The organism is Flavobacterium sp. MFBS3-15 (genome assembly GCF_026107645.2).
Lineage (GTDB): Bacteria > Bacteroidota > Bacteroidia > Flavobacteriales > Flavobacteriaceae > Flavobacterium.
In genome coordinates this window covers 1-57671 of record NZ_JAPCHV010000007.1, presented here as the reverse complement: position 1 = coordinate 57671, position 57671 = coordinate 1, and the positions used below count along the sequence as shown (strand labels likewise).

Genomic DNA, 57671 nt, shown 5'->3' with positions numbered 1-57671 from the left:
TGGCCGTTGGACGACACAATGCTGTCAGCGCTGGCCGGAGTGGCAAGCTGCTTGTTCTGGCTCACGATGCTGGCAGCAGTATATTGCGGTATCATGAACCCTGAATTTAGTCCCGGATTGCTTACAAGGAATGGCGGGAGGCCGCGAAGGCCGGAAATAAGCTGGTACGTCCGCCTTTCGGATATACTGCCCAGTTCGGCCAGTGCTATGCCAAGAAAATCGAGCGTTAATGCCAGTGGCTGCCCGTGGAAATTACCACCGGAAATGATCTGGTCGTCCCCAACAAAAATATTCGGGTTATCGGTAACCGAGTTGATCTCGGTACGGAACACTTTTTTCACATAGTCGATAGTATCCTTTGTCGCCCCATGCACCTGAGGTATGCAACGGAACGAATAGGGGTCCTGCACGTGCTTTTTAGGCTGTTTAATGATCTCGCTGTCCTCCAACAGTTCGTTAAAGCGCCTTGCGGTCACAATTTGTCCTTTGTGTGGGCGAATGATATGGATCAGTTCATTGAAAGGTTCTATGCGTCCATCAAAACCTTCGAGTGATATGGCACCGATAACATCGGCAAGGTAGCTGTATTTTACAGACTTTAGGAGAATATACACCCCGTAGGCGCTCATAAACTGCGTGCCGTTGAGCAATGCCAGCCCTTCTTTGGATTTTAGCTCAATAGCCTTCCATCCCATTTTCCCGAGCACTTTGGCGGCAGGCTGGCGAAAACCATCGGCATATACCTCACCCATTCCCAACAATGGCAGTGACAGGTGTGCCAACGGCGCCAAATCGCCCGATGCGCCCAGTGAACCCTGCTCGTATACTACCGGCAGTATGTCGTTGTTATAAAAATCAACAAGCCTTTCCACTGTTTCCAACTGCACCCCGGAATGGCCGTAGCTGAGCGACTGTATCTTTAGCAGCAGCATGATCTTTACAATCCCGGCAGGTACCTCATCGCCCGTACCGCAGGCGTGCGACATTACCAGGTTCTCCTGCAGTTTGGTGAGGTTCTCGTTGGAAATTTTTACATTATACAGCGAACCGAAGCCTGTGTTTATACCGTAAATGGCGTCTTCATGCGACTTCATCTTCTCGTCAAGGTACATGCGGCACCTTTCGATATTGGCACGCGCCTCTTCAGACAAGGCCAGCTTTTTATCCTGGGTAAGGATAGCGTTCACAATTTCAAGGGATAAGCTTTCGCTGCTGATATAATGTATAGTTTCCATTTTACAGTATGGTTTGAGGCATCAAAATTCAATAAACAATAATTAAAAAGCAAGGTTTTTGATAAGTTTTGAATGAATCCGCTTCCCCACCTACATTCTATCTGTAAACGCTGTCATCATTTATTTTACTAACTTCGCCATACTATAATCTAATTAATGGAAGGCGCCATCATTTCAAAACGGCAGTTGCTTATAGCATTATGTTCAGTGCTGCTATTTTGCAGGCCATCTGCTTTTTCCCAGGCTATGGAGGAGTTTGGCATTGCAAAAAAGTTTGCCGGAACCTACCAGATCGATTCGGCATATGCCCACATGCAAAAAGCCATACGTGGCAGCAGTAAATCTTCAGATCGAACCAAAGCCCTTCTATACCTGCATTATGGCAAGCTGCTCAAACTAAAGGAAAAGACAGACAGCTCTTATATTTACTTTAATAAGGCCCTTAATATATATACAAATGACAATAATATTGACAGTGTTCTTTTTGTAACTGCTTCGATTGCCGAAGTATTCCGCTTCAGGGATAACAAAGAGCAGGCAATGCATTACATAAAGAAAGCAGGAAAACTGCCCAATTTAAAAACACCGCCCGACATACTTGCCTATTATTATAACCGGCGCGCAGCAATCGAAAACCAGTTCGGATCCAACACCCTGGCACGAAGCCTTTCGGAAAAAGTGATCGCGATGCAGCAGGAGGTTACAGATAAGGAAATCATTGTGTACAGCTATAATGAGTTGGGCGCCATATATGAATATGCCGACCGTGCAAAGAGCATGGCCTGTTACAATGCCGCACTGGCATTATCTGAAAAACATAATTTATTGATAGCCAAAGCAAACATATTGGTAAACCTCAGCAGGCTGGCAACAAATCTGGACGAGAAGATACATTACCTGGAAGAGGCCTACTCCCTTAGCAGGCAAACCAGCAATATGGATATGCGTTTCAAGATAAGCAACCTGCTGTTTTGGCCTTATAAGGAAAAAGGCGATTTTAAAAAGGCTTTTGAGTACTGTTATGAAGCCTTATACCTGGAAGAAAAAATGTACGACTCCAGGGCACTGGCCCGTACTGCCGAAATTGAACGGAAATACAACCTAGAAAAAGCCGAAGAAGATCTCAGGTACAAAAGCATTGAGGTAAAAAGCGCGCAAAAAACCATGATTTTTACCATAATTACAACCGCACTCGCACTGATTGTACTTTTGGTTGTTGCCTATTTTTACAGAAAGACATCTAAAAGCAACAAGATGCTGGCAGAACTGTCTACCGAAAATGAATTCCTTTTGAGCGAGGCCAATCACCGCATCAATAACAACCTGCAGCTCATTACAATCATGATAAGCGATGAGTTGCGCAAGCATCCCGAAAACCAGGGCCAGCTAAATAAGGTTCTTTCAAAAGTAGAATCAATAGCGGTACTGCACAGGCATCTTTACAAATCGGCAGATAAGCGCCATATGGATGTGGGCAAGTACCTTAATGAAGTCCTTGATAATTTTCATGATGTTTTTTCAGAACAGGGTGTCAAAACAATGCTTACCATTGAAAATATTTACCTGCCTAATGAAGAGGCAATATATATGGGGCTTTTGGTAACCGAACTTTGCATCAACACGCTTAAGCACGCTTTCGAAAGTCAGGAGGATAAGCAGGTAACATTCAAATTCACCTTTCAGGATGACAATATGGTGTTTCTTTTTTCGGACAACGGAAAAAATGTACGCGGCAAAGAAATTAACCCATTACTGGTACAACGGCTTTGCAGGCAGTTAAAAGTTAAATGTACTATTGATACAGGTAATGGTTTTTTGTTTTACTTTGATAAAAAATTAGAATTGTAGATGTCAGTTGCAGATACCGTAAAAATACTTATTGTAGAGGATGAAGTGCTCATTGCCGAATATGTAAAAGAATTGCTTGAAGATGATGGCTTTACCAATACCAAACTTGCCCATGACCGTGACGAAGCAATGATGTTTTTTCGTTCCTTCTGCCCTGAAGTGATATTGATGGACATTAATATCAATGGCCGTGATATGGGCATCGAGCTGGCAGCGCAAAAAAATCCCGGTGCCGATGTAATTTTCCTTACTGCGCAAAACGACCTTGCTACAATGCAAAAGGCGCTTGCTACAAATCCGCAATCCTACCTGACCAAACCGGTACGAAAAACAGACCTGATGGCAGCCATACAGCTGGTATTGCAAAAAAGAAAAGACCGTTTCCTGAATATTAAGGATGGATACGGTATCATAAAAATAGCCCAGGAAGACATATTATACATTAAAGCCGATAATGTATACCTCGACATCCATACGTCAAAAAAAACCTATACCATCAGGCAGACACTTGAAAAATTCATGCTTGAGCTGGATCCGTCCCTGTTCGGGAAAACACACCGCTCTTATGTAGTAAACAGGGCAGCGGTTACGCGTGTCAGCAGCAAGGCTATTTATATAAACAGCCTCGAAATCCCCCTGTCAAGGAACTTTTCCACCAACTTCTGATCCATTCGCATACAAAGTCGTGCATTTCACAACATAAAACCATTACCAATAGGCTAACTTTCTATTTTTGGTATGAATTTTAGTAATTGTGAAAAGCCACGCCTGCACATAAACTTACGCCATTATTTTTTGTTGTTGCATTCATGACATCGGGGTCCTTTACGCTATAACAGGCTTTGTTTACTTTCTTCCCTCCCTGCAGGCTGGGCTTTTTTTTAAACTAATATTCCTATAAGCAAATCGCTTTGCCCCCTAAAGCCCTTCTGGAACAAACCACCTAACCATAACCACCTGTTTTGGCGCTCCTGAGCGGAGTGCCATATGCGGGTCTTTCTTACTTCTGTGCCTTTTCGGCTTCAATCGTTAAATACGCCTTTCCCAGGTAATAGATAATGTCTGATGCCGTAAAGGCCTGCCTGCTCACATCGCATACGCCAATATCGGCAGCAAGCCCGTGCAGGTACACCCCGAAAATGGCCGCATCTGCCGGTGGGTAAGACTGTGCCAGCAACCCCGTAATAATGCCCGTAAGCACATCGCCACTCCCCCCTGTTGCAAGTCCGCTATTGCCTGTAGGGTTAATATACACCACATCGTCAAATGCAATGAGGGTAAACGCATCTTTAGCAACAAGTATGATGTTGTTTTCTTTAGCGAATGCTCTTATCTTCTCCACCTTTTCAAAATCATCCCCCCACGGCCCGATGAGGCGCTCCAGTTCTTTCGGATGGGGGGTAAGGATCGTGTTTTCGGGAAAATGTGCTAGCCATTCCTTGTTATAGGACACTATATTGAGCGCATCGGCATCTATAACCAATGGCGATTGCTGCTTTTTGAGGAGTTCCAACAGTGCCTGCTGCGTTTCCGGATGCTGCCCCATTCCCATGCCCAGCCCAATGGCCTTGGGCTTGAAGTCAAAACTGATGTTGGTGATTTGTTCCTCCCCGTCGGTAAGCGCCATTGCTTCAGGAAATGCGGTTTGCAGTATGTTGTAGCCACATTTGGGAATGTAGGCAGTAACCAGTCCGCATCCCGACCTGAGGGCGGCCTTTGCCGATAGCAATGCTGCTCCCATTTTGCCATAGCTGCCGCCAATGATGAGCGCATGCCCCTGGGTACCTTTATGGGCATGGTGTGGCACAGGCCGGTAACGGCGGTGTGCTTCTGCCTTGTCGGTAAGATGGTAGTGCGTTGCCTCACTGCCAATAAATTCCTTATCCAGGCCGATATCGAGTATTTCTATTTCTTTAATAAACCTGCAGTTGCCTGCAAGGTAAAAAGCGAGTTTTGGAAACTGGAAGGTAAGTACAATGTCCGACTGCACTGCCAGTTCGGTTTTCCTGTCCATGAACATACCCGAAGGCACATCAATAGAAATGACCTTCGCCCCGCTGTTATTGATCTTTTCGATAACCGCGCGTACTTCCTCACCAACTTCACGGTTCAGCCCGATGCCAAATACGGCGTCCAGATAAACAATCTTATGCTTTTTATATTCGTACACCTCATTGGTATTGCAGGCGAGGCCGCATTCTGACAGCTTGTCGAGATTGTCCGAAAAATCAGGTGAAGGAGTGCCGGTGCCTTCAACAATGTCGACCACTGCCTTATAATTATCCTTATGCAGCAATCGCGCCACGACAAGGCCATCGCCGCCGTTATTTCCCTTTCCGCAGAAAATATGAAAAACGGTCTCCTTGTCAGGAAACTTCCTTTTGAGCCACAAAAATACCTCACTGCCTGCCCGTTCCATCAGTTCACCCGAAGTGATGCCCTGCCGGGAAATTGTAGTTTCGTCAGCTTCCCTGATCTTTATTGCATCAAAAATTTTCATATTTTAATGATCGATAGCCATTTATAAAATATTCGCAAAACTGCTGCGCCACATCAGTGCCGCTTCGTAAATTTATTACATTTGCTTCTATATGAAAGCGAACAGCAACAAATATTTAACGTTGGCAACCCCTACTTCAAGGGTTGCAACTGCTGTTACGGCTACAACAACTACCACTACCCCGTTCGGGGTATAATCATTACATATAATCCATTTTGTGGTTATTTCTGAGGAAATGACACAACGCCTCTCGAAAAAAATTTTCGCTTACCAAAAAAAACATCTATGAATATCATCAAATTCGGCGGCACTTCGGTAGCCAATGCCGCAAACATACTACAGTGCATTTCCATCATAAAAAGCAAGAATGACAGCCGCCCGCTCATTGTGGTAGTCTCTGCCCTGGGCGGCGTTACCGACCTGCTGCTTAACGCGGCTGTCGAAGCATCCCAAAAAAATGAAAATTACCGCAGCCTCCTTTCGGAAATAGAAAACCGGCACATGGAGGCCATAAAGGAATTGATACCCGCCACAGGCCAAAGCGGTATACTTAGCCATGCCAAGCGCATCATCAACCACCTGGAAACCCTGCTGGATGGCTGTTTCCTATTGGGTGAGTTATCCGAACGCACCAAAGACCTCATCCTTTCGTTCGGCGAGGTGCTTTCATCCTACATCATTTCAGAAACATTGAAATCCATGGGTGAAAATTGCGAACTGGCAGACAGCCGCGAATTGATAAAGACCAATAATAAGTTTGGGAAAGCTGTAGTAAACTTTGAAATGAGCAACCTTCTCATCCAGCATCATTTCGACAAAAGTAAGGCCGCCATTACCGTACTGCCGGGCTTCATTGCCGAATCGGAAGATGGTCACGTAACCACCCTTGGCCGTGGCGGCAGCGATTATACCGCTGCAATCCTCGCCGCAGCGCTGGATGTGCTTTCGTTGGAAATATGGACTGACGTGAACGGCATATATACCGCTAACCCCAAGCTGGTAAAGCAGGCAGAACCGATACACCATATTAACTTTGAGGAGGCTATGGAACTGTCGCACTTTGGCGCCAAGGTGCTTTACCCGCCCACCATACAGCCGATACTGAGCAAGGACATTACCCTGCACATAAAAAATACATTTGAACCGGATGCCCCCGGAAGCGTCATCCGCAAGAACCCCGGGTCAAAAAGTGATAATCCGATAAAGGGCATCAGCAACATTGACAACATTACACTGGTTACCATCGAAGGGCCCGGCATGGTTGGGGTATCGGGATTCTCGAAAAGATTGTTTGAAGTCATTTCCAAAGAAGGCATCAACGTCATTTTCATCACCCAGGCTTCATCGGAACATTCCATATGCCTGGGTATTGCGGATGCCGAATCGAAAAAAGCCAAAACCGCCATTGATGAGGAGTTCCGTTTTGAAATACAGCAGCAAAAGATCAAGCCTGCCCTGCTGGAGAACGGCCTTTCCATCATAGCCGTTGTCGGGGAAAATATGAAGAACCACCAGGGGCTAAGCGGCAGGATGTTCAGCACGCTGGGCAGGAACAACATCAACATCCGCGCAATAGCACAGGGAGCATCCGAAAGGAACATCTCGGCAGTAATTGACAGCAGGGACGTAAAAAAAGCCCTCAACAGCCTGCATGAGGCCTTTTTTGAGGAAGACATTAAGCAGCTCAACCTGTTCGTGATGGGCGTAGGCAATGTGGGAAGCATATTCCTGGAACAGCTTCGTGCACAAAAAAAATACCTGAAGGACAACCTGAAGATCAATGTGCGGGTCGTGGGACTGGCCAATTCCAAAATGATGCATACCGATGAGGATGGCATCGACCTGAAGGATTGGAAAAGCACTTTGGAGAATACTGCGGCTAATCCGGGCGACTTCATCAGTGAGATAAAAAGGCTCAACCTGCGCAACAGCATTTTTGTAGACAATACCGCCAGCGACGTTGTGGCCGGCACCTATGCCGACTACCTTAAAAACAGTATTGCCGTGGTGACCTGCAACAAAGTGGCCTGCGCATCGGAATATAAAAATTACAAAAATCTGAAGGGCATTTCGCGCAAGTACAGCGCTCCGTTCCTGTATGAAACCAATGTGGGGGCAGGATTGCCAATTATTGATACGCTAAAGAATCTCGTGGCTTCGGGAGACAGGGTACACAAGATACAGGCGGTGCTTTCGGGCAGCCTTAATTTTATTTTCAATAACTTTAATGAAGAGAATTCATTCTATGATGTGGTAAAGCAGGCGCAGTCTGAAGGCTATACCGAACCCGACCCGAAGATCGACCTTAGCGGCATCGACGTGAAACGCAAGCTGGTGATCCTCATTCGCGAAAGCGGTTACGAAATGGAGATCGACGATATAGAGAACCGGTCGTTCCTACCGCAGGAAAGCCTTGATACTACCAGCGTAGACGACTTTTTTGCATCGCTTAAAACACACGCGGCACATTTTAACGACCTTTATAAAAAGGCATCCGCCGAAGGGGCCAGGCTCAAGTTTGTAGCATCGTTTGAAAATGGTAAAGCCAATGTAGGGCTGCATTTCATCCCGCAGGGGCATCCGTTTTACAACCTCGAAGGCAAGGACAACATCGTGCTGTTTTATACCGACCGTTATGCCGACCAGCCATTGCTGATAAAAGGCGCCGGGGCAGGAGCCGCGGTTACGGCCTCAGGGATATTTGCGGACATTATAAGGATAGGCAATCAATAGTATGGAGAACATAAGGATATTCTGCCCGGCAACCATTGCCAATGTTTCGTGCGGGTTCGATGTGCTCGGCCTGTGCCTGGAAAATGTGGGCGATGAGATGACGATTGCCAAGACCGAAGCGCCGGGGATTACCATAAAGGAAATAATCGGTGCCAACCTGCCCCTTGCCCCCGAAAAGAATGTGGCGGGTGTGGCTGCACTGGCCCTGCTTGAACACCTTCAGCCCGACCGGGGCTTTGAAATAAGCATCGACAAGCGCATAAAGGCGGGCAGCGGTATAGGCAGCAGTGCTGCAAGTGCTGCAGGTGCGTTATTTGCCATAAATTATTTGCTGGGCAGCCCGCTTTCGCCAAAAGAACTCGTTCCTTTTGCCATGCAGGGCGAAAAGCTGGCCAGCGGTAGCGCCCATGCCGACAATGTGGCCCCTGCCCTGCTCGGCGGCTTTACGCTGATACGCAGCTATGAGCCGCTGGACATCATAAAAATCGATGCGCCCGAAGAGCTGTATGCCTCCGTGATCCATCCGCAGATAGAGCTCAGGACCATGGATGCGCGTTCTATCCTCAAGAATAACATCCCGTTGAAAAAAGCCATAGTGCAGTGCGGCAACCTTGCAGGTCTCATCAGCGGTTTGTATACGAAAGATTATGGCCTCATCGGCCGCAGCCTCCACGACGAACTGGTAGAGCCAGTACGCTACATCCTTATCCCTAAATTCAACGACATCAAGGCAGCAGCCATGCAGGCCGGGGCGCTGGGTGGCGGCATATCAGGGTCGGGGCCATCGGTGTTTGCCCTGTCGCGCGGGAAGGAAACCGCCCAAAAAGCAGCACAGGCCATGGCCGCTGTACTGGACGGCACCGGCATACCGTATGAACTGCACGTTTCGCCCATTAACCCAACCGGAATAAAAATACTATGAGATATTACAGCTTAAACAACCACGACATAAAGGTATCCTTTAAGGAAGCCGCCATTACCGGGATTGCCAGGGACAAAGGCCTTTACTTCCCCGAAAGCATACCGCAGCTTGACAACGATTTTATTGATAATATAGAAAACTACAGCCCTGCTGAAATTGCCCTGAAAGCCATTTCCCCTTTTGTGGGCGACGAGATTCCGCAGGATGAGTTGAAACGCATTGTAGCCGAAACACTGTCGTTTGACTTCCCTGTAGTAAAAGTCGAAGAAGGTGTCTATTCATTAGAACTCTTCCATGGCCCAACGATGGCCTTTAAAGATGTGGGTGCACGGTTTATGTCGCGCTGCCTTGATTATTTCACCAAAGGCGAAAACAAGAAGATCACGATATTGGTTGCCACATCCGGCGATACAGGCGGCGCTGTGGCAAGCGGCTTTTTGGGTGTGGAAGGCATCGATGTGGTGATCCTCTACCCTTCGGGAAAAGTCAGCCCCGTACAGGAAATGCAGCTTACGGCAATGGGGCAGAACATTACCGCCCTCGAGGTATCGGGTACGTTTGACGACTGCCAGGATATGGTAAAGCAGGCTTTCCTTGATGAAGAATTGATGGATGTACGGCTTACCTCGGCCAACTCCATCAATATTGCGCGCTGGCTGCCACAGATGTTCTACTACTTTTTGGCTTATAAGGAACTGAAAGCACTTGGCAAACCATTGGCCATATCGGTGCCAAGCGGGAATTTCGGGAACATTTGCGCGGGGATGATGGCAAAGAAAATTGGCTTGCCGATAGCGCATTTCATCGCCTCCACCAATGCCAACGACACCGTGCCACGCTTCATGAAAACACAGCAGTACAAGCCGGAAGCCACTGTTGAAACCATCTCCAACGCGATGGATGTAAGCAACCCGAGCAACTTTGTGCGCATACTGGAACTTTTCGGCGAAAGCCTTACAGCCGAGCTTACCTCTTACGGCTTTACCGATGCGGAGACACTGCAGACCATAAAAAAACTGTACACGGAGAATGGCTACCTTGCCGACCCACACGGTGCTGTGGGCTACCTCGGCCTGAAAAAATTCCTGGCTGAAAATCCCGGCCATGCAGGCGTGTTTTTAGAAACGGCACACCCGGTGAAATTTCCGGACAGCATTGAGAAGACTTTGGGTATCGGCATACCGCTGCCCGAACAGATAAAAAGTGTAATGGAGGGCAATAAAAAGTCGGTTGAAATTAGCAGCTATGGGGAATTAAAAGACTTTTTAAAAGAGAAGCATCAGCCGAAATAACCGATTGATGCTTTAAGTTTCTTTTAACAAATAGTTTTTTTGGTTATGTTTGCCTGCAAAACACTCATCATGAAAAGACTGCTGTCCCTAAGCTTTTTATTATTCTGCATTGCTGTTTCGGCACAACAGCAGCGGTATGAGAATAAGGATTACGGATTTGCCATGGACGAGCCGGACGGCTGGCTATGGGCCAACAATGACGACCTGAAGCAAAACCTGGGCAAGCTTGACCTTGACAATGCAAAACTGCTAAAGATCATACAGGACCACAAGGGATCGCTCCTGCTGATGTCGTTTTACAAATACGACCCTATGACCAAAGCCGGCCTCATTCCCGCCGTGCAGGTTAATGTGAGGGAAATGCGCAATAAGGATTTCAGCGTTTTTAAATCCTACATTGTTAAAAGCGCCAACCACTTCAAGGATCTTTACCCTGACTATGAGTTCATCGATGAGCCGCAGGAAGTAAAAGTAAACCGTATAAAAAGCATTTACTTCAGCGGAAAGTTTACCATGAAGACCCAGATGGGCGAAACTTTCCGTGTACGCAGCCGGACGTACGTGATCCCGCATGGCGACTTTTATTTCCAGATCGTAATGACCGACGGCGTGTTTACCGAAGACTGCTCAAAGCTGTTTGAAGAACTGATTGAGAGCATTAAGATTAAGAAGTAGAATGTTGGAAATAGGATTTTTAGATAGCAGATTGTGCCATAAAATCTAATAGTCTAAAAATCTAATCTCTAAAACTTTAAAGAATTACTTCTCCCCCAGCAACCCTTCCAGCCTTCTCTTATCGCTTTCCGGCAAATACGGCAGCAAGCTTTCGAACTGCGCCCTTAATACATCTTTCTTAAGCATTTTACGGATATTGTCCTTGGCGAACTTTACGAACTGCCATTTGTGGTGACCGGCTGCGTTGACAAGGTTTTGCAGCATTACAGCATCAAATTTCCCGATGTAAAGCAGGTTCGCGAGGGCATTCTGGCGTACGGTGCTTTCATATTTTGGTGAGGAATACTCCAAAAGCTCTGCATACATTTTCTCCTTTTCGGCTTCGCGGTAGCCAGTTGCCTTGTAGGCCAGAGTGAGCCAGAGTATGCGCAGGTTCTTATCGTTGAAGCCTATCCATCCATCGGCCTTGTCGAGGAATTCCGGCTGCCTTTCGGGGAATTTGCTGCACAGCACATTCAGTGCAATCTCCTTTGTGATGTAGGAGTTGTCATCCATCAAGGTAATGTACTCGTTGACGAACGACGGCGGCATGGTCGTTACCGTGCGCGCCACGGCCTGCCGCAGCCTGATGTCGCCGCTTTGCATGGCATACCGGATGAGTTCTGCCTTTTCCTCAAAAGGCACATCAGCAGTTTGGAACAGCACTTCTTCCTTTACAGGGTAGAACTGGTCCGATTGCAATATCTGCAAGTAAATGGGCTTCTTTTCGGCAAAGCGCTTGTCGGCCAGGTCGCCCAGCTTCAGGTAGAGCTGCATGAACTGGTTTTTGCTTAGTATCTCCAATGCTTCCTGTACTTCGAACCCTCCTTTTTCGAGCCAGCGCCTGCGGAAGCTGTTGGTATCATAGTTGGAAACCTTATTGATCTCTGCGAAGAAATCATCGGTATCCACGTTTTTAAAGGCATGCTTTTCGAGGTACGCTTTCACGGCTGTGCGGAAAGCTTCCTCACCCACGCCGTTGCGCAACACATGCAGTGCCCACGCCCCTTTCTGGTAAAAGGTAAGGGTACTTGCCTTTTCGTTCATCACAGGGATGGTATCGTTCTTTGCCGCCTGCTGTAGGCGCTCGGCCATTTGGTACAGTTCGTAGTTAAAGTGGTCGTCGCCATACAGCTCTTTTTCGCACAGCAGGGCATAGTAAGTGGCAAAACCCTCCTGCAGCCAGTGGTGTGTGCTGCTTTCGGCGGTAATGAGGTCGCCGAACCACTGGTGCGCCAGCTCGTGGGCATTAACGTTGATGTAGGTGCGGTCGTTAAACCCGGTCTCGTCGACCACAAAGTCCTGTGCGAAAATAGTGGACGTAGTATTCTCCATACCCGCGTACAGGAAGTCGAGCACTGGCACCTGGCGGTAGATGCCCCACGGGTACTTTACGCCGATCTCTCTTTCCAGGAAATCGAACATCCGCTTACTATCGCGGTAGGTAGGGCCAAGCTTGTCCTTGTCCTCCGGGCGGAGGTAATATTCGAGCGGCGTACCGGATGCAGAGATTTCTGAATGCTTGTCAAATTTGCCGATAGCGAGCATGACGAGGTAGCTGCTCATGGGTTTGTCCATTTCATAATACCAGGCAGTATCAGGCTCCAGCAGTGCCTTTTTCTTTAATGTTCCATTGGAAATGACTGTAAAATCCGGGTTGAATACTGCTGATATATTAAAAATTATTTTTTCATTCACGTCATCAAAGCTGGGCAGCCAATGGCTGGTGTATTTGCCCTGCCCCTGCGTCCATATCTGCATGTCCGGATGGACTTTCATTTGGGGCTGCCCTACTGCGTCAAGCTCAGTAGATGGCGGGTATATTTCCCCTACAAAATACAGTGTCTGCTTCGGCTGTGCCTCGTAGCGGAACTCTAACGTGTTTTTTCCTTTCTTGAACCCTTTATATAGCTTTAAGGCATTCGCCGAGGCTATCCATCCCGTTTTCTTTTTGCCATTGACCTTTACGTCGGTAAACTTCATATTCCGCGCGTCGATGTAGATGGTATCTACCTTCTTGTCAAGCACTTCAAATGTATAGACCATTTTGCCCATGACCTTTTTATTCGGCACATCAAAGGACAGGTAGGCATTGGCCGTTTTAAAGTCAACCTTTTTGGTTTGCTGTCCAAAGACGATGGTAGAAAGAAACAGGAAAAACAAATATCTCATGTATGCGGTGTTTGCACAAAACTAAGCATTTGCCCTGATTTTATTTTCAGAAAGTAACGTTAAATAGGGTTCTCAAAGATGTAAGATTTTTTACTTTTATGTAATCCAAACCGGGAGGCGTTGCAGTACATCGTTTTTTACACGAAAACATTGGCAAAGAACGTAAATACAGTTCCTTACGACTCCCCTCTCCTTTGGAGAGGGGCCGGGGGGTGAGGTCTGCGTGAGCGATCGCAGCGGCATCCTGCGTACCCGCCGGGGCGGGGTGAGCAGATATAGCGGAGAGCGCGACGGCGGAGGCACGAAGCCGGCACGCCAAAAAAAACAGAACCATGAAGCACATTTTCAAAAAATCCTGCTTACTCATTATTCTGCTCTTTGCGGTTACTGCCCATGCGCAACTAATTCCGGGTACGGGCAAAGCCGAAGAAGCGGCAGCCGAAACGCCCAGGGATTCACTGGGAAGAAGGTCTCCGCGCGGTACTGTGGAAGGGTTTATAACAGCCATAGGGGAATCGGATTACGTGCGTGCCAGCCACTACCTTGAGCTTAATAAAAGGGCTTACCGGAAAGAAGCGGAACGCATACGCATAGTAACCATTTTCCAGCGGCTGCTGGACCAGAGCGGTGACATACAGGCCTATGGCTTCATCAGCAATAAAGAAACAGGGCGCACCGACGAGGAAAAGCTTGCCGAGGGCACCGACCTGGTAGGAAACATAACTGCCGCCGGCGAGACCATTGACCTACTGGTAAAAAATACGGCAAAAGCGGGAGACCCTGCGGTATGGCTATTCTCTGCCGAAACGGTCGAGGATGTACTCGCTATAAATGTCGATACCGACCTGCTGATAGACAAAATCCTTCCTGACGTGCTTAAGGAACAGCGCCTGGGCGGCGTTCCCGTTGGCCACTGGCTCGCCCTTGTCGTGCTGATCATGCTGTCTTACCTCGCCGCATGGGCTGTAACTTCCATCATAACCCTGGTGATAAATTTCGTATGGAAAAAAGCGCGTGAGGAAAAAACCGATTTGGTCATCAGGGCTTTTGAGCTGCCTTTCCGGCTTTACCTTACGGTGTGGATATTTGTATCGGTGTCGCAACAGGTGGGCATTTCCATCATTGTGAGGCAGCGGTTCAGCGTCATCAGCGTTACCGTGGGCATTGTCGCCATACTGATGCTGCTGTGGCGCATCGCCGACCTCGTGAGCATCTACACCAAAAACCGTATGACGGCCCGCAAGCGCATTTCGACCATATCGGTCATCATGTTCCTGCGCCGTACCGCAAAGGTAGCGATAGTGGTTTTTGGCATCATTGCGGTACTGGGTGCACTGGGAGTTGATGTGACTGCAGCGGTTGCAGCACTTGGTATTGGTGGTATTGCGCTGGCATTGGGTGCGCAAAAAACGATGGAGAATTTTGTGGGCAGTGTGACCCTTATCGCCGACCAGCCCATACGCGTAGGCGATTTTTGCCGTATAGGCGACATTTCTGGCACAGTAGAATCGATTGGGATGCGCAGCACAAAGCTGCGCACAGCAGCACGCACTATTGTAACCATTCCGAACGGTGATTTTTCGTCGGACAAGATTGAGAACCTCGCTTTTCGCGACCGGTTCCTTTTTAACCCAAGCTTTTACTTCCGGATGGAAACCACTCCCGACCAGATGCGCTACCTGCTGGTAGAACTGCGGGCGGTGCTGTATGCCCACCCCAAAGTGCTGGACACACCACCTGTTGTACGGTTTACGGGCATAACATCCAGTTCGCTAAAGGTGGATGTGATATCTTATGTAGAGGCTCCCAACTGGGATACGGCACAGGAAATCCACGAAGACCTGCTGCTGCGTATGATGGATGTGGTCATAAGCAGCGGCACTTATTTTGCAATGCCTACGCAAATGGCCTATACGCCAAATGACCTATATGACTTCGACAAAGCCAATGCCGCCTCCGAAACCGTACAAAACTGGCGCGATAAAGGCGAAATGCAGCTGCCGAAATTTGACCCTGCGCAGGTAGAGAAACTGAAGGGAACTATAAAATACCCGCCGGAGGGCAGTGTGGTGAAGGAGGAACAGCCTGAAGCCCCGCACAGCGCTAATAGGAAGCTTAAATAAATTTTCCCTATCTTCGGTCATACCAAACAAACATTTATTATGACCAAACCATTTCAACGAGCACTGTCGCTTAGCGCACTGCTCCTTTTGCTTTCCTGCATCAAAAAGGAGGAGCAGATACAAACTGAAGAAAAATCCGAGGCTAAAAAGGAGAACGTCGTGTTCTTCGATGACTTTTCGGGTACGTCAATAGATACAGCCAACTGGACACCGCGCACCGATGTGTTCGTGAACAACGAGCAGCAGGCCTACGCCGATTCGACCGCCACACTGTATCTTGACAAGAACGTTGCGGGTGCCGAAAATGGCGCACTGGTGATACAGGCGCATTACAGTCAGGGCTACCTGGCGGAGAACGGCAAAAAATTCGACTTCATTTCGGGGCGGATGGATTCGAGGGGCAAAAAGGAATTTACCTACGGCACCATGGCCGCGCGCATGAAGATGCCTCCCGGAAGCGGCTACTGGCCAGCCTTTTGGGCGCTGGGCGCGCAGGGCAACTGGCCGGAATGCGGCGAGATCGACATCATGGAATACGTAGGCGAACCCGACTGGGTGGGCTGCGCGCTGCACGGGCCCGGCTACTATGGCGATACGCACCTGGTGAATAAAGTGTACTTAGACGGTACGGATGTAACCGACTGGCATATCTACTCGGTGGACTGGACAAAGGATACCTTGCTGTTTAAGGTAGACGGCAAGCTCTTTTACCGCGTTACCAAACCAGTCGTAGACAACTACGGGCCGTGGGTGTTCGACAAGCCGCACTTCCTGATACTGAACTTTGCACTGGGCGGTGCCTATCCTGCCAAGATCAACGGTGTAAAAACCCCTTATAACGGCCTGCCTCAAAGCACGGTGGATGACATTAAAAAAGGGAATGCCAAGGTGTATGTGGATTGGGTGAAGGTGTCGGAGTAGATTGTTCGAATTTTAAATGGCGTGGCCGGCTACATTTTCCTTTTCAGGAAATAGCCCCTGACATCGGCATGCTTATCGTAAGGCCTGTTCACAAGCTGTCCCTGTGCATTATGAACAGCAACAAAAAGGTCGAAAGTTTCTGTAATCATACTATAATTTTTAGAGAGCGCCATACGATACATCCTTAATTTTACAGGATTGCTGCTGCCAAATAAAACATATGCCTCAGGGTGGCACTGTGTAAAAGCGACTACTGAACGGAATACAGTAGCCAGCACAGTAGCAATATCCGAATTGCCCGTTGGCGACATATCGTCTATTTCAGTTTCTCCCGTTCGATCGTTAATGGAAATGATACTGCCATAGCCAAGGTTATATACAGCATTATTTAAAGTAGCCGAATATTTTATCGCCATGGTGACAGGCCCGTTTTTACCCCTGCTCACAAACCCGAAGAAGGTAAAGTCGGCATTGGCTGAAAGTTCGTATCCCTGATATTCCATTAGCAATGATACAATTTTATTACCCGCAGTCAATAATTTTACAATACGATTTTCAATTTATATATACTTTTCCAAAAACTCAAAATCCTCATACTTAACCGCAACGGGTTCCATCCGCACCACCTGGAAATCATAGCCGGCATCGGCAACAACGGGCAGGTAGTTGTCGGCCTGCTCTTCGTAGGCGATGGCCCAGGCATCCTCTTCCGTATAGATCTCGTCGGATTCAATGGCCAGTACATTTTTGTATTTGGCAACGGCCTGCATCTCGGTTTCGGGAACGAGCGGCGTGTCGGCCAGCATGAGCACTTTTGCGGTATGTGTGGCGATAGCCTGCCTCATGGCGGCCCGGAACTTATCGGAATTTTCGGGAAGCGCCAGTTCGCGGCCACCCGGTATGAGAAACAGCGTAGTTTTTAAAGTCTCCATTGCATATATCCTTTGTCCCGCGAAATTACGGCAAGCCGCGCCAATAGCGAAAAGGATTAACATTGCGTTGGGGATTGTTTTCCAGTTCGGGGTTTCGGGTTCAGCGTTCCGGGTTGCCAATTGGGAGTGGAGATTGCAGGTAAAGAGATAGTTTCCCAGATAGCCCCGATAGAGCCGGTATCCTGCGGAGGCAAGAAGCAGATAAAGCGATACCCCGCTATGGCGGGACAGGACTGGAACGACGAAGGCAAAGATGCCCAAGTCTTTCGCTACTTATAAAAAATGCTTATCTTCGTTTCTTGCAAAATCAAGACTTAAGTAGCTCAGCTGGATAGAGCACCTGCCTTCTAAGCAGGCGGTCAGATCACCTAACTCATAATCAGGTGTCCCTTTTCCGCATCTGACTGTTAATCAGAGGGTCTAAAAAAATAATTCTTAGCAGGCTATAATTTCATAAATGCGAAGGTTACAGGTTCGAATCCAGTCGAGGTCACTAATTATACATGAACAAACTGCTCGAAACTCCCATAGAATACCTCAAGGGTGTAGGCCCGGCGCGCGGCGACCTTCTGCGCAAGGAGCTCGGCATCCATAAATATGGCGACCTGCTGCACCTGTTCCCCAACCGCTATATCGACCGTACGCGCTACTACAAGATCAGCGAGTTGCTCAACAACAATGCCGAGGTACAGGTGGTGGGTAAGATCCTGAACCTGAAGACCGTCGGCGAAAAGAAGGCGCGGCTTGTGGCGACATTTTCCGACGGGACCGGCGAAATGGAACTCGTGTGGTTCCAGGGGCAGAAATGGATCCGGGAGAACATCAAGATCAATGTGCCCTATGTGGTGTTTGGCAAGGCAACGGCTTTCAACGGGATGTTCAACATGGCGCACCCCGAAATGGAATTGCTGAGCGAACACGAGCAGAGTCTTCGTTCGGCCATGCAGCCCATATACCCCAGCACCGAAAAGCTTTCGCAAAAGGGCATTACCAACAAGGTGGTGAACAAGATCATGCAGCAGCTGTTCTATGAAACGCAGGCAAAGTTCAGCGATGTGCTGCCGCCCTCGATCATCAGCGAATTGCAGCTGATACCGAAGAACGCCGCGCTGTTCAACATCCACTTCCCGAAAAGCCCCGAGCTGCTGGCACGGGCACAGTTCCGCCTGAAATTCGAGGAGCTGTTCTTCATCCAGCTGCAGCTCATTACCAAGAACCTCATCCGTAAGCACAAGATAAAAGGCCACGTTTTTGATAAGGTCGGGACACTGTTCAACGACTTTTACGAAAACCACCTGCCGTTTGCCCTGACCGGTGCCCAAAAGCGCGTTATCAAGGAGATTCGGCACGACATGGGCCAGCCCGCCCAGATGAACCGCCTTCTTCAGGGCGACGTGGGTTCGGGGAAAACCATTGTGGCGCTGATGAGCATGCTGCTGGCACTGGACAACGGTTTCCAGGCCTGCCTCATGGCCCCGACCGAGATACTCGCCAACCAGCACTTTATCGGTCTTAGCGAACTGGCACAGCCTTTGGGCATCAACATTAAAATACTTACCGGGTCGACCAAAACAGCCGACCGCAGGATCATCCACGAAGAACTGGAGAGCGGCGCACTGCACATCATCATCGGTACGCACGCGCTGCTGGAAGACAAAGTACAGTTCAAAAACCTCGGCCTTGCCGTTATCGACGAACAGCACCGCTTTGGCGTGGAGCAGCGCAGCAAGCTGTGGCGCAAGAACGACATACCGCCACACGTACTGGTAATGACGGCCACCCCCATTCCGCGCACGCTGGCCATGAGCCTGTATGGGGACCTGGACATCTCAGTCATTGACGAGCTGCCACCGGGCCGTAAGCCGATACAAACCGTACACCGCTACGACAGCAACCGCCTGAAGGTTTGGAAATTCCTAAAAGATGAGATTGCCAAAGGCCGTCAGGTCTATATCGTTTACCCGCTAATACAGGAAAGCGAAACGATGGACTACAAAGACCTGATGGACGGCTACGAGAGCATTTCGCGCGATTTCCCGCTGCCGCACTATTCGGTGAGCATTGTACACGGCAAGATGAAGCCTTCAGAAAAAGACAGCGAAATGGCCCGCTTTGCGGCCGGAAAAACCAACATCATGGTAGCAACTACGGTGATTGAGGTGGGTGTAAACGTACCCAACGCCAGCGTGATGGTCATAGAAAGCGCCGAGCGTTTCGGGCTGTCACAGCTCCACCAGCTGCGGGGGCGCGTGGGCCGTGGCGCCGACCAGAGCTACTGCATCATGATGACCGGCCAAAAACTAAGCAACGATAGCAAAACCCGTCTCGAGACCATGTGCCGCACCAACGACGGATTTGAGATTGCCGAAGTCGACCTCAAGCTGCGCGGCCCCGGCGACATCATGGGGACACAGCAAAGCGGGGTTCTCAACCTGCAGATTGCCGACATCGTTAAAGACAAAGAAATACTCCAACTAGCACGCCACCACGCCATTCGGCTGCTTCAGGACGATGCCCCGCTCAACAAACCGGAACACGCCGCACTGAGGCACGCGTTCATCGAAATGGGGAAAAAGAAGAATATCTGGAATTATATTTCTTAGTTGACGGTTGACGGTTGACGGCTGCTTACTCATGCCTGATAGTCCACACCACGGCCATAAGAATGTAAACTCTGAAAATATTCAGCAGGAGTAAGCACGCCCCGTCACCCTCCCCTTGGGGGAGGGCCGGGGAGGGGACTACGCGGCTGAGTGAAAATCATCTTTGGGGTTAGTAGACTAACTGAAAACAAAATCATTACAGTATTAGCTGTAATTCTTCAATTATCGCACTTTAAATCCTGTTATATTGCACTCAAACCAGTTATTCCGTTAATTAACGGGCAGTTAACTTTTGTCGAATTGATGGCTTCGTAATTTTAGTAAAATTAAAATTATTACAATTATGAGCACATTTCAGGGAAAAACAATAGTTATAACAGGAGCCGCCATGGGACTTGGCCTTGCAACCGCAAAGGTAGTGGCCGAACGCGGCGCGAACCTTACACTTGTAGATTACAATGAGGATGCTTTGAGCAAAGCCAAAGAAGAACTGGCCGGCATTGCCCCAAATGCGAAAATCCTGACCATAACAGCCGACGTATCCAATGAAGATGCCGTGAAAAACTATGTAGACAAGACGATTTCGGAATTCGGAAAAATAGATGGCTTTTACAATAACGCAGGTATCGAAGGCAAGCAGGCACCCATCACGGAATATGACATTGAAGTATTTAAAAAGGTGATCGACATCAACCTTATGGGGGTATATTACGGCCTGAGGTATGTAATACCGGCCATGCAGAAGAACGGTGGGGGAAAGATCGTAAATGTAGCCTCTGTGGGCGGCATACGCGGGGTTGTCAACCAGATGCCCTATGTCGCCAGCAAGCATGCCGTATCGGGAATGACTAAGAATGCCGCCATTGAATATGGCAAGGATAATATCTTTACCAATGCCATAGCCCCGGGTGCGATACTTACACCCATGGTAGCAGGAGCCTTTAAGCAGGTAAACCCTGACGATCCTGCCGCAGCCGAAAAAGAATATGCACAGCGCAACCCAACGCGCAGGCTGGGCAAGCCGGAAGAAGTGGGCAAGCTTGTGGCCTTTCTGCTGAGTGACGACTGCCAGTATGTAAACGGGCAAACCATTGCCATAGATGGCGGGGAATCCAACCTCTACGGGAATTCGTAAAAAGTTGTCGGTTGATGGTTGACGGTTGCTTATGTATGGCGAAAAAACCTCGTGCTCTGACTCGCGGCCCATTCTTTGCTTAGGGACGGATCAACATAACTCCCAATAAGTGCCAACCGGCAACCAATAACCGTTTTATTGTCGTACCTTACATGACTAAAACCACATGTAATGACAAAAACTGAAAAGAAGGAGCAGCTGAAGGGGATGATAAAAGAGTTTTTGGAAGCGAAAGACCTGATGAGCCTCACGCGCCTGCGCAACCTCATTTATATAGAAATCATACAGCTTCCTATGTCATCGAATGACAGAAGCACCGTGGAGGATGCCATGTATATGTGGAACTATAACAGCGACCGCTATATCTCGAATACCAAGAACCCCACCATAAAGGCTACGCTGATGGCCGACTTTGATGCCATCCTGAATACGATAGATACTTCGCTGCTGAAGAATTAGGCAGCCTACAGCAAAGTAAATTACTATAAAATATGTGACCCCGGCGAAATATTTAGCCGGGGTTTGTTTTTATTGACTCTTGCTAAGTCCCCTCCCCGGCCCTCCCCGAAGGGGAGGGTGACGGAGCCTGCTTACTATGCGGCTATTCCATTTCGATGCAGAAAAAATCTCCATAGTCTTTTGCTGTAGGAGCGGCAAGTGATAGTGTAATTGCTAAACGCAGGTCCCGCTTTCCGCTCTATCCCTCCTGCCGTCGGGGATGCCGCTGCAATCGGGGCTATAGGGGTTGGTAGTGGTTTTGTGAAATTTAGCACATGGTACGGAAAAATTACCTTTCTCTTCCAACCTTTTGTTCGGAAGAGGCATCTTATGTATAAAATATTTTATGAAGCAATTATACATTTTACTTACCCTGATATCATACTTTAATTTTCATGGGCAGGTTTCTAAAAGAGAATTAGAAGCCGTCCTTGAGGAAACATTATTGAAAGCCCGCAATGCAGTCCCTACAGCTGAAAATAGTTGGCGCTATGACAACACTAACCAGGATTACTTTAAAAGCGATACGATTGTACTAAATACAGCACGATCATATATTCAAAACTATTGCAAAGAAATAAGATGGAGTTTTTATGAGAAACAAAGTTTAGTTCTTGAAAACACACCGGAGTGTACAGAACCGCCAACAATGCTCCTACCCACAAAAAATGATTCTATACATTTAAAATGCAAAGAAAAGAATAACGATCTTTTCCTGACTTTAAAAAATCACAAAGGTGTTACCGATAAATTTAAAGTTATAGAATTAAGACGAAATAAACCGATTGAATCAGAATGGTATGCGTATGACTATACCTTAATACTTGCAAGAATAAAAGTCGAAGAATGATTTTAGTATCACTATAAACCACCCCGCCTTTCAGGCACCCCTCCGGAGGAGGGGAAGAGCTGCACTCTTACCCTTACGCAAGAGTAAGCAACCCGGAACCCTAAACTCTAAACGCGGAACATAAAATACTACTTACACCCCTCCACTCCAACGATAAGCGCTTCGGGCAGTCCAAGTTCACGGGCTTTTTGTACATCGGCGCAGGCAGCTTCGGTATCGCCCTTGTCATACAAAAGCCTTGCGCGGCTGGTATAAATGTAGGCCAGCTGCTTTTGCGGTGTCTTTCGGGTATCAATTATATTCGTGAGGTCGGCGATGGCTTTATCAGGGTTGGGCTTGTCCATGACCGTGTAGGTGGTAGCGCGCGATACCAGTGCCCTCCATGCCTGCTCTTCATTGGCAACACTCAGCGCCTGGGTATACAGGCTGATAGCTGCATTGAAATTTTTGACCTTGCTCTGCTCGACGGCCCTGTTCATGAGCTTTTGGAAATCGCCCGAATTTTCATCAACAGCATCAACCATTACCATTTCGATACGGCCGGCCTGTTTCTTTTTTACGTCTTTTGGCTTTTCTTCCGGTTTAGATGCTTTGGCGGGTTTGGAAGCGGGTTTGCTGCTCCCTGTCTCGTTGGTGTACTTCGGATAAGTTTGTGCCGTGGCGGCAAGGCTTAGCATAAATGCTGCAAGCAGTAGTAAACGTTTCATGGCCAGATGGTTTTGGTTTACTAAGATAAGAAAAAAACATTTCCGTAACTTATAAAGGTGAATTTTCTTACTCTCCGCATCGTCCCCTAGGGTAGTCCCCTCCCCGGCCCTCCCCCAGGGGGAGGGTGACGCGACGTGCTTACTCTTGCAAGCTACACTGGGCTTGCATAAAAAAACCACCTGCATGAGGTGGTTTCGTTCAATATAGCTTGGTGCGATTAGAATTTCTCGTCTGCGCCTTTTTTTGCTGCGCCGTTGTACTCCACAAGGGTGTTAAGCGCTTTCCTCATCCGCTCTACCAGTGTCTGGTCCGGGGTAAAGTTGAACGGCGAGCTGTAATCATTGTAGTTAGGGCCTGCCACCGAAATGTATTCGAAAACGTTCGGTTTGGTATCCTTTACACACGTTGTAAGGCCCATGCCTTTTCCTGACATGAAGAAATCCTCAGAGTACTCATTGCTAAGGCCGGTCACTTTGTTAAGGTCAATGGTCGTGGTGCAAACCTCGCCTCCGTACATATCCTTAGAGTAAACGAAAAGTCCGTTAGCATAAGAGATGAATTTCCTTGGTGCGGCAAGGTTTTCCTGCATTTTACCGGCAATCCAGTCCATGGTTTCGGCTTTGGTTGGCTTTGAGCTTGTCGTTTTGGCGGCAGCCGGCTTAGCAGCGGCCTTTGCTGCAGGTTTCTTCTGTGCGCTTACGCTCATGGTCATAAGTACTGCTGCAAGTACCAGTAATTTAGATAATTTCATAATATAGGTATGTTTTATTGGTTTTGCCTACTATCATAAATAGGGTGTCTGTTCGGCTCATTTTCCCCCGGCCGGTTATTTTTTGGCCGAGCCAAATCTATCAAATTTCTAAATATGAAGAATTATATTTTGAAAGGATTTATCGACAAAATTTGCAAAAAGAAAGATTGTCCTGAACGGATTGAAAATTCGTAATATCCGGTTGAAAATTCGTCCTGTCCACTCCCCCAAACTACTCTCGCGGACCATCAAAAATCCTCTTGTTCGTGCGCAAAATTCATGATTGTTGTCCCTTTTATCCTCCTGTTGTTGTTAAAATTCACGAAAAGGCGTAGATAGGTAATCACCAATTTCGTAACTTCAGGTTATGAAATTAGCTACCTATAATGTAAATGGTATTAATGGCCGGCTACCGGTGCTGCTGCGGTGGCTGGAGGAAGCAAAGCCCGATGTAGCCTGCCTTCAGGAGCTAAAAGCACCCCAGGAGAAGTTTCCCCTGGAAGCCATAGAAGCTGCCGGCTACAACGCCATCTGGCACGGGCAAAAACAGTGGAACGGCGTCGCCATACTTTCACGTAACGGACTGGATATGAAAGAGGTAGGCCGGGGATTGCCGGGCGACCCTGACGATTTGCAGAGCCGCTACATTGAGGCGCTTGTGGAAGGCGTCCTCATTGCCTGCTTGTACCTGCCCAACGGAAATCCCGCACCGGGCCCGAAATTCGACTATAAGCTGAAGTGGTTCAACCGACTGTCAATGAGGGCAAAACAACTGATGGACTTCAAAATACCTGTCGTACTGATAGGCGATTTCAACGTGATGCCTACCGAGCTTGATGTTTACAAACCGGAGCGTTGGGTAGATGATGCGCTGTTTCGTCCTGAAACTCGGGAGGCCTTTCATAGCCTGATGGCACAGGGCTGGACAGATGCCATACGAACCCTGTATCCCAATGAAAAGATCTATACCTTTTGGGATTATTTCCGAAATGCTTATGGCCGGGACGCGGGCCTGCGCATTGACCACTTCCTGCTGAGCAACGAACTGAAAGGCAAACTCAAATCCGGCGGCGTTGACCGCCATGTGCGCGGCTGGGAAAAGACCAGCGACCATGCTCCGGTTTGGATTCAGGTTGACCTTTAGCATTGTTGAGTCTAGAGTTCGGGGTTCGGTATTGCTTACTCTTACCGGTATGGATTGTAAATCCGCTCTATAGGGTTCGGTGTTGCTATTCTTACACAAGAATGAGGACGTCGAGTTACCTAGCATCGGGGAGTGCCGTGGAGGAGAAACCATCCTATCCACAACAAAAAAGCCCCTCCGTTTCCGGAAGGGCTTCATTATTTAAGCGGATTTGGATTACTTCTGCTCTCCTTTTTCCATTCTTTCTTTTAGTTGAGAAAGTGCGTCGATGTCACCAAGGGTGGTTTTTTCAACGTTGTTAGACGATGAAGCCATATTGTTATTGTCTTGTTGTGACCTAACGTTTTTCTCTTCTTCATCACGGAAAGTAGCTGTGTGTGAAGCCACTACCCTTTTGAATTCTTTATTGAACTCAATTACTTTAAAGTCGGCAACTTCACCTTTCTTAAGTTTCTTGCCGTCTTCTTTCTCAAGGTGCCTTGTAGGGATGAAAGCAACGATATCGTCGCCAAACTCTACAGTAGCGCCTTTGTCAACAATCTCAGCGATAGTACCATTGTGTACAGTACCTACTCCGAATGAATCCTCATACTTATCCCAAGGGTTAGCCTGAGTCTGCTTGTGTCCAAGAGAAAGTTTGCGGCCGTCAACATCAAGTTCAAGAACCACAACGTCAAGCTTATCGCCTACGTTTACGAACTCAGATGGGTGCTTGATTTTCTTAGTCCATGAAAGGTCTGAGATATAGATAAGCCCGTCGATGCCTTCTTCAAGCTCAACGAATACACCAAAGTTTGTGAAGTTCCTTACGATACCTGTGTGGCGTGAACCTACAGGGTATTTAGACGTGATGTCAGTCCATGGATCCTGAGAAAGCTGCTTGATGCCAAGAGACATTTTGCGGTCGTCCCTGTCAAGAGTAAGGATAACTGCCTCAACCTCATCGCCTACTTTCACGAAGTCCTGGGCAGAACGCAGGTGCGTAGACCATGACATTTCAGAAACGTGGATAAGGCCTTCAACACCTTCAGCAACCTCGATGAATGCACCGTAGTCAGCGATAACCACTACTTTACCTTTCACTTTGTCCCCTACTGCAAGGTTTGCGTCAAGCGCATCCCATGGGTGGGCGTTAAGCTGCTTAAGACCAAGCTGGATCCTTGTTTTCTCATCATCGAAATCAAGGATAACCACGTTAAGCTTCTGGTCAAGCTCAAGCACTTCGCTTGGGTGGTTGATACGGCTCCATGAAAGGTCAGTGATGTGGATAAGTCCGTCAACACCTCCAAGGTCGATGAATACACCGTATGAAGTGATGTTTTTAACAACACCTTCAAGTACCTGGCCTTTTTCAAGCTGCCCGATGATCTCTTTTTTCTGTACTTCGATATCAGCCTCGATAAGGGCTTTGTGCGAAACTACTACGTTTTTGAACTCGTGGTTGATTTTCACAACTTTGAACTCCATAGTCTTGTTTACGTACTGGTCGTAATCCCTGATAGGTTTTACGTCTATTTGCGAACCAGGAAGGAATGCCTCGATGCCGAATACGTCAACGATCATACCGCCTTTAGTCCTGCACTTAACGAAACCGTTAACGATCTCGCCCGTTTCATTAGCATTGATAACCCTGTCCCAAGCCTTGATAGTACGTGCTTTCTTGTGAGAAAGTACAAGCTGGCCTGACTTGTCTTCGCGAACGTCGATAAGTACTTCAACTTTGTCACCTACTTTAAGGTTCGGGTTGTAGCGGAATTCATTAAGGGAGATAACGCCTTCAGATTTTGCGTTGATATCAACGATTGCGTCCCTGTCAGTGATACGTACTACCGTACCTTCTACTACCTCATCGCTATCAGTGTCGATAAAAGTTTTAGCTACAAGGTCTTCAAATTCCTGTAGGTTCTTTTCATCAACTGCATCGATACCTTCTTCAAAGTTGTGCCAGTTAAACTCCTGTAGAAATTCCTCTTTTGTTTTTGTTTGTTCAGACATGCTGATTTAAAAATTTGTATCCTGTGTTATGCGGGGGTTACAAGCAGCGCAAAACAACAGAAGCGTTTTACAAAAAAATGATTTAAAACCTTATGGAAACCCATCCTGCCAAAGGTGCGCAAAGGTACGATATTTTTTTGATATACAAAACATTACTCTTAAAGTTGTCTTAAGAAAAAATATAGGTTTTGGTTAACATTCTTTACCATGGCATTAACAGCAGGGCGGATTATTAATCATTTATTTTATGGAATAATAAAAGACACCCATAAACCACTGAAATTCAACACGTATACATGAATAAAATTACGCCACTTTCAAAAAATCATCTTATAACGCTATGTTTTTTGCTTTTTAGTTGGGTGGGCTTTGCGCAACTGACAGTAAACGTGACCGTAACCGATGAAACCTGTCCCGGATATGGTGCACTTTCGCTTTCAGTTTCTAATGCAGGCCCGTCAGCACCTGTGGTTTATAAAGTGTATTTATTACCGGAGGACACTATACCTGTATGGAACAGTACAGAAACTTATGTTCCCGCTCTTGGTGATGGCGATTACCTGATTGTTGCCACTCAGGAAACCGGTGATGGCAATACAGCAACTGGCCAGGCAAACGCCACAATCGCTTCATTATATGCACCAATTGAATATTATATCAGCAATACCACAGCTACCTGCAACACCGGGACTGATATGACCGTAACCGTAACTGCCGGTGATCCCGCAACATATGAAATTGTCAGCGGACCGGTAACAGCCTCGCCGCAAACTTCTAATGTATTCAGCAACCTGCCATCAGGAACCTACGAAGTGCTGGTTACCGATGCCTGCGGTAACGGCTTTACCACAGTATACTCCTTTGTTACAGAACAGACACAATTAACAGTATCTGACCCGGCATTACCTGATGCCGAATTTACATCATGCAACAGTATAAATGTATTGTACACCATAGGCACATCGAGTGAATCGGGCATTGTTTACCCTCTTAATGTTGTTATTATTGTTACAGCTCCTGACAATACGACCCAGACCTATACCCAAAACATTAGCTCAGGCAACTCTTCACTCCTTACAATTACCGAGGAGGTTGATTATTACCCTCAGAGCTACCCTGTAACTATAACGGTAACAGATCCATGTGGCAATGAGTATACCAATAACGGTACCATAAACAAAAAACTCAATGCCAGCGCCACTATTTCGCAAGTATCATGCAGCGCGCAAGCATTAACTATTAATGCTGTAAATTTTTCACCTCCCTACACTATAACATTCAACAACAGCCCGGATGGCTTTGATCCTTCCGCCTTCAACCCCGGCTACCCCGGCCCTTATACCGGCGCGGCTGTTTTTGGCGATGAAAGCAATCCTGTACCCCTCGGAACATATTCAGGAATTATTACAGATAATTGTGGGCGTACAGATACCTTTTCACGTAATGTAGGCCTACCGGAAGCCCCCACTCCCAATGTAAATGCCATTAACAATAATTGCCAAACCCAACTGGGAAGAATAAACATAAGCGTCCCTAACGGAGAGATTGTTACTGCAACCATGACAGTTGCCCCATCTGCTTACAATGCAGAGACACCTATGGACGTTACAGCGCAAATAAATGCCTCGGGAAGGATTGTGGTAAACAACCTTCCACCCGGCAATTATGTTTTTGCTTTTACCGACTCCTGCGGAAATAGTTATGAGAATATAAGCGGTACAGTGCCACAGTTTTCACCAACAGAGCCGGAATATACAGCCATACCTGACTGTCAGGAAGGATATGGCACAGTTATGATAGATAATTCTGTAGCAGCTGTAACAATAACAAGTGCCCCATCAGCATTTGCAAATCCTTTGCCATATACCGCTTCAGCCAATATAGTCGACGGAGTTTTCAGTATGGATGGCCTTCCAGCCGGAAGCTATACTTTTAGCGTGGATACAGCCTGTGAAACCGGCTATAGTGAAACACTGGAAGTTACAGCCTTAACAGTTGAAGTTAGCTCTGTAGAAGTGCAGCCTACATGCGAGAACTTCAACATCTACGTAAATTACGATTCCAATGCCGATGATGCAGTAGATTTCTGGCTGCAGCGCTATAATGACGTTACTGATTCCTGGGAACATCCCTATACCGGCAGCCCATATATCGAAAACGATGAGCTGACCGCCGAGAATGCCCTTACCCTGACACAGTCAACTACCGGACTTACTGTCAATGGGGAATTCCGCGTACTGAAACAGCAAAAATCATTTTCGATGGGCACTAGCGGCACGAACGAAAAAAACTGTATCGAAGAAATTAATGAATTTGAATATTTTAATGAGCTGGCAATAACAGCAATTTATAACAGGACCTGTGTAGGTGAAGATTTTGAAGTTGAAGTGTACGCCACGGGAGTTTCGCCCCGGTTTGAGATCATAAGTAAAGACGGTGATGCAACATTTTACGTTGATAATGGCACAAACCCGGTTTTTACAGGCCTGCAATCAGCATTATATGTAGTACGGGTAACCGACGCCTGCGGAGAATTCCGTGTTGAGCAATTCAACATTGCCGAACTGCCACCCCTGATTACCGCGAGTGTAGCAGAGGACATGTCTTTTTGTGACGAAGCCGGAACAGGGACAGGGACTTTTGACCTGTCTCTGCAAAACGATGCAGTTCTGGGTGATGTAGACCCCGATATTGCCATTATATCCTATCATGCCAGTCAGGCCGATGCAGACGAAGGCATTAATGCATTGCCTGAAAATTACACATCAGGGTCGGCAACAATTTATGCACGGGTAGAGTGGATCACAAATCCGCTATGCTATGGCATAAGCTCGTTCAATATAATTACAAGCCCCTCTTTTGATCTTACCATGGAGGACATTTGGGGAATGTGCAACGGCCAACCTGTAACAATTAATGCTGACCCCGGGTATGCAGCCTACAGTTGGTCTACAGGTGAAACCACAGAAAGCATCACTGTGACAGAGCCGGGAGAATATACGGTAACCGTTACAAATACAGGTTCTTGTACAGTATCCAAAACCGTATCGGCTGTTGTTGTTAGCCAGCCTTTGATAACCAATCTTGAAGTAGAAGATTGGTCTGATGATGATAATTCTGTCATGGTAATGATTAATCAATCAAATACTGATGCGTACGAATACTCATTTGATGGAATAAATTATCAGGATGAATCCATCTTAACAGATATACCGGCCGGAATGCATATAATCTATGTGCGTGATAAATTCGGGTGCTACCCTCCCGACTCTCAGGAAGTAATGATAGCTACATATCCAAAATATTTTTCGCCAAACGGTGATGGCAATAATGATACCTGGCGCATACGTTTTGCCGTATTGGAACCCGGGCTTTCCGTCCAGATATTTGACCGCTATGGAAAACACATAACAAATTTCGGCGCTACGAGTGAGGGGTGGGACGGGACATTTAACGGATATGCACTGCCGGCCGATGACTATTGGTTTATAGTTAAACGTGGTGACGGAAGGGAATTCAAAGGGCACTTTTCAATTGTCAGGTAATTATCAGATAATGAGCACGAAATGAATAGTTTTCTTTATAACTTATAAAATAAACAAAAGACAAAGCATTTGTTAAAAAACAAAATGTTTTGTTAACTAAACACTATAAATCATATCTTTAGCAGAAATAATTAAGTCGCAAACTTAATTTTTGCTATGAGAACCAACCCAACAAAACAGTACCGGCATTTGCCTCATATTCGGCTATGGAGCTGTATTACCGTATTGCTGCTGATGTTTATATCGCCTGTAAACGCACAGGATTTTAACCTCACAGTTAGTGCGACAGATGAGCTTTGCCCGGGTAGCGGCACTTTATCATTTTCATTGGAAAATGCTGACCCGACGGCACCGGTAAATTACAAAGTCTACAAACTGCCCAATACTACAACGCCAATTTCCAATAATTCCGCTACGTCTGTATCAGGACTTATTGCCGGTGATTACCTCATAGTTGCCACACAGGTTATAAATGGCAATACATCAACCGACCAGGAACAAATTTCCATTGCCGACCTTACCATTCCGCTGGTTTATACCGTAGAAAGTGACAATTCTTATTGCGGGCCTGACGGAAGTATAACCATAACAGTCACTTCGGGTACGGCTTCGGCTTACGAAGTAATATCAGGGCCCGTGACACGCACTGCGCAGCCTTCGCCTGTATTCAATAATCTTCCGGCAGGAAGCTACCAGGTGCGTGTAACAGACGATTGCGGTTCTGCTGAAGTAATCACCCTCAGCGTATATTCAGATGGCCCTATACTCGCTATAGATACCCCCACATTTCCCGACCAGGTACTTCCTGCCTGTGACAAGATAACAGTACAAAATGTAGTTGGATCTGCCAACGGAGTAGACATCACCTATCCGTTAAACGCCGTTTTCACTGTATATCCTCCCGGTGGCGGGACTCCTTTTGTTTACAGCCAGACCATCACAGCAGGTGATCCACAAGCTGCAAATGCAAGCTATGTTATCCCTTTCTACTACGATATTCCATATTATTATGAGCTTAAGATAACCGATCCGTGTGGGACAGTATATACTTCACAAAACCTGGTTGACCAAAAAATGAATGCCATGCCCGGATTTAGCGACCTCGGGTGCGGTATGAAGGCATTTATGATCACGATGAACAAGTTTGTCCCGCCCTATACAGTAACATTTACCAGTATACCTCCGGGCTTTGACCCTTCAATCAACAGTATACACCCAGGCCCCTTTAATGAGGCGCTCATTTATTATGGCGATCTTGACAACCCGGTTCCGGAAGGAATATATGCGTATACGGTAACAGATGCCTGTGGGCATACCACTACCAATGAGGCAGAATTCACAGAACCTGACGTAGAACCCGTTGCCTCGCCATTTGCAGCAGACTGCCTCGGAAATCCGGGCCGTGTAGAAGTAAACATACCGGGATACATCATTGGGATTGCCCATATCACAGCGGCTCCTGAAGAATATGAAGAAATACATCCCCTGCCCTATGATGTGTCTGAATTTATAACGATCGATGACGGGCTAAAGGTTAGCGAACTGCTTCCCGGCCAGTATACCGTTGTCCTGATTGATACCTGTGGCACGCAGTGGCCCGACGTACATTTCGAAATAATGCAGTCACCAGGAGGTGTTAGCAACCCCCTGAGCCGGCCCGACTGCACATCGGGCAAAGGCACAGTCTATATGACGCCACAGGGCGGCCAGATCACTATGGTCAAGATACTTGCTGCTCCGGCTGAATTTACAGAACCCCTGCCCTACGATGCAACTTTTAACATAGCGGGCGCAGACGGTGCATTCTATATGGATAACCTCCCGCCCGGGAACTATACATTACTGGTAGATACCACCTGCCAGACGGGTATTACGAAAACCGCTACGATAACACCCTACACTTCATCCGTAAACAACCTTAACATAACACGACATTGCGGCTCATTCGATGTTTATTTCCAGCATACGAGCAATGCAGTGGCTTTCCTTTCATTTTACCTCCAGATTTACGACCCGCTCACTGATAATTGGGTACACCCCCTCACCGGGGAAAATGCTCCTGCCGGCGAGGCTCCGGTAGACCCTGATAATGGCCTGCCACTCACCAATAATGCTACAATGAATACCCTCACGCAGACCGGTATATACAGGATCGTAAAAGTATACCAAAGCTTTCCAAGCGGAAGTGTAGCCACTAAAAAGTTCTGCATGGAATCCCTGCACGAGTTTGATTTTTTTGATGACCTCCAAATTACCGGAATTATTAGCCTTACCTGCTCCGGGGCTATAGGTGACGTTCAGGTGAATGTGGAGGGTGTATCCCCGCTTACCTACGAAATCATAAGCAAGAACGGCGACAATACATTTTACATCAACAACGGGAATAATAATATTTTCAATGCACTGGATACCGCTGTATACCGTGTACGGGTTGCCGACCCGTGCGGAAATTATCAGGTTGAGCTTTTCAATGTAGCTGACCTGCCTTCGTTAGTAAATGCGACACAGCCGGACGACCTTCACTTGTGCGATACCGACAATAATGGTACTGAGATTTTCGATCTTTCCCAACAGGATGCTACAATACTTGGCGAACAGGATGCTACAAAAGTAGTTATTACCTACCATGCCTCAGAAGCCGATGCAGATACCGGGAGCAATCCGCTTCCTGACCTGCATGAGTGCAGTACATCAACTATTTATGCAAGGCTGGTATATGATAATAATACCGCCTGTACCGCGAAAACATCCTTTACCGTGAATGCACACCCCATACCCAACCTGCAAATGGATGACACCATAACGGGTTGTGAGGGCACTCCGCTGGAAATTGTCGGCGATGCCGGATATGATACTTACCTCTGGTCTGGCGGAGAAACGACACAGTCCATCGTAGTTACCGAACCCGGTGACTATACAGTTACAGTGACCAACGAATTTGGTTGCGAAGCTGAAAAGACTGTTCATGCGTCTTTTTCGCCATTACCACATATCAGCCACATCGACATTGCCGACTGGACAGATGAAGACAACGTAATTACGGTGATTATGCAGGATCCTTCATTAGCGGCAAATTTTGAATATTCTCTGGACGGAATACATTACCAGGACAGCAATGTGTTTGCGGGGCTTTCTGCAGGGAGTTACATAGTGTATGTAAGGGATAAATTTCAATGCAGGCAGGTTTTCATCCCGGCTTTCCTGCTTAGTTATCCAAAGTTCTTTACGCCCAATGGCGATGGCATCAATGAAACCTGGCGCATACAATTCTCAGTACTTGAGCCTGATATGCTCATATACATCTACGACCGTTACGGAAAACTTATTACGGGCTTTGGTGCCGACAGTACAGGCTGGGACGGTACCCTCAATGGCAGCCCACTTCCAGCTACGGATTACTGGTTTGTAGTAAAAAGGCAAAACGGGGAGGAAATGAGAGGACATTTTTCTATGATCCGTTGATTGGGGTTTAAAGTTTAAAGTTTCAGGTTGAGCTTCACTCACACCGAAAAATGCCTGATGTTTTATCCTAACCACCAATCCTCAACGTTCTCTGCGTGAGCGATTTCAGCGTCATCCTGCGGGTTCCCGATAGCTATCGGGGAGAAGCAGATAGAGTATATGGTACGACGGGAGTAGCCCGAATAAAAAACAGGCTGCCTAAATAGACAGCCTGCATATTTTTGAATACCGGAAATTTTAATGCTTTATATCGGCTACTACCGAAGGGTCATGTTTGTGCTTAAACATTATGGCAAAAGCTATGGCAATAATTAATGCATAAATTGCAAAAGTAATCCATATGTCGTGCCATTCCCTCATGGTCACTGCTTTATCAAAAATCCCCTGTGCATCAGCCGTAGCACCACTTTTCTGTACGAATGACATCATATGCGCATTGTCTGGGGCAGTATCAAGATACGATGACAGTTCGGTTGTATTGGCAAATGATTTTGTAAAATATTTGTCAATTACCCATCCAGAAGTTACCGAGCCCAATACAGCACCTATACCGTTGGTCATCATCATGAACAGCCCCTGGGCGGACGAACGTATCTTGGCACTTGTAGTAGTCTCTACAAACAACGAGCCTGATATATTGAAGAAATCGAATGCCATGCCATATACAATGCAAGAGAGAATGATCATCCACAGGCCGTTTACAGGGTCGCCATACGCAAAAAGGCCAAACCTTAGTACCCATGCCAGCATACTGATTAGCATTACCTGTTTGATACCGAAACGTTTCAAAAAGAATGGGATTGCAAGGATGAACAGAGTTTCGCTAATTTGGGATATTGACATGATTATTGTCGAATATTCTACTACGAACGAATCGGCATACTTAGGGAAATTCTCAAATTCGCTTAGGAACACGTCACCATAAGCATTGGTTAGCTGTAAAGCTCCCCCAAGGAACATTGAGAAAATGAAGAACAGCATAATTTTGTAATCTCCAAAAAGCTTAAAAGCACCTAAACCCAGCGTTTCAGATAATGAAGAATTCTCCTTTGTATTACCCTGCGGCTCACATTTAGGAAGAGTGAGCGCATATAGTCCAAGACAAACCGCAGCTATTCCTGCAATATAAAATTGGTACTCTGTGGCTTTACTGCCTGTCAGGTTAGTAATCCACATGGCTACAATGAACCCAATAGTTCCCCATACACGTATAGGAGGGAAATCCTTAACCACATCACCATTATTCATTTTCAGGGACGTATATGAAATAGAGTTGCTCAATGAAATGGTAGGCATGTAAAAACACATTGCAATGAACATTACATAGATAAAGGTTGTAGGATCCTCAACCATCGGCAGGCAGAATAACGTACCTGCATATAACACATGAAGTGCCGCATAAAGCTTCTCTGCATTTATCCATCTGTCGGCAATGATACCCGTTAACGTCGGCATGAACAGGGATGCAAACCCCATTGTACTGAATACCAATCCAAATTGGGTACCATCCCAATGTTTTGTCCCAAACCAGTAATTTGCAATCGTAATCAGCCATGCCCCCCATACGAAAAACTGGAGGAAACTCATTATAACAAGACGGTTCTTTATGCCCATAAAATTCTGCATGCTAAATTAACATTTTCTTAACGGCGGTAAATCTATGAAAAAAAAGATTATTGGGGATAGCTACATCGTTAAAGTTGTGTCGCTTCATTTACAAGGCCCAGTACAAGTTCAAACTGCTCTTCCCTTGAGAGGTTGGAATTGTCTATTGCGATGGCATCTACGGCCTGTATAAGTGGGGAATCCTCACGATTGGAATCAATATGGTCGCGCTGCTGCACATTTTCCAGTACAGCTTCAAAGGTAACTGTTTCGCCTTTTTGTGTAAGCTCATCAAAACGACGCTGCGCACGGGTTTCGGCGCTGGCTACCATGAACAGTTTTAGCTCGGCATTCGGGAACACCACAGTACCTATGTCGCGGCCGTCCATCACCACGCCTTTATTCTCGCCCATATGCTGCTGTTGTTCTACAAGTTTTGCCCGCACTTCAGATATTTCGGCTATCCGGCTCACAAGCCCTGAAACTTCGAGCGTACGTATCTTTTTCTCCACATTTTGCCCATTAAGGTACATTTCACCAAAACCGGCCTCGGGATTAAAGTGAAATTCCAGCTTTATGTCAGGCAGGCTGCTTACCAGCCCCTCCTTATCCAGATGTGTTGGCGATACAAACCCGTTTTCCATGGCATAGAGCGTTACGGCACGGTACATTGCCCCACTGTCCACATACACATAGCCCAAATGGGCGGCAATCTGTTTGGCAAGTGTGCTTTTGCCCGTCGAGGAAAAGCCGTCTATGGCAATGGTAATTTTTTTATCCAAGGCTATTGCAGGTTTATGGTTAACCCAAACAAGCTGGTATTGGCCGCAAGGGTATATCTTGAGTACGAATAATCGAACCGCAATTTATTAAATCTTAAGCCTACGCCGGCCGAAATTCCCGAAAAATTTCGCCTGTCTTCAATCCGCAATTCCTCTGCCCTCCTGAAGTTATAGCCTACCCTGATATTGAAGCTTTTCCCGGGGAAAAGTTCTGCACCCAGGATTACGTGTCGCAGGGCATTGTTCATAAACGATACCTTTTCTTCTGTACTGCCTCCATCTATGCTTTCCTCTGACCTGTTGGGGTTTGAAAAGGCAATATTCCACTGCTGCAGGTTTTCAAGGGTAATATGCCACCTCAGCGGTACATTTTCCAATTCCTGCGAAATACCGGCAATCACTTCCAGCGGCAAAGGTTCGCGCAATCCTGCATAAGTTGTAAACTGCATCCCGGCATTGCGTATGGCCAGGGCTATATTAATATCGTTATCCTCATCAATGTAAATAGCCCCAAGATCTATTGCGCCCCCAAAAGAATTGTAACTTTCAAGGGTTGACGATATGAGTTTGCCATTTGCACCAAGATAAATACTGGTGTAAGGAATATTATAAGCATACCCGAATGACAGGGCGATCTCGCTGCCTGTAAAGTCGCCAGTAAGCATACCCATTTCATCGCGGCCTTCAAACGTACCGTAGTTCACATAGTTTACACCGGCATGAAAAGTCTGTACATGACGGTCATAGGTGTAAGCATAGGCAGCTGTCCCATAAGTAACTTCGCCAAAATAACTGCCATAGTTCACAGCAAGGTGATTGTCCATTTCGGGATTGATTGTTGCAGGGTTGTAAATGCCCTGGTTCACATCGTAATCATAAAGGGTGATAATTTTTCCGCCAAGTGCCGACTGGCGTGGCGAAGTAACCAGGTTTAAAAACTGGTAAGTATATTTCCCTCCTATCTGGCTAAAAGACAAAGTGGTGCAAAATAAGAAAAGAAATAAGAGCCCGTTTTTAAACATTGTTTGCAATATGTTTTGTGCATACTATAACGCAGGTGCGAAGATATTATTTTTTAAATAAAAAAACGGCTAAGAAATTTTAGCCGTTTTCATCTTATATGTACGTATTAAAGCACCTTTGCGTTTTTCGCTTTTTGGTCGGTAACTGCAAATTTTATGACTTCAGACATTTCCTTTACATAATGAAAAGTCAGGCCGTCAAGGTAATCCTGCCTGATTTCTTCAACATCCTGCCTGTTTTCCTCGCACAGGATAATTTCTTTGATATTGGCACGCTTTGCAGCAAGTATCTTTTCCTTAATACCTCCCACCGGCAATACACGACCGCGGAGCGTGATCTCTCCCGTCATGGCCATATGCTTCTTAACCCTCTTTTGAGTAAATGAAGACACCAGTGAGGTCAGCATCGCAACGCCAGCACTGGGGCCGTCTTTAGGTGTTGCACCTTCCGGCACGTGAATGTGTACATTGTAGTTGGTTATCACTTCCGGACTTATGCCAAGCCTTTCCGCATTCGATTTTATGTATTCCAAAGCAATCGTTGCCGACTCCTTCATCACATTACCCAGATTTCCGGTCATAGTCATGTGCCCTTTGCCTTTAGACAATATAGACTCAATGAAAAGGATGTCGCCACCCACGCTGGTCCAGGCAAGGCCTGTAACCACACCGGCTACTTCGTTGTTTTCATATTTGTCGCGTTCCATTTTTGGAGCACCAAGTATTTTTACCACTTCTTCCTCAGTAACTTTTGGCTCGTACTCTTCCTCCATCGCCACTGATTTCGCAATATGGCGTACGGTTTTAGCTATTTGCTTCTCCAGTCCGCGCACACCCGACTCGCGTGTATAACCGGTAACAATTTTCTCCAGCTGTTTTTTGCCAAGTTGGATATCCTTTGGCGTCAGCCCGTGCTCCTTTATCTGTTTTGGCAACAGGTGTTTTTTAGCGATTTCAATCTTTTCCTCAATGGTATAGCCTGTCATGTGTATGATTTCCATCCTGTCGCGAAGGGCCGGCTGTATGGTACCCAGGTTATTCGATGTGGCAATGAACATCACCTTTGAAAGGTCGAAGCCCATTTCGAGGAAGTTGTCATAAAATTCCTTGTTCTGCTCCGGATCGAGTACCTCCAACAAAGCCGAAGAAGGGTCTCCCTGGTTGCTGGTGCTTAGCTTATCAATTTCATCAAGCACAAATACAGGGTTAGATGTACCAGCCTTCTTAAGACTCTGGATAATCCGGCCCGGCATGGCGCCAATATAGGTCTTCCGGTGCCCCCTTATCTCGGCCTCATCGCGAAGGCCTCCCAAAGAGATGCGTACATATTCCCTGCCCAATGCCTCGGCAACCGACTTACCTATCGAGGTCTTACCTACTCCCGGAGGCCCATACAGGCACAGAATAGGGGATTTCATATCGTTACGCAGCTTTAGTACCGCGAGGTATTCAATAATACGTTTCTTTACATCATCGAGGCCATAATGGTCGCGGTGCAGTATTTTTTCGGCACGCTTCAGGTCAAAGTTGTCCTTTGAAAACTCATTCCATGGCAGGTCGAGCATCAATTCCAAATAGTTACGCTGTGTGCCGTATTCTGCGGCTTGCGGATTAGTCCGCTGTAGCTTGGCTACTTCTTTATCAAACTGTGCCCTAACTTTGTCATTCCATTTTTTAGAACGGCCCTTTTGGCGCATTTCCTCAATTTCCTGATCGTGCGACACACCTCCCAGTTCCTCCTGTATGGTCTTCATCTGTTGATGGAGGAAATATTCGCGCTGCTGCTGGTCAAGATCAAAGCGAACTTTGCTTTGTATATCGTTCTTCAACTCCAGCTTTTGAAGCTCAAGGTTCATGTAGCGCAAAGTTTCCAGTGCACGGTCCTTCAGGTTGTTGATAGCAAGAAGGTCCTGCTTTTCCTTTACTGAAAGATTCATGTTAGATGATACGAAATTCACCAAAAACGAATCACTTTCTATATTCTTTATGGCAAAAGTCGCTTCAGTAGGGATATTCGGGCTTTCCTTAATGATCTGGATTGCCAACTCCTTAATCGACTCAATGATGGTATTGAATTCCGCATCCTTTTTACCCGGCCTTTCCTCACTTACTTCTTTAGTAGTAGCTTTCAGGTAGGGTTGGTCGGTGGTTACTGTATCGACTTCAAAACGTTTCTTACCCTGCAGGATTACGGTAGTATTACCATCAGGCATTTTGAGCACGCGAAGTATTCTTGCTACAGTACCTACTTTGTTGATGTCCTCTGCACCAGGCTCTTCGACTGCTTCGTCCTTTTGAGCTACTACACCAATAATTTTGGCATCAGCATTGGCATCATTAATAAGCTTTATAGACTTATCCCTACCCGCAGTGATTGGTATTACCACACCGGGGAAAAGCACCATGTTGCGCAACGGCAGTATGGGAAGCTCGGCAGGGAGCTGTTCGTTATTCATTTCCTCCTCGTCTTCCGATGTCATCAGCGGTATTAATTCCGCATCCGTATCGATTTCCTGGAGTGACAAACTGTCAATATTTATTAGTTTACGATTTGACATATCTTTTAAAAGGTCATTTTGTCATTAAACATATCCATTCAAAAAGCATTTCATAACTATGATATGCCCCTTACCTATTGGCTTACAGATTAAAAGCGTAAAACATAGCTAAAAATCCTACCACTATACCCCAATCATTATGCCATAAAAAAATCCGCCGTAGCGGATTTTATATATTTTATTGACCGTATTACCAGTCGTATTCCACATCAAACTGGCCTGTTGTAACCTGGTGTACAGTACTACTACCATCGGTAACTGTGTACTGGAATGTACCTGCTATACGCCCGTTTGCCTTGCTCGTAATAGTAAGTGAACCTGTAGATGCTGCAAATTCATTGTCCTCACTCACACTGAAATACCCCCTTACAGTTGCATCTGTTGCATTTGATATAGGATAAATACCCTCTGCGAGCGCATTTGAAATAGAAAGGCGAATTCCAGCGCCATCAGCGCCAATACCTACGATACCGATATTGCCATCGTTACCAACTCCTACAAATGTGACTGCAACACTGTTGGCATAGTCAATGAAGGTACCATCAACCGTAGCTTTAAGAACATCGTCACTGGTATTTTCGGTAGTATATGGAACATTTTCAAAAACACCGTTGGTAAATACTTTTTCCTGTCCGGCATCGTTTACACCGGTAAAGCTAAAAGTACCCGAGATGGTATTGTTTACCGTATCTATATTGGATATCGTAACCGTACCCGGGTTTTCAAGGAAGTTGTTATAACCATTCTCGTCTTCGTCACTTTCGTAATATGCCATGATTGCTGCGTCAGTATAAGTACCTGTAGTAGTAGCATTCACAATAATAGCCACCATTTCGCCATTATTACCCCTCATGCCGGCTACCGATATAAGGCCTTCGCCAATAGTTGCCAGACTTTCGTCTGCAGTATAAAGCGTACCATCTATATTTACTTTGAACAGTGATGTAGGCTGTGGACCAACATTTCCTGTATACGGAATGTTCTGGAAGGAACCGTTAGTAAAGGCAATGTTTGGCTGGTTGGCCGTTTCGTCAGACCAGTAGCCAGTAAAGTTGAATGTACCGGATATCGTTTTGGCAGTCGTATTTATTGAAGTAATTGTTATAGTACCGGTAGGATCTTCCAGTTCCAGCGTTGGATCCACGTTCATATACATGAATGTTGAAGCAAGAGTAGGCTTATAGGACATCATTACGCCATCGCCGCCATCATAAGTGCCTGTAGTTGTAGCAGGAACGCTTAGCGCAAATACCGAACCGTTCGATGTTTTTATACCGGAAATCATGATAGAGCTTCCAGTTACTACGGCCTGTGCCTCGTCGGCAGTATAGGTAGCGCCGCTAAAGTCTACTTTAAAAATTGCAGGGCCTGTAGGTTCTTCTTCATTGCCTATCAGAAGCGGGTCTACCGGCTCAGAGTCACACGAAGTGAAGCCAATTGCCATAAACAGCAGCATAAAAGCCGATAACAAGTTCAGTTTTTTCATAGCAAATTCGTTTTGTTTTTAAGGTCTCAAATATAAAATATTTAAATTAATATAAAAACCTTATTTTGTTAATAGTCAATCCTGCAAAAAAGTAAAGCCGCCCTCGATGGGGCGGCTTCTTGTATCATTAATTCAGTTCGTAAGAAACAAGCGTTTGTGTTATAGTTTCTTCGGAGGTGGATGTTACCGTTTTGATTGCTCCCACATTTTTTGCATACCAGGTATCGGTAGTGGTTATAATCACAAAACCATCACCAGTCATGGTTTGCCACACCCTTGAATGGATTACATCTGTGTAGGCATTGCCCTCAACCATATAGCTTATGCCTTTCTCTAATATTTTGCCATCAATCTCAACCGGATATTCTACATCAGGAAAGCCCGGTATACCATAAGAAATGGATTGTGTAAAGCTATCTTCCCAAGTGTCGTTTACGGCAATGTCGTCTTTAAGGACTACATAGTTAATACCTGTAACCGAGGCACCCTGGGCGGTTAGCGCTGAACTTCTCAAAAAATAATCTCCATCACTTATCCTTAAGAAACTGTTACCCGTAGCGCCAGTATTCTCCTGCCCAAACTTATACCATGTTTGGCCATCTAAAGTTTCAGTGCCTAAAATAGTCACCTCTGTAGTAGTGCCATTGCTTATGTTGTATATCCATTTGTTGCCCATTGCCAAAGGCCAGTAAGTACCGTCACCAGCATTGTTGCCACCGTTATTGTTCCCTCCTCCGGGATTTTCATTCGGATCCTGATCCGTCACAACCGGATCTACAGGTTCAGAGTCACATGAAACGCCTGCCACGGCAATAATCAGCACAGCAAAGAGCAACTTGAAAGTCTTCATAAATTTATTGGTTTATTTTTTAGGTTGTGCCAAATATATAAAATATATCTATCCTTTTAACTTTTTTTCGGCACCCTTAAAAGCAGCAAAAGCCCTACCACAAAGAATACCGTAAGGAAAACCACCGAATACCTTTGGCTATGGAATGCCTGGTCGATAGCGCCATATAGCAGCATTCCTATCACGATGCCAATTTTTTCGGTCACATCATAAAAGCTGAAGAAGGAAGCGGTATCTTTTGTATCCGGCAGGAATTTAGAATACGTACTGCGCGAAAGCGATTGTATGCCACCCATTACCAATCCTACAAAGCCCGCCGTTACATAAAAATGCATCGGCTCAGTTACAAACCAGGCGCAGATGCAAATGACAGCCCAAACCGCGTTGATGTAAATGAGTGTCTTGATATTGCCTATTTTAGCGGAAAGCTTTGACGTAAGCAGCGCCCCTGCCACGGCAATGAGCTGTATCAGCAAAATACTTACTATAAGCCCCATGCTTTTTGCCTCATCATCCGGCCAGTTGATTTCCTCGGCTCCAAAATAGGTTGCCGCAAGCATCACGGTTTGCACCGCCATACTGTATACAAAAAATGCCCCTAAATATCTTTTTAAAACTATATTTTCTTTTAGCTGCAGCCACACTTTTCGCAGTTCCCGGAAGCCGTTAAGCATTACATCGCGGGTAACCTTATTCCTGTTCGCGCCCTTAGGCAAGTAATAATAACTGTACTGACTGAAGAGGATCCACCATATGCCGACTGCTACAAAAGAGAATCGCATTACCTCCATTTTGTTTTCATCCTCTGCACTCAACAAAACACCAAGCACCCCAACCAACAATACAACACTGCCTATATAACCTAAAGAATAGCCACGCGCGCTTACGGCATCCTGTTGTTCGGGATAAGCAATGTCCGGAAGGTAGGAGTTATAAAACACAAGGCTGCCCCAAAAGCCCACAAGTCCGAACAGATAACATACAAGGCTCATGTACAGATTTTCCTTTTCAAACCAATACAGCCCGATACACGACAGTGCACCAATGTAGCAGAACAGCTTGAGGAATGTTTTCTTATTCCCTGCGTAATCGGCGATACCCGACAGCAGTGGCGAAATAAACACTACGATAAGGAATGCAAATGCCGTAACAAAGCTGATGAGCGCCGTTCCCTTCATTGAGGTGCCAAACACATTAAGCATCTCCCCTTCAGGAATGATAAGGTTATAAAAAATAGGGAATACAGCTGAGGCGATGACGAGGCTGTAAACAGAGTTGGCCCAGTCATAGAAAGCCCAGGCGGTAAGGAGCTTTTTGCTGCCTTTTTCAGGTTGTGCCATAAATGTTTGGTTTGTAAACCAAAGCTAATGTATTTTTTGGAATAATTGCAAACTGATGCATTAAGCTTACATAAATGCAAAAAACCACCCTTTCGGGCGGCTTTTCAGGATATTACAAACCAATTAATATATTACTCCAAACTTAGCGGCTTCTTTCTTAGCCTTAGGTATCTGGCTTTTTATGTTGCTGATGCGTGTATAGTCCGATGGGTGCGTACTCATGAATTCCGGTGGTGCACCCCCGCCTGAGTTAGCCGACATCCTCTGCCAGAAGTCAATGGCCCTGTCCGGATTATAACCCGCAATAGCCATAAGGATTAGCCCTATATCATCTGCTTCTGTTTCATGCTTCCTGCTAAATGGCAGCATTGCACCAAACTCGGTGCCAAGGCCATATGCCTGCATCAATATTTGCTGTGTAGTTTCGCTCTTGCCTGATGCCGCCACACCTACACCCACCGCTCCAAGCTGCTGCAATTGCGCCGCGCTCATACGCTGAGCCCCATGGTTTACTAATGCATGCGCCACCTCGTGGCCCATTACCGTGGCAAGCCCTGCTTCGTCTTTAGTTATAGGGAGTATACCTGTATACACTACAATTTTCCCCCCGGGCATGCACCAGGCGTTTACCGCAGGATCCTGTACCAGTTTGTATTCCCATTGATAGCCTTCGAGATAGCCCTGGTAGCCATTGGCGTTAAGATATTTTTCGGCAGCAGCCCTGATTTTTTGCCCAACAGTTGTTACCATTGCCGCCTGGCTTGAGCCGGTAACTACTTTGTTTTCCTTCAGGAACTGGTCATACTGCGCAAAGGCCGCAGGGAATATTTGGTCATTAGACACAAAGTTCAGGTCCTTTTTACCTGTAAAAGGATTGGTGGTACAGGCGCAAACCAAAATGAAGAGGATGCCCGATACGGTAAGCAAGCTTCGTTTCATATCTTAAATTCTTTAATTTTCATCAAATTTACTAAATCCCTTTGATATGCAATTCCGAAAAATCCTTGCTTATAGTTAAACTATTGTGAATATTTAATTTAAGGTCTTCAAATGATACTTCTTCGTTATCTACCTCTATGCTTTTTACGGCGAATGGCAACCCTGTAAGGTTTATCTTAAATGTTGAATAAGGCGTAATGTATTTACCCTCCTTATGCTGGCGGATAACCAAATCGTTGTCTTTGCCGGTAAGGCTAAATGTTCTTAGCGCATACCTGCCTTTAGTATAGTCATAGCCATCCTGGGCGTCCTCAAACACCACTGATGTTTCTTTACCTTCCTTAAAATATACATCAAGCGTAAGCTCTTCAATTTCTTTTTCGCCCACATATTGCTGCACTGGATATTTCGGGATGATGGCACCCGCCTTAACAAATACCGGTATTTGGTCAAAGGCGGTATCAACCCACATTTCCTTGCCGCCTGTTACAAGCTCATTAGTCCAGTAGTTGTACCACTGCCCTTTCGGTACATACATCCTGCGGCCCACAGCATTCGGTTCGAGTATCGGGCAAACCAGTATGTGGTTGCCAAAAATAAACTCGTCAGTCCTGTAATGCGTTTGTGTATCCTCCTGGTCATAGTAAAACAACGGCTTCAGCATTGGAAGGCCTTCGTCTATATATTGCCAGAACATGGTGTAGAGATACGGCAGGAGCTGGTAACGAAGCTCAATGAACTTACGGGTAACATTAATCACCTCTTCCCCAAATGCCCATGGTTCCTGTTCCCCATGATGCCCTGACGAGTGCGTACGGCAAAACGGGTGGAACACGCCCAACTGTATCCAGCGGGCATACAGCTCGCCGGTGGGCTGCTCCGCAAAGCCCCCAATATCGCTGCCGGTAAAGCCCATGCCGCTGAGGCTCATGCGCTGGACCTGTACGTTGGCGATCCAGAGGTGTTCCCATGTAGCAACGTTATCGCCTGTCCATGAAGAGGTATAGCGCTGCGCCCCGGAATAGGCCGAACGCGTAATGATGAACGGCCTTTTAGGGTATGAAAATCGCTTTACACCCTCATAGGTTGCGCGCGCCATCTGGGTACCGTATATATTGTGTGCCTTGCGATGGCTGCACGGATGGCCGTCATAATCGTGGCGCACATCCAGTGGGAATGTCTTGGTAGGCACTTCCATCACTGCAGGCTCATTCATGTCGTTCCACACGCCTTTTACTCCAAAATCGGCAATAAGCTCCTTGAAAAGCCCTGCCCACCATTCGCGTACCGCGGGATTGGTATAGTCAGGGAAGTTGCATTCGCCGGGCCAAACCTTACCTTTCATGTACGGCCCGTCGGCGCGCTTGCAGAAATAATCGTTCTCTATCCCTTCTTTATACACCGGATATTCCGGATCAATCTTGATGCCCGGATCAATGATCACGATTGTTTTAAAGCCGTCTTCAGCCAGTTCGGAAACCATCCGTTTTGGGTCGGGGAAATATTCCTTGCTCCATGTAAAGCAGCGGAAGCCTTCCATGTAGTCAATATCGAGGTAAATGGCGTCGCAAGGTATCTGCAGTTCGCGGAATTTTGCCGCAACCTCTTTCACCTTGCTTTCGGGATAATAGCTCCATTTGCATTGGTGGTACCCCAACGCCCATAACGGCGGAAGTTCCGGCTTTCCTGTAAGGTCGGTGTACGACGTAACCACATCCTGCATTTGCGGGCCATAGAAAAAGTAGTAGTTCATTTCGCCGCCATCGGCCCAAAAGCTGGCCACGTTGCGGCGCTCATGGCAAAAGTCAAAAAAGCTCCTGAACGTATTGTCGAAGAACACACCATAAGCATCCTTGCCGTGGAGGCCAATGTAAAACGGCACTGCCTTGTAAAGCGGCTCCTGGTCTTTCTGGTAGGCATATTGGTCGGTGGCCCAGTTTTCCAGGCGCTTACCCTTCAGGTTCATGTGGGTTGCCTTGTCGCCAAGGCCATAGAAGTTCTCACCATCAGGTGAGACCTTACTCATTTTGACCACATTGCCACCATATTCATAGATTTCTTCCCAATGAAAGCCCTGCTCGTCCTCCAGCAGCACATTACCGTTAATGTCGTAAATACCGGTGCGCAGGTCACTTTTATGAATGTGGCACTCCAGTTTGCTGGTGAGAATCTTGTAGTATTCCGCTTCTTCGGTAACCTCAAACTTATTGAAGCCACGGGAATGGTTCTCGGCAATGGCATACGAAAAGTCATCGCTGAAGTAGCCCTTGGTTGTAAACCGGAACCTCAAAAGGCTGTCCCGGAACACGGTTACTTTAAGGATTACATTATTATCAGTATAAAAAAAGGCGCTGTCGACCTCTTTGCTGAATTTTACTATTTTGGAGGGATAAAGGTCTCCCTTGCGTTCGAGCTCTGTATTTATGATCATAAATGCTGTATAAAGTGCAAAACATCAAATATATAGGTTTGATGCGAATTTTAACAATGTTAACTCTTACGAAAACGTTGCCTGTTGATAACTATTGGCTTACAATGCCGGCTATGCCTTTTGTTTTAATGAAAATACCAACACCCCAAGCGGAGGCAATGTCATAGAAGCAGAGTACTCCCTGCCATTCCACGGGATAGCCTCAATTTTTAGCTTTTTGTTAGAAACTCCGCTTCCGCCAAATTCCGCAGCATCGCTGTTGAAAACTTCCTTCAACTTACCGCTTGCCGGAATGCCGATGCGGTAGTCTTCACGGATGACGGGGGTCATATTGCAAACCACAACCAGGTTCTCCTCAGGGTTATTGCCTTTGCGGATGTATGATATGACCGAATTTTCATGGTCGCCGTAATTGATCCATTCAAAGCCCTCTGCTGTGAACTGCTTTTCGTACAATGCCGGCTGTTTTTTATAGAGCTTGTTGAGTGCCGTTATGGTATTTTTGATGCCTTTGTGGTAGTCGTATTCCAGCAAATGCCAGTCGAGGCTCTGCTCAAAATTCCATTCCCCGCTTTGCCCGAATTCCCCGCCCATGAAGAGCAGCTTGGCACCGGGATGTGTAAACATAAAGCTATACAGCAGGCGAAGGTTGGCAAAGCGCTGCCATTCGTCACCCGGCATGCGCCCCAGAATGGAGTGCTTGCCGTATACCACCTCGTCATGCGAAAGCGGCAGCATGAAGTTTTCGGTAAACGCATACGTCATGCTGAAGGTCAGGTCGTTTTGGTGGTGCTGGCGGTAAATGGCTTCCTTCTTGAAATATTCAAGCGTGTCGTGCATCCAACCCATCATCCACTTCATCCCGAAGCCCAGGCCGCCAATGTATGTTGGCCGCGACACCATCGGGAACGAGGTACTTTCCTCGGCAATGGTCTGTACGCCTTCAAAGCTGCGGTACACTTCCTCATTCATTTCTTTCAGGAAGCTAACGGCTTCGAGATTTTCCCTTCCACCATAAATATTCGGTTCCCACTCGCCTTCGTTTCGGGAGTAGTCGAGATAAAGCATTGAGGCCACGGCATCCACTCGAAGCCCATCGATATGGTATTTATCGAGCCAAAAAATAGCATTGCTAATCAGGAATGAGCGTACTTCATTGCGCCCATAATTGAAGATGAGGCTCTTCCAGTCTGGGTGGTAGCCTCTGCGGATGTCCGGGTGCTCATAAAGGTGCGTCCCGTCAAAAAAGCCCAGCCCGTGCGAATCGCTGGGGAAGTGCGACGGAACCCAGTCTAATATCACGCCGATGCCGGCCTGGTGCAGTTTGTCTACCAGCATCATAAAATCTTCTGGTTTGCCAAAACGGGATGTCGGGGCGAAGTAACCCACGAGTTGATAACCCCAGGAAGGGTCATACGGGTATTCCATTATGGGCATGAACTCGACATGGGTAAAATTCATTTCCTTAACGTAAGCCACAAGCTGGTCGGCGAGCTCAATATAGCTGAGGAACCTTCCCCCCTCTGCCCTGCGCCAGGACCCCAGGTGCACTTCATAGACAGAATAAGGCTTATCGAGTCCGTTCTTTTCGATACGGCTTCCCATCCATTTCGCATCCTTCCAACTGTGCTTTGTATCCCAAACTACCGATGCGGTATTGGGAGGCGTTTCGCAGTAAAAGGCAAAAGGGTCGGCCTTTTCGGTCTTTATATCGTTGTGATGCGAATGTATCTTGTATTTGTATTTTGTCCCTTTGTCAATACCGGGAATGAACCCTTCCCAAATCCCCGAGCCGTCCCACCGCACATTGAGCGCATGCTCGCCCTCCAGCCAGTAGTTAAAATCGCCAACTACCGATACGGCCTTCGCCGATGGCGCCCAGACGGCAAAGTAAACGCCTTTCTGGCCGTCCACTTCAGTAAGGTGCGCACCCAGTTTTTCGTACAGGCGGTAGTGTTTTCCGGCCTTGAACAGGTCGATATCAAAATCGGTAAAAAGGGAATGGGCTATTGTTTTCATTTATTTGTTTTGTTTTATTGTTCTCGACTGCGCTCGAACTGACACGTACATAACATTATTTACGTTTAAATTGTCGTAAACCGTTGTCACATCGAGCGCAGTCGAGATGCGTTATAATTCCAATTAAGTTCCTCGTTCACCTAATGTTCTCGACTGCGCTCGAACTGATAAAAGTGTATAACATTATTCTCGTTAATGTTGTCGATCAGGGTTATTACATTGAGCTACCTGTCCTGAGCGAGTCGAAGGGCTGTCGAGATGCATCAATCTGTTTTATATTTACTATGCGTTGCATTACGGCATTCAGCAAGTATTTGTATAAGATCAAAATCTCCTTTTATCAAAGCTTCTTTTTTTGCCTTACTCCATTTCTTCAACCGTTTTTCAAAAGCTATTGCCTGAACCGGATCCATAAATTCCTGTACAAAAGCAAGTGTAACAGGTCTTCTGGAATATGTATATGAGTCAGGTTTAATTCCTGCATTATGTTGATCAACTCTTACGTCAACGTTATTTGTAATTCCTGTATAGAAAGTTCCATCCCTGCACCGAAGCATATATACATAGTAAAATTTCATCATAACTTCTGTTCTTAAGTGTTCTCGACTGCGCTCGAACTGACAAACGTTTCATAAAACTATTTACGTTAACATTATCGATAACCATTGTCACATCGAGCGCAGTCGAGATGCGATATAATTCAAATTAAGTTTTTCTAATACCGACTGTTCTCGACTGCGCTCGAACTGACAAACGTACATAACATTATTTACGTTAAATTATCGCAACCCGTTGTCACATCGAGCGCAGTCGAGATGCGATATAATTCAAATTAAGTTTTTCTAATACCGACTGTTCTCGACTGCGCTCGAACTGACAAACGTACATAAGAGATTTACACAATCTGAAATCAATACCCCATTATACTCGCTATCCCCCTTAAAGGTATCACCGCCCATCGCGGCCTTGAGTTCAATTCATAGCCCAGTTCATACACCGCTTTTTCAAGTATGCAGTATTTTAAAAGGAATGCTATCTCTTTGTTGTATCCGATGTTCAGGTTGCCTTCCTGAGCCTTTTCTACATAGGTGTCGAGGTACACGCCCACCATATAATTGAACAGCAGCTCGCCGGCCTTGAAAAGGTCTTCCTGCTCAAATGGGTATTTGTCCTTATTATTAAATATGGTCGCGTAAATCGCATAATGAAACGAGCGGAACAGCCCGGCTACGTCCTTTAGCGGTGGTTGCTTTACCTTGCGGTCGCGAATGGTGCTTTCGGGTTCGCCTTCAAAATCGAGCAGGTAAAAGTCATCACCATTTACCAGCACCTGCCCCAGATGGTAATCGCCATGTATGCGGATGCGCTCGCTCTTGAGCTGTGTCCAATCGAAGTCGAGGAAATGCTTGCGTATCTCTTTCTTTTTGTCCAAAAATTGATGCGCCAGTTCCAACGCCAGCCCGTCCAGCTTGTGCAGGTTGTTCTCTATCGTGTTCAGCCTGTTTTGGAACTGGTAGATGAGGCGGTTTTTGAGCCACACAGTATAATCACCATTGTAAGTCGTAGGCGTGAACGAGGTGTCGGTGGTGTCACCGCCCAGTGCAATGTGCATTTCGGCGGTGCGCTGTGCAAGTGTCCTTATCCTTAAAAACAAAGTTAGCCCCGCCCAGTCTATGATTTCCGGCGGAATGCTGTTTATCTTTATCGTTTTGAAAAGCTCCAGGTCGGGCAGCTTATCGATCTTTATCTTCTTGGCATTAAGGTTGTCGAAAACGCCATCTACCGCCTCGAGCATGTACTTCCACGCATCGCCCTGGTTGGGCACAAGTTCCTGCATAAGGCCCAAGGTAATGTTGTCATCGGCCATAGCTACATTAATGCTGCCTTTGTAAGCCGGCGTATGCTTAAACTTCATGCGCTCCGTGAGGAAACGGCTTATCTCGTAATCAGGGTTCGTGCTCACGTAAATCCTCCTGAAAAACTTCAGCACCAGGTTGTCATTATAAATGATGGAGGTATTGCTCTGCTCAATGCCCATGAAGCGGGATGAGACATATTTAGTCTCTTTCGATAGCGACTTGCCTTTGTGGTACTTCACATTGAATGCATCATTTTTGGCACCATTCACGATGCTTTCAAATACAAGCCTGCGGAAATCCTCCTGATGTAGTGCGTCTACCAAATAGCCTTCCTGCCCGTTTAGTGTTACAGGGGCAATAAGGGTCTTGGTGTCAAGTTCGTCTTCTGCCATGAAAGCCACCGGCATGAAATAATGCTGCAGGAATGCTTCTTTGTAATTCACTTCAATCAGGACCCCATAATAGGTGTTCTTTTCGGAGGCAATCTTGAAATAATCCACTACCTCAATGTACTTGAGCGTACTGGCCTTGCCGCCATACCAACGTTTTTTGAGGATGTAATTCTCCAGTATGTCCGATGAAAATACTTTTACAAATTCCTCATCCTCAAAGGCTGATTTCCAGTCGGCCCTGAAAACAAACGGTGCGTTGAATGTGTCCTGAATGGAAGTTGCCATGGTTATTTCTGGATTTTAAATAAGTGAAACGGCAGTGCAGGATGCAGCTCTACATAGCACCATTCTTTGTCCCAATGGTAGCTGTTGCCGGTTATCAGGTCGGTTACCACAATGTTGTGGCCTTCGTGTATGCCCAGCGATTGCAGCGGTACTTTTACCCATCCCGACTTTGAATAATAAGCATCAAGGCTTACGATCATCAGGGTTTCGTTTTGGCGGCTGTCGTCATATTTATAGTAGGCAATAAGCTGGTCGTTATCAATATCGCAGAACTCAATGTTGTTTGTTTGCTGCAGCGATGGGTTTTCCTGCCGTATCTTATTGATCTTGCCAATAAGGGTTGTAATCTTGTTCTCCTTTTTCCAATCCCAGTGGCGCACTTCATATTTTTCCGAATCCATGTACTCTTCACGCCCGGGAATGGCGTCTGTCACCATATATTCAAACACGGGCCCATAGATGCCAACACTTGAGCTTAAGGTTGCCGCAAGGAAATACTTTTGCAAATGCGTCGCTTCATTCGCTCCCTGCAACGGGAACGGGTTAATGTCCGGTGTGTTGGGCCAAAAGTTCGGGCGGAAGAATTCCTTCTGCTGTGACCTCGTCAGTTCAGTTACATATTCTGTAAGCTCAGCTTTGCTGTTACGCCACGTAAAATACGTATAGGATTGCGTAAATCCTACTTTTGCGAGCTCATCCATGATTTTCGGACGGGTAAAGGCTTCCGCCAGAAAGAGCACATCCGGGTATTTTTTCTTCACTTCGGCGATTAGCCATTCCCAAAAATAGAACGGCTTGGTATGCGGATTGTCCACACGAAATATACGGATGCCGCACTCTTCCACCCAAAACAGGGCGGCGCTCAACAGTTCCTTCCATAGGTTTTTCCAGTCGGCCGACTCAAAGTATATCGGCAATATGTCCTGGTATTTTTTTGGAGGATTCTCTGCATATTGTACGGTACCGTCGGGCCTCCATTTGAACCATTGCGGAAACTCCTTTACATACGGATGGTCGGGCGCGGCCTGCAACGCGAAGTCCATCGCTACCTCTATCCCCTGCGCTGTAGCCGCATTGACCAGCGATTTGAATTCGTCAATCGTACCCAATTCTGGGTGCGTGCTTTTATGCCCGCCATATTGCGAACCGATGCCCCAAGGGGAACCCACATCGTCAGGCTGTGCTGTGGTAGCGTTGTTCCTTCCTTTGCGGTTCACTTCGCCAATAGGGTGTACAGGAGGGAAGTACAATGTATCAAATCCCATTGCGGCAACGCGTGGCAAAAGGGCTTCACAGTCTTTGAAGGTACCGTGTTTTCCTGGTTCGGATGATGCCGACCTTGGGAAAAACTCATACCATGTACTGAACAATGCCTTTTGCCTGTCGACATACACACGTAATTCAGAAGACTGGTGCGACAGTATTTTCGCCGGATATTTTTTGAAGATTTCTTTCAGCGTATCCGACGTCGCTTCGGCAATGGCTGTATCATAAGAGCTGGTGTCTGTAAACAGTTTCTCCAGTTTTTGCAGATATGCCTTTTCAGTCCTGGTAGCCTTGTCGTACAGTGCCTTTACATATTCAGCACCTTCCAATAATTCTGAAGTCACGCGCTGGTTGTCTTTTATCTTACGCAACGTACCATACTGCCAGTTAAGGGCATAATCTACCCAACTCTCCACACAATAACTATAAAAGCCTTGTTTTTCTACGGTAAACTCTCCGGCCCATGTATCATTACCGGTTTCATGCATACGATTTTCCTTCCAGGCCTTTTCTTTCTCATGGCGAAACTTCACCACAGCGGCCATTACATCATGCCCATCCGAAAGGATATCGGCAGTAACGTTTACTTTTTGACCTGTAATGCGTTTGATGAAGTTTTGCCCATTGTTTATCTGGGGCTGTATGTTTTCAATGTGTACCCTGCGTTGATCCTGCATTTTATTTGTAATTTTAAGACTTCTAAAAATAGCCAAAAAATATTCAATTAATAACTTGCCTTAAAGTTTTAGCGAAATGTCAGAAAAAAATAAAAAACACCAGTCATCATTGAGAATTCCTAAGCCAATACTGGTAACCGCTAAAATTTTGGAGGTGACTTCGCCCAAATTGGCTGCAAAATTTGCAATAAAGCTGTTTACGACACCTATGAAATTCAAGCTTCCAAAAAGAGAGGAAGAAATGGACAGCAAAAGCCGCCAGCAAATAGTAGAAATCCCTGCTTTGAAGAAAAGTATCAATGTTTACCACTACGGAGAGAGCCAACGCAAAGTGCTTCTGGTACATGGCTGGAGCGGACGCGGCACACAGCTGCATTCCATAGCCGATAAGCTGCTGAAATGCGGGTATTCGACTATTAGCTTCGATGCCCCCGGACACGGAAAATCGGAAGGCAAAACAAGCGACATGACCGAATTCATTAAGTGCATCCTTGAGCTGGAGAAACAACTCGGCCCGTTTGAATACGCAATAGGGCATTCGCTTGGCGCGATGTCGGTGCTGAATTCGATTAAAAGGGGATTGAAGGTGAAAAAGGCCGTTATTATAGGAAGTGGCGACATTATTAAAGACATCATGGATGATTTTTCGCAAAAATTGGGCATGAATGTTGCAACAGGAGAACTGATGATACGGATGTTTGAGAAGAAGTTCGGCGAAACCATTAACAGCTATTCGGCGTATATAGCGGCAAAGGACGTTACTGTACCTGTACTTGCCATCCATGACGAAGACGATGCAGATGTGCCCGTAACAGCGGTACACCATATCGCGCAACACCTGGCTAATGCCGAAGTTGTTGTTACCAAAGGTCTAGGCCACCGGAAGATTCTCGGCGACAGTAAAGTCATTAAAAAGATAATCCAATTTTTAAACAATGAACAATGAAAAAGATACTTGTAGTAATGATTGCACTTGTTTCGCTTACATCATGCCAGGGACAGGAAAAGAAAAAAACTGAGGTAAAAAATGATACTGCACAATTGCCTGTAAAAAAAGAAGGGCTCAACATGAAGACCACTGATGCAGAGTGGCAAAAAGTATTGACAGAAGAGGAATATGCCATATTGCGACAAAAGGCTACCGAAAGGCCATTTACCGGTGAGTACTACAAGCATTTCGAAAAAGGCGTTTATGTATGCGCGGCTTGCGGCAACCCGCTGTTCAAATCCGATGCTAAATTTGATTCATCCTGCGGTTGGCCATCATTCGACCAGGCTATTGAGGGGTCGGTAATCTATAAAGAGGATAAAACCCTTGGGATGGTGCGTACTGAAGTAATGTGCGCCAATTGTGGCGGGCATCTGGGGCATGTGTTCGACGATGGCCCGGAAGAAACTACAGGTAACAGGTTTTGCACCAACTCGGTGTCCATTAAATTTATACCGGCAAAGAAATAATAAACACGACAAATCATGAGCAATTATCCAGTAAAAAAATCAGAGGCTGAATGGAAGGAACTCCTTGGCGCTGAACGCTATAAAATTTTGCGCGGAAAAGGAACCGAGTTCCCGCATTCCGGAAAATACAATCTGACATTTGATAAAGGCACCTATTGCTGCGGAGCGTGCGGTGAGCCTTTATTTAAAAGTGAATCGAAATTCCAGTCCAGTTGCGGATGGCCCTCATTCGACGAATCCATTCCCGGCAAAGTAGAGTATATAGCTGACAATTCCTTTGGTATGAAGCGCGTTGAAATACTTTGCGCCAACTGCGGCAGCCACCTCGGCCACGTTTTTGATGACGGCCCTACCGAAACCGGGCAAAGGTATTGTGTAAACAGCGCCTCGGTGGATTTGAAGGAGGAATAGCCAACTGTATTTTTAATTAATTTCCAATGATAACAAAGAAAGAATTAAAGGTTTACATCGATAATATGCCGGATGAAATGACAATTGACGAACTCATTGATCGCCTCATATTGAATGATAAGTTAAAAAACAGAATCCATGAATCGGATAATGGTGAGACAATATCAGAGCATAGCCTGAAATCTGAAATACAAAAAATGGTTAGGGGATTAGATTAAACTGATTATAAATTAAGCCTGTGGTTATCCGAAGGCTTTTCTTTTTCCTGCAAACTCCGTAATTTTATTACCATGGACTTATTTGAAGAAACGAAAGACTGGGCCAAAGCATTGCGTCCGCTTATCGAAAAATATAAAGGGAAGGAACACCCTTTGCATTACAAAAATATTTACCAGTTATTGGTGATGGTGGTGATTGCTGCCCAAGACAGCGATGCCAATATCAATAAAGTAACCGTAGATTTCTTCAAAAAATATCCTGACATGAAAGCGCTATCCAAAGCCAACACCGCTGAACTGACGGAAGCTTTGGCAAAAGTGCGCTTCCATGGCAATAAAATTACCTGGCTGCAGGAGATAGCCGAAACCGTAAAAGAAGACAAGAACATTCCCAACACCATGAAGGAACTGGTTGCTTTAAAAGGTGTAGGACGGAAATCGGCTAATGTTATACTGCGTGAAGCAGGCGCCGAAGCTGAAGGAATACTTGTCGACCTGCATGTACTACGTGTAGCGCCGAGGCTGGGCATTTCAAAAGGTAAAAATGCCGATAAGATCGAAAAGGACATGATGGCAGTATTGCCTAAGGATATGTGGGGCGAGATTGGGATGGCACTGTCGTTTTTAGGACGCGAAATTTGCCGTCCAACAAATCCAAAACACAGCGAATGCATTGTAAGTGAGCATTGTGATTACTGCCAACTACATAAGCATTAAAATATTACATTTCAGATATTTCAGTGGACTCAAATCCCACAAAACCACAAAAAAAGAAGCCGAAGCTTCTTTAGTTCAATATTTTTATCAGGTTGCCTGTCGAGGTAAAAGTCGCTGTCAGGTCAACGCCGTCTTTGCTAAGTACCAGTTTATATTCGCCATCATCAGCTTTATATGCTTCTTTCACGGTATAATTGCCGTAATCTTTTTTAATCTTATTGAGGGTATCTTTAGGAATGGCAGCAACATCTATCTTCTTATATTGCTTGTCCTGGAATACTGATATTACGGTATTTACATCTTCATAAGTAATCACTGAAGCCGTAATTCCGGCAATAGTGGCAAGGGTTACAATAAACTTTTTCATAGCATTGTGGTTTAGTGTTACTTCAAAGTTAGTAAACCAAAAGAGGTTGTTGTTTTAAAGAAATCCTAAAGTTTAGAAATCGAATCCGAAACGAGCTCGCACATATACCACCATCTCGCCTTCAGATTTATGACTATAACCAAAATCATTATACTTTGATGTATACATGTAGCCCAGACCAGCACCCAGCTCATAATTAAAATGATTCCCCAGAGTCCTGCGCATTCCCCATGTAGGTATAATTGCTAAAAAGTCAGGGACTTCATCAATATTCTCATTTGGATTTATAGCTCCCCACCCACCGCTGTAGTGTGCCATTAAAGAAAAATAGTTAGCTCGATTCCTGATTATGTCTTTACCTTTTCTTACCCTCCTGCCAAGGTTGTAATACCATCTTGGTTCAACGGTAAATGCAGGTAGTGCGACTACATACGTTTTTCCTTCGTCAGATATAGTCCAAGGGTTATCTTTATAAGTAAAAAAGGCGAGCGTAAGTCCAGCCTCAGTACGCAGGGAAAATTGATTCGCCAGTTTAAATTCGTAATTAAAAACCAACCCGGACTCCCCTACCTGTATACCTTTGATTGATTTTTCCACACTGGGAATTGAGTCCTGTGCAAAAAATTTACCGACACATAAAAATGCCATCATAATTAGCCCTAATAATTTTATTTTCATACGTATTAATTGGTTTTAGATGTGCAAAATTAGCATTTTATTATAATTCATATGGCTAAATGTATAGTATTTAAAAAACAAAAAACCCTTCATCTAACCGATGAAGGGTTTTCAAAAAAAAGGCGATGACATACTCTCCCACAAGATGCAGTACCATCTGCGCAGGCGGGCTTAACTTCTCTGTTCGGGATGGGAAGAGGTGAGCCCCGCCGCAATAATCACCTTAAG

44 protein-coding genes and 1 rRNA gene (1 of these 45 running past the window's edge) are annotated in these 57671 nt (G+C 46.2%); 21 read left to right on the top strand and 24 right to left on the bottom strand.

Translation table 11 applies throughout. The annotated features are described in order from the left end of the window. On the bottom strand, window positions 1-1235 hold the 5' portion of the coding sequence (hutH, locus tag OGH69_RS07475) for a histidine ammonia-lyase (protein WP_265173834.1). The gene continues 274 nt to the left of window position 1, outside the view; 1235 of the gene's 1509 nt are visible here — the first part of the coding sequence; its start codon is at window positions 1233-1235; its stop codon lies beyond the left edge, outside the window. Window positions 1236-1391: 156 nt separating this feature from the next. On the opposite strand from hutH, the gene OGH69_RS07470 reads away from it, so the two are divergent. Both OGH69_RS07470 and OGH69_RS07465 read left to right on the top strand, forming a co-directional pair. After that, window positions 1392-3083: a sensor histidine kinase gene (locus OGH69_RS07470; protein ID WP_265173833.1), complete on the top strand. Its 1692-nt coding sequence runs from the start codon at window positions 1392-1394 to the stop codon at window positions 3081-3083. Further along, window positions 3084-3749, top strand: coding sequence for a LytR/AlgR family response regulator transcription factor (locus tag OGH69_RS07465; RefSeq protein ID WP_265173832.1), 666 nt, complete (start codon window positions 3084-3086; stop codon window positions 3747-3749). It begins immediately after the preceding gene. A gap of 334 nt (window positions 3750-4083) precedes the next feature. On the opposite strand, the gene OGH69_RS07460 is transcribed toward OGH69_RS07465, so the two are convergent. Then, window positions 4084-5583: an NAD(P)H-hydrate dehydratase gene (locus tag OGH69_RS07460; RefSeq protein ID WP_265173831.1), complete on the bottom strand. Its 1500-nt coding sequence runs from the start codon at window positions 5581-5583 to the stop codon at window positions 4084-4086. A gap of 285 nt (window positions 5584-5868) precedes the next feature. On the opposite strand from OGH69_RS07460, the gene thrA reads away from it, so the two are divergent. The 4 genes from thrA to OGH69_RS07440 all read left to right on the top strand — a co-directional run bounded on the left by thrA (window position 5869) and on the right by OGH69_RS07440 (window position 11205). Beyond that, entirely contained in the window at window positions 5869-8316 is a 2448-nt protein-coding gene (thrA, locus tag OGH69_RS07455; protein ID WP_265173830.1) for a bifunctional aspartate kinase/homoserine dehydrogenase I, read from the top strand. A 1-nt stretch (window position 8317) separates the two neighbouring features. Then, window positions 8318-9238, top strand: coding sequence for a homoserine kinase (locus OGH69_RS07450; RefSeq protein ID WP_265173829.1), 921 nt, complete (start codon window positions 8318-8320; stop codon window positions 9236-9238). After that, the gene (gene thrC / locus OGH69_RS07445; RefSeq protein ID WP_265173828.1) at window positions 9235-10530 is read left to right on the top strand and encodes a threonine synthase; all 1296 of its coding nucleotides are present in this window, start codon (window positions 9235-9237) and stop codon (window positions 10528-10530) included. The genes OGH69_RS07450 and thrC overlap by 4 nt, the downstream gene beginning before the upstream one ends. Window positions 10531-10599: 69 nt before the next feature. After that, on the top strand, window positions 10600-11205 hold the full coding sequence (locus OGH69_RS07440) for a hypothetical protein (protein ID WP_265173827.1): 606 nt from the start codon (window positions 10600-10602) through the stop codon (window positions 11203-11205). Window positions 11206-11289: 84 nt separating this feature from the next. Here the strand turns inward: OGH69_RS07440 and OGH69_RS07435 are convergent, their stop codons facing one another. Continuing rightward, window positions 11290-13416: a M1 family metallopeptidase gene (locus OGH69_RS07435; RefSeq protein ID WP_265173826.1), complete on the bottom strand. Its 2127-nt coding sequence runs from the start codon at window positions 13414-13416 to the stop codon at window positions 11290-11292. Between the two features lie 332 nt (window positions 13417-13748). Here OGH69_RS07435 and OGH69_RS07430 point away from each other — a divergent pair, with 332 nt between their 5' ends. Continuing rightward, complete coding sequence (locus tag OGH69_RS07430; RefSeq protein ID WP_265173825.1) at window positions 13749-15539, top strand: mechanosensitive ion channel family protein; 1791 nt, start codon at window positions 13749-13751, stop codon at window positions 15537-15539. Between the two features lie 39 nt (window positions 15540-15578). Continuing rightward, a complete protein-coding gene (locus OGH69_RS07425) occupies window positions 15579-16460 on the top strand; it encodes a glycoside hydrolase family 16 protein (protein ID WP_265173824.1) in 882 nt (293 codons plus the stop codon). A 29-nt stretch (window positions 16461-16489) separates the two neighbouring features. On the opposite strand, the gene OGH69_RS07420 is transcribed toward OGH69_RS07425, so the two are convergent. After that, window positions 16490-16963 carry a DUF6934 family protein gene (locus OGH69_RS07420; protein ID WP_265173823.1) on the bottom strand — a complete coding sequence of 158 codons (474 nt, stop codon included), beginning with the start codon at window positions 16961-16963 and terminating at the stop codon, window positions 16490-16492. A 57-nt stretch (window positions 16964-17020) separates the two neighbouring features. After that, window positions 17021-17455, bottom strand: a complete 435-nt coding sequence (locus OGH69_RS07415) for a hypothetical protein (RefSeq protein ID WP_265173822.1) — start codon at window positions 17453-17455, stop codon at window positions 17021-17023. Between the two features lie 63 nt (window positions 17456-17518). Here OGH69_RS07415 and OGH69_RS07410 point away from each other — a divergent pair, with 63 nt between their 5' ends. From OGH69_RS07410 to OGH69_RS07390, 5 genes are all read left to right on the top strand, one after another. Then, on the top strand, window positions 17519-17671 hold the full coding sequence (locus tag OGH69_RS07410) for a hypothetical protein (RefSeq protein ID WP_265173821.1): 153 nt from the start codon (window positions 17519-17521) through the stop codon (window positions 17669-17671). Between the two features lie 224 nt (window positions 17672-17895). Next, a complete protein-coding gene (recG, locus tag OGH69_RS07405; RefSeq protein WP_265173820.1) occupies window positions 17896-19995 on the top strand; it encodes an ATP-dependent DNA helicase RecG in 2100 nt (699 codons plus the stop codon). 343 nt (window positions 19996-20338) lie between these two features. Beyond that, entirely contained in the window at window positions 20339-21130 is a 792-nt protein-coding gene (locus OGH69_RS07400) for a glucose 1-dehydrogenase (RefSeq protein WP_265173819.1), read from the top strand. Window positions 21131-21301: 171 nt separating this feature from the next. After that, window positions 21302-21589, top strand: coding sequence for a hypothetical protein (locus OGH69_RS07395; RefSeq protein WP_265173818.1), 288 nt, complete (start codon window positions 21302-21304; stop codon window positions 21587-21589). Window positions 21590-21974: 385 nt separating this feature from the next. Then, a complete protein-coding gene (locus OGH69_RS07390; RefSeq protein ID WP_265173817.1) occupies window positions 21975-22478 on the top strand; it encodes a hypothetical protein in 504 nt (167 codons plus the stop codon). Between the two features lie 128 nt (window positions 22479-22606). On the opposite strand, the gene OGH69_RS07385 is transcribed toward OGH69_RS07390, so the two are convergent. Together OGH69_RS07385 and OGH69_RS07380 are read right to left on the bottom strand one after the other, a co-directional pair. Beyond that, the gene (locus OGH69_RS07385; RefSeq protein ID WP_265173816.1) at window positions 22607-23185 is read right to left on the bottom strand and encodes a tetratricopeptide repeat protein; all 579 of its coding nucleotides are present in this window, start codon (window positions 23183-23185) and stop codon (window positions 22607-22609) included. Window positions 23186-23403: 218 nt separating this feature from the next. After that, window positions 23404-23937 (bottom strand): hypothetical protein, encoded by a 534-nt coding sequence (locus OGH69_RS07380; RefSeq protein ID WP_265173815.1) that lies wholly within the window; start codon window positions 23935-23937, stop codon window positions 23404-23406. Between the two features lie 367 nt (window positions 23938-24304). On the opposite strand from OGH69_RS07380, the gene xth reads away from it, so the two are divergent. Next, window positions 24305-25081, top strand: a complete 777-nt coding sequence (gene xth, locus OGH69_RS07375) for an exodeoxyribonuclease III (protein ID WP_265173814.1) — start codon at window positions 24305-24307, stop codon at window positions 25079-25081. A gap of 216 nt (window positions 25082-25297) precedes the next feature. Here xth and rpsA read toward each other — a convergent pair whose 3' ends face one another. Continuing rightward, window positions 25298-27076 carry a 30S ribosomal protein S1 gene (rpsA, locus tag OGH69_RS07370; protein WP_265173812.1) on the bottom strand — a complete coding sequence of 593 codons (1779 nt, stop codon included), beginning with the start codon at window positions 27074-27076 and terminating at the stop codon, window positions 25298-25300. A 296-nt stretch (window positions 27077-27372) separates the two neighbouring features. Here rpsA and OGH69_RS07365 point away from each other — a divergent pair, with 296 nt between their 5' ends. Then, window positions 27373-30621, top strand: coding sequence for a T9SS type B sorting domain-containing protein (locus tag OGH69_RS07365; RefSeq protein WP_265173811.1), 3249 nt, complete (start codon window positions 27373-27375; stop codon window positions 30619-30621). A 156-nt stretch (window positions 30622-30777) separates the two neighbouring features. Then, window positions 30778-34083, top strand: a complete 3306-nt coding sequence (locus tag OGH69_RS07360) for a T9SS type B sorting domain-containing protein (RefSeq protein WP_265173810.1) — start codon at window positions 30778-30780, stop codon at window positions 34081-34083. Window positions 34084-34320: 237 nt separating this feature from the next. On the opposite strand, the gene OGH69_RS07355 is transcribed toward OGH69_RS07360, so the two are convergent. The 13 genes from OGH69_RS07355 to OGH69_RS07295 form a co-directional block, all read right to left on the bottom strand. Then, window positions 34321-35697, bottom strand: coding sequence for a nucleoside permease (locus OGH69_RS07355; RefSeq protein ID WP_265173983.1), 1377 nt, complete (start codon window positions 35695-35697; stop codon window positions 34321-34323). Window positions 35698-35777: 80 nt separating this feature from the next. Then, a complete protein-coding gene (gene cmk, locus OGH69_RS07350) occupies window positions 35778-36470 on the bottom strand; it encodes a (d)CMP kinase (RefSeq protein WP_265173809.1) in 693 nt (230 codons plus the stop codon). Window positions 36471-36472: 2 nt separating this feature from the next. Then, the gene (porQ, locus tag OGH69_RS07345) at window positions 36473-37492 is read right to left on the bottom strand and encodes a type IX secretion system protein PorQ (RefSeq protein WP_265173808.1); all 1020 of its coding nucleotides are present in this window, start codon (window positions 37490-37492) and stop codon (window positions 36473-36475) included. 107 nt (window positions 37493-37599) lie between these two features. Beyond that, window positions 37600-40050 carry an endopeptidase La gene (lon, locus tag OGH69_RS07340; protein WP_265173807.1) on the bottom strand — a complete coding sequence of 817 codons (2451 nt, stop codon included), beginning with the start codon at window positions 40048-40050 and terminating at the stop codon, window positions 37600-37602. 190 nt (window positions 40051-40240) lie between these two features. Continuing rightward, window positions 40241-41536, bottom strand: coding sequence for a DUF6252 domain-containing protein (locus OGH69_RS07335; RefSeq protein ID WP_265173806.1), 1296 nt, complete (start codon window positions 41534-41536; stop codon window positions 40241-40243). 127 nt (window positions 41537-41663) lie between these two features. After that, a complete protein-coding gene (locus OGH69_RS07330) occupies window positions 41664-42386 on the bottom strand; it encodes a hypothetical protein (protein WP_265173805.1) in 723 nt (240 codons plus the stop codon). A gap of 56 nt (window positions 42387-42442) precedes the next feature. Next, the gene (locus tag OGH69_RS07325; RefSeq protein WP_265173804.1) at window positions 42443-43726 is read right to left on the bottom strand and encodes an MFS transporter; all 1284 of its coding nucleotides are present in this window, start codon (window positions 43724-43726) and stop codon (window positions 42443-42445) included. 123 nt (window positions 43727-43849) lie between these two features. Continuing rightward, window positions 43850-44665: a M48 family metallopeptidase gene (locus tag OGH69_RS07320; protein ID WP_265173803.1), complete on the bottom strand. Its 816-nt coding sequence runs from the start codon at window positions 44663-44665 to the stop codon at window positions 43850-43852. A gap of 31 nt (window positions 44666-44696) precedes the next feature. After that, a complete protein-coding gene (locus tag OGH69_RS07315) occupies window positions 44697-47096 on the bottom strand; it encodes a glycoside hydrolase family 31 protein (RefSeq protein ID WP_265173802.1) in 2400 nt (799 codons plus the stop codon). Window positions 47097-47207: 111 nt separating this feature from the next. After that, window positions 47208-49115 carry a 1,4-alpha-glucan branching protein GlgB gene (glgB, locus tag OGH69_RS07310; protein WP_265173801.1) on the bottom strand — a complete coding sequence of 636 codons (1908 nt, stop codon included), beginning with the start codon at window positions 49113-49115 and terminating at the stop codon, window positions 47208-47210. A 263-nt stretch (window positions 49116-49378) separates the two neighbouring features. Then, complete coding sequence (locus tag OGH69_RS07305; RefSeq protein WP_306354364.1) at window positions 49379-49696, bottom strand: GIY-YIG nuclease family protein; 318 nt, start codon at window positions 49694-49696, stop codon at window positions 49379-49381. A 329-nt stretch (window positions 49697-50025) separates the two neighbouring features. Next, window positions 50026-51651, bottom strand: a complete 1626-nt coding sequence (locus OGH69_RS07300; protein ID WP_265173800.1) for a maltokinase N-terminal cap-like domain-containing protein — start codon at window positions 51649-51651, stop codon at window positions 50026-50028. Between the two features lie 2 nt (window positions 51652-51653). Next, window positions 51654-53594, bottom strand: a complete 1941-nt coding sequence (locus OGH69_RS07295) for an alpha-1,4-glucan--maltose-1-phosphate maltosyltransferase (protein WP_265173799.1) — start codon at window positions 53592-53594, stop codon at window positions 51654-51656. A gap of 76 nt (window positions 53595-53670) precedes the next feature. Here OGH69_RS07295 and OGH69_RS07290 point away from each other — a divergent pair, with 76 nt between their 5' ends. From OGH69_RS07290 to nth, 5 genes are all read left to right on the top strand, one after another. Next, window positions 53671-54540 (top strand): alpha/beta fold hydrolase, encoded by an 870-nt coding sequence (locus OGH69_RS07290; RefSeq protein WP_265173798.1) that lies wholly within the window; start codon window positions 53671-53673, stop codon window positions 54538-54540. Next, entirely contained in the window at window positions 54537-55052 is a 516-nt protein-coding gene (gene msrB / locus OGH69_RS07285; protein WP_265173797.1) for a peptide-methionine (R)-S-oxide reductase MsrB, read from the top strand. The genes OGH69_RS07290 and msrB (OGH69_RS07285) overlap by 4 nt, the downstream gene beginning before the upstream one ends. 15 nt (window positions 55053-55067) lie before the next feature. Beyond that, window positions 55068-55463, top strand: a complete 396-nt coding sequence (gene msrB, locus OGH69_RS07280; RefSeq protein ID WP_265173796.1) for a peptide-methionine (R)-S-oxide reductase MsrB — start codon at window positions 55068-55070, stop codon at window positions 55461-55463. Window positions 55464-55489: 26 nt separating this feature from the next. Then, entirely contained in the window at window positions 55490-55681 is a 192-nt protein-coding gene (locus OGH69_RS07275) for a hypothetical protein (protein ID WP_265173795.1), read from the top strand. Between the two features lie 72 nt (window positions 55682-55753). Then, window positions 55754-56398: an endonuclease III domain-containing protein gene (gene nth, locus OGH69_RS07270; RefSeq protein ID WP_265173794.1), complete on the top strand. Its 645-nt coding sequence runs from the start codon at window positions 55754-55756 to the stop codon at window positions 56396-56398. Window positions 56399-56468: 70 nt separating this feature from the next. Here nth and OGH69_RS07265 read toward each other — a convergent pair whose 3' ends face one another. The 3 genes from OGH69_RS07265 to rrf all read right to left on the bottom strand — a co-directional run bounded on the left by OGH69_RS07265 (window position 56469) and on the right by rrf (window position 57669). After that, window positions 56469-56765 (bottom strand): hypothetical protein, encoded by a 297-nt coding sequence (locus OGH69_RS07265; protein ID WP_265173793.1) that lies wholly within the window; start codon window positions 56763-56765, stop codon window positions 56469-56471. A 72-nt stretch (window positions 56766-56837) separates the two neighbouring features. Continuing rightward, the gene (locus tag OGH69_RS07260) at window positions 56838-57443 is read right to left on the bottom strand and encodes a hypothetical protein (protein WP_265173792.1); all 606 of its coding nucleotides are present in this window, start codon (window positions 57441-57443) and stop codon (window positions 56838-56840) included. Between the two features lie 117 nt (window positions 57444-57560). Continuing rightward, window positions 57561-57669 (bottom strand): 5S ribosomal RNA (rrf, locus tag OGH69_RS07255). Window positions 57670-57671 lie beyond the last annotated feature (2 nt).

Bases quoted from the DNA above. Each gene is read 5' to 3' on its own strand.
- recG (WP_265173820.1), top strand. From the start codon at position 17,896: ATGAACAAACTGCTCGAAACTCCCATAGAATACCTCAAGGGTGTAGGC.
- OGH69_RS07335 (WP_265173806.1), bottom strand. From the start codon at position 41,536: ATGAAAAAACTGAACTTGTTATCGGCTTTTATGCTGCTGTTTATGGCA.
- glgB (WP_265173801.1), bottom strand. From the start codon at position 49,115: ATGAAAACAATAGCCCATTCCCTTTTTACCGATTTTGATATCGACCTG.
- porQ (WP_265173808.1), bottom strand. From the start codon at position 37,492: ATGTTTAAAAACGGGCTCTTATTTCTTTTCTTATTTTGCACCACTTTG.
- OGH69_RS07260 (WP_265173792.1), bottom strand. From the start codon at position 57,443: ATGAAAATAAAATTATTAGGGCTAATTATGATGGCATTTTTATGTGTC.
- OGH69_RS07330 (WP_265173805.1), bottom strand. From the start codon at position 42,386: ATGAAGACTTTCAAGTTGCTCTTTGCTGTGCTGATTATTGCCGTGGCA.
- OGH69_RS07275 (WP_265173795.1), top strand. From the start codon at position 55,490: ATGATAACAAAGAAAGAATTAAAGGTTTACATCGATAATATGCCGGAT.
- xth (WP_265173814.1), top strand. From the start codon at position 24,305: ATGAAATTAGCTACCTATAATGTAAATGGTATTAATGGCCGGCTACCG.
- OGH69_RS07440 (WP_265173827.1), top strand. From the start codon at position 10,600: ATGAAAAGACTGCTGTCCCTAAGCTTTTTATTATTCTGCATTGCTGTT.
- lon (WP_265173807.1), bottom strand. From the start codon at position 40,050: ATGTCAAATCGTAAACTAATAAATATTGACAGTTTGTCACTCCAGGAA.
- OGH69_RS07430 (WP_265173825.1), top strand. From the start codon at position 13,749: ATGAAGCACATTTTCAAAAAATCCTGCTTACTCATTATTCTGCTCTTT.
- thrC (WP_265173828.1), top strand. From the start codon at position 9,235: ATGAGATATTACAGCTTAAACAACCACGACATAAAGGTATCCTTTAAG.
- OGH69_RS07300 (WP_265173800.1), bottom strand. From the start codon at position 51,651: ATGGCAACTTCCATTCAGGACACATTCAACGCACCGTTTGTTTTCAGG.
- OGH69_RS07315 (WP_265173802.1), bottom strand. From the start codon at position 47,096: ATGATCATAAATACAGAGCTCGAACGCAAGGGAGACCTTTATCCCTCC.
- OGH69_RS07380 (WP_265173815.1), bottom strand. From the start codon at position 23,937: ATGAAATTATCTAAATTACTGGTACTTGCAGCAGTACTTATGACCATG.
- OGH69_RS07265 (WP_265173793.1), bottom strand. From the start codon at position 56,765: ATGAAAAAGTTTATTGTAACCCTTGCCACTATTGCCGGAATTACGGCT.
- nth (WP_265173794.1), top strand. From the start codon at position 55,754: ATGGACTTATTTGAAGAAACGAAAGACTGGGCCAAAGCATTGCGTCCG.
- msrB (WP_265173796.1), top strand. From the start codon at position 55,068: ATGAGCAATTATCCAGTAAAAAAATCAGAGGCTGAATGGAAGGAACTC.
- OGH69_RS07470 (WP_265173833.1), top strand. From the start codon at position 1,392: ATGGAAGGCGCCATCATTTCAAAACGGCAGTTGCTTATAGCATTATGT.
- OGH69_RS07290 (WP_265173798.1), top strand. From the start codon at position 53,671: ATGTCAGAAAAAAATAAAAAACACCAGTCATCATTGAGAATTCCTAAG.
- OGH69_RS07385 (WP_265173816.1), bottom strand. From the start codon at position 23,185: ATGAAACGTTTACTACTGCTTGCAGCATTTATGCTAAGCCTTGCCGCC.
- OGH69_RS07435 (WP_265173826.1), bottom strand. From the start codon at position 13,416: ATGAGATATTTGTTTTTCCTGTTTCTTTCTACCATCGTCTTTGGACAG.
- rpsA (WP_265173812.1), bottom strand. From the start codon at position 27,076: ATGTCTGAACAAACAAAAACAAAAGAGGAATTTCTACAGGAGTTTAAC.
- OGH69_RS07400 (WP_265173819.1), top strand. From the start codon at position 20,339: ATGAGCACATTTCAGGGAAAAACAATAGTTATAACAGGAGCCGCCATG.
- OGH69_RS07395 (WP_265173818.1), top strand. From the start codon at position 21,302: ATGACAAAAACTGAAAAGAAGGAGCAGCTGAAGGGGATGATAAAAGAG.
- OGH69_RS07320 (WP_265173803.1), bottom strand. From the start codon at position 44,665: ATGAAACGAAGCTTGCTTACCGTATCGGGCATCCTCTTCATTTTGGTT.
- thrA (WP_265173830.1), top strand. From the start codon at position 5,869: ATGAATATCATCAAATTCGGCGGCACTTCGGTAGCCAATGCCGCAAAC.
- OGH69_RS07425 (WP_265173824.1), top strand. From the start codon at position 15,579: ATGACCAAACCATTTCAACGAGCACTGTCGCTTAGCGCACTGCTCCTT.
- OGH69_RS07365 (WP_265173811.1), top strand. From the start codon at position 27,373: ATGAATAAAATTACGCCACTTTCAAAAAATCATCTTATAACGCTATGT.
- OGH69_RS07390 (WP_265173817.1), top strand. From the start codon at position 21,975: ATGAAGCAATTATACATTTTACTTACCCTGATATCATACTTTAATTTT.
- OGH69_RS07460 (WP_265173831.1), bottom strand. From the start codon at position 5,583: ATGAAAATTTTTGATGCAATAAAGATCAGGGAAGCTGACGAAACTACA.
- OGH69_RS07305 (WP_306354364.1), bottom strand. From the start codon at position 49,696: ATGATGAAATTTTACTATGTATATATGCTTCGGTGCAGGGATGGAACT.
- OGH69_RS07355 (WP_265173983.1), bottom strand. From the start codon at position 35,697: ATGGGCATAAAGAACCGTCTTGTTATAATGAGTTTCCTCCAGTTTTTC.
- OGH69_RS07465 (WP_265173832.1), top strand. From the start codon at position 3,084: ATGTCAGTTGCAGATACCGTAAAAATACTTATTGTAGAGGATGAAGTG.
- OGH69_RS07360 (WP_265173810.1), top strand. From the start codon at position 30,778: ATGAGAACCAACCCAACAAAACAGTACCGGCATTTGCCTCATATTCGG.
- OGH69_RS07450 (WP_265173829.1), top strand. From the start codon at position 8,318: ATGGAGAACATAAGGATATTCTGCCCGGCAACCATTGCCAATGTTTCG.
- msrB (WP_265173797.1), top strand. From the start codon at position 54,537: ATGAAAAAGATACTTGTAGTAATGATTGCACTTGTTTCGCTTACATCA.
- OGH69_RS07295 (WP_265173799.1), bottom strand. From the start codon at position 53,594: ATGCAGGATCAACGCAGGGTACACATTGAAAACATACAGCCCCAGATA.
- OGH69_RS07415 (WP_265173822.1), bottom strand. From the start codon at position 17,455: ATGTTAATCCTTTTCGCTATTGGCGCGGCTTGCCGTAATTTCGCGGGA.
- OGH69_RS07325 (WP_265173804.1), bottom strand. From the start codon at position 43,726: ATGGCACAACCTGAAAAAGGCAGCAAAAAGCTCCTTACCGCCTGGGCT.
- OGH69_RS07420 (WP_265173823.1), bottom strand. From the start codon at position 16,963: ATGGAATATCAGGGATACGAACTTTCAGCCAATGCCGACTTTACCTTC.